General features: G+C 60.8%; 54 protein-coding genes. 34 read left to right on the plus strand and 20 right to left on the minus strand.

Annotated elements, in window-relative coordinates; translation table 11 throughout:
* Positions 1-140 precede the first annotated feature (140 nt).
* Together ACTD9P_RS13115 and ACTD9P_RS13120 are read right to left on the minus strand one after the other, a co-directional pair.
* Positions 141-1253 (minus strand): LOG family protein, encoded by a 1113-nt coding sequence (locus ACTD9P_RS13115; RefSeq protein ID WP_438868015.1) that lies wholly within the window; start codon positions 1251-1253, stop codon positions 141-143.
* A 379-nt stretch (positions 1254-1632) separates the two neighbouring features.
* Positions 1633-2073, minus strand: a complete 441-nt coding sequence (locus ACTD9P_RS13120; protein WP_138816554.1) for a PA3611 family quorum-sensing-regulated virulence factor — start codon at positions 2071-2073, stop codon at positions 1633-1635.
* A gap of 178 nt (positions 2074-2251) precedes the next feature.
* Here ACTD9P_RS13120 and ACTD9P_RS13125 point away from each other — a divergent pair, with 178 nt between their 5' ends.
* The 3 genes from ACTD9P_RS13125 (at position 2252) to ACTD9P_RS13135 (ending at position 4198) form a co-directional block, all read left to right on the plus strand.
* Positions 2252-2971: a tRNA-uridine aminocarboxypropyltransferase gene (locus ACTD9P_RS13125; protein WP_438868016.1), complete on the plus strand. Its 720-nt coding sequence runs from the start codon at positions 2252-2254 to the stop codon at positions 2969-2971.
* Positions 2972-3109: 138 nt separating this feature from the next.
* Positions 3110-3760, plus strand: coding sequence for a response regulator transcription factor ErdR (erdR, locus tag ACTD9P_RS13130; protein ID WP_056857592.1), 651 nt, complete (start codon positions 3110-3112; stop codon positions 3758-3760).
* A gap of 75 nt (positions 3761-3835) precedes the next feature.
* Positions 3836-4198 (plus strand): diacylglycerol kinase, encoded by a 363-nt coding sequence (locus ACTD9P_RS13135; RefSeq protein ID WP_017137081.1) that lies wholly within the window; start codon positions 3836-3838, stop codon positions 4196-4198.
* Between the two features lie 3 nt (positions 4199-4201).
* Here the strand turns inward: ACTD9P_RS13135 and ACTD9P_RS13140 are convergent, their stop codons facing one another.
* A complete protein-coding gene (locus ACTD9P_RS13140) occupies positions 4202-5128 on the minus strand; it encodes a LysR family transcriptional regulator (RefSeq protein ID WP_026013711.1) in 927 nt (308 codons plus the stop codon).
* A gap of 124 nt (positions 5129-5252) precedes the next feature.
* Here ACTD9P_RS13140 and fpr point away from each other — a divergent pair, with 124 nt between their 5' ends.
* Positions 5253-6032, plus strand: coding sequence for a ferredoxin-NADP reductase (fpr, locus tag ACTD9P_RS13145; protein ID WP_003189055.1), 780 nt, complete (start codon positions 5253-5255; stop codon positions 6030-6032).
* A 147-nt stretch (positions 6033-6179) separates the two neighbouring features.
* On the opposite strand, the gene tsaA is transcribed toward fpr, so the two are convergent.
* From tsaA to rimO, 5 genes are all read right to left on the minus strand, one after another.
* Positions 6180-6875 (minus strand): tRNA (N6-threonylcarbamoyladenosine(37)-N6)-methyltransferase TrmO, encoded by a 696-nt coding sequence (gene tsaA / locus ACTD9P_RS13150; protein WP_438868017.1) that lies wholly within the window; start codon positions 6873-6875, stop codon positions 6180-6182.
* A 3-nt stretch (positions 6876-6878) separates the two neighbouring features.
* Positions 6879-7340 (minus strand): YehS family protein, encoded by a 462-nt coding sequence (locus ACTD9P_RS13155; RefSeq protein WP_003189058.1) that lies wholly within the window; start codon positions 7338-7340, stop codon positions 6879-6881.
* Between the two features lie 69 nt (positions 7341-7409).
* Positions 7410-8120 (minus strand): rRNA pseudouridine synthase, encoded by a 711-nt coding sequence (locus ACTD9P_RS13160; RefSeq protein ID WP_058421638.1) that lies wholly within the window; start codon positions 8118-8120, stop codon positions 7410-7412.
* 211 nt (positions 8121-8331) lie between these two features.
* Positions 8332-8799 (minus strand): GNAT family N-acetyltransferase, encoded by a 468-nt coding sequence (locus tag ACTD9P_RS13165; protein WP_438868018.1) that lies wholly within the window; start codon positions 8797-8799, stop codon positions 8332-8334.
* A 176-nt stretch (positions 8800-8975) separates the two neighbouring features.
* Positions 8976-10316 (minus strand): 30S ribosomal protein S12 methylthiotransferase RimO, encoded by a 1341-nt coding sequence (gene rimO, locus ACTD9P_RS13170; RefSeq protein ID WP_438868019.1) that lies wholly within the window; start codon positions 10314-10316, stop codon positions 8976-8978.
* A gap of 289 nt (positions 10317-10605) precedes the next feature.
* Between rimO and ACTD9P_RS13175 the strand changes: the two genes are divergently transcribed.
* The 3 genes from ACTD9P_RS13175 to ACTD9P_RS13185 all read left to right on the plus strand — a co-directional run bounded on the left by ACTD9P_RS13175 (position 10606) and on the right by ACTD9P_RS13185 (position 14263).
* Positions 10606-12507 (plus strand): potassium transporter Kup, encoded by a 1902-nt coding sequence (locus ACTD9P_RS13175; protein ID WP_138816501.1) that lies wholly within the window; start codon positions 10606-10608, stop codon positions 12505-12507.
* A gap of 127 nt (positions 12508-12634) precedes the next feature.
* Entirely contained in the window at positions 12635-13741 is a 1107-nt protein-coding gene (locus ACTD9P_RS13180) for an NADH:flavin oxidoreductase/NADH oxidase (protein ID WP_438868020.1), read from the plus strand.
* Positions 13742-14077: 336 nt separating this feature from the next.
* A complete protein-coding gene (locus tag ACTD9P_RS13185) occupies positions 14078-14263 on the plus strand; it encodes a hypothetical protein (protein ID WP_438868021.1) in 186 nt (61 codons plus the stop codon).
* A gap of 117 nt (positions 14264-14380) precedes the next feature.
* Here ACTD9P_RS13185 and ACTD9P_RS13190 read toward each other — a convergent pair whose 3' ends face one another.
* Complete coding sequence (locus ACTD9P_RS13190) at positions 14381-16006, minus strand: glucan biosynthesis protein D (protein ID WP_138816500.1); 1626 nt, start codon at positions 16004-16006, stop codon at positions 14381-14383.
* A 304-nt stretch (positions 16007-16310) separates the two neighbouring features.
* On the opposite strand from ACTD9P_RS13190, the gene ACTD9P_RS13195 reads away from it, so the two are divergent.
* From ACTD9P_RS13195 to ACTD9P_RS13270, 16 genes are all read left to right on the plus strand, one after another.
* Positions 16311-17021, plus strand: coding sequence for a tellurite resistance TerB family protein (locus tag ACTD9P_RS13195; protein WP_438868022.1), 711 nt, complete (start codon positions 16311-16313; stop codon positions 17019-17021).
* 149 nt (positions 17022-17170) lie between these two features.
* Positions 17171-18793, plus strand: coding sequence for a methyl-accepting chemotaxis protein (locus tag ACTD9P_RS13200; RefSeq protein WP_438868023.1), 1623 nt, complete (start codon positions 17171-17173; stop codon positions 18791-18793).
* The gene (locus tag ACTD9P_RS13205; protein ID WP_438868024.1) at positions 18793-19305 is read left to right on the plus strand and encodes a chemotaxis protein CheW; all 513 of its coding nucleotides are present in this window, start codon (positions 18793-18795) and stop codon (positions 19303-19305) included. The genes ACTD9P_RS13200 and ACTD9P_RS13205 overlap by 1 nt, the downstream gene beginning before the upstream one ends.
* On the plus strand, positions 19302-20555 hold the full coding sequence (locus ACTD9P_RS13210) for a CheR family methyltransferase (protein WP_438868025.1): 1254 nt from the start codon (positions 19302-19304) through the stop codon (positions 20553-20555). Before ACTD9P_RS13205 ends, ACTD9P_RS13210 begins: the two co-directional genes overlap by 4 nt.
* Positions 20552-21253, plus strand: a complete 702-nt coding sequence (locus ACTD9P_RS13215) for a chemotaxis protein CheW (protein WP_438868026.1) — start codon at positions 20552-20554, stop codon at positions 21251-21253. Before ACTD9P_RS13210 ends, ACTD9P_RS13215 begins: the two co-directional genes overlap by 4 nt.
* A complete protein-coding gene (locus ACTD9P_RS13220; RefSeq protein WP_438868027.1) occupies positions 21250-23538 on the plus strand; it encodes a hybrid sensor histidine kinase/response regulator in 2289 nt (762 codons plus the stop codon). Before ACTD9P_RS13215 ends, ACTD9P_RS13220 begins: the two co-directional genes overlap by 4 nt.
* Positions 23535-24545, plus strand: a complete 1011-nt coding sequence (locus ACTD9P_RS13225) for a chemotaxis response regulator protein-glutamate methylesterase (protein ID WP_438868028.1) — start codon at positions 23535-23537, stop codon at positions 24543-24545. Before ACTD9P_RS13220 ends, ACTD9P_RS13225 begins: the two co-directional genes overlap by 4 nt.
* A 52-nt stretch (positions 24546-24597) precedes the next feature.
* Positions 24598-25599 (plus strand): response regulator, encoded by a 1002-nt coding sequence (locus tag ACTD9P_RS13230; protein WP_219337767.1) that lies wholly within the window; start codon positions 24598-24600, stop codon positions 25597-25599.
* Positions 25600-25850: 251 nt separating this feature from the next.
* Positions 25851-26946 (plus strand): peptide chain release factor 2 gene (prfB, locus tag ACTD9P_RS13235; RefSeq protein WP_096236834.1). Its coding sequence is split into 2 segments (ribosomal slippage): positions 25851-25922 and positions 25924-26946, totalling 1095 coding nucleotides; the frame shifts between segments, so codons are not numbered across the junction.
* A gap of 63 nt (positions 26947-27009) precedes the next feature.
* The gene (lysS, locus tag ACTD9P_RS13240; RefSeq protein WP_200434492.1) at positions 27010-28512 is read left to right on the plus strand and encodes a lysine--tRNA ligase; all 1503 of its coding nucleotides are present in this window, start codon (positions 27010-27012) and stop codon (positions 28510-28512) included.
* Positions 28513-28625: 113 nt separating this feature from the next.
* Complete coding sequence (locus ACTD9P_RS13245; protein ID WP_438868029.1) at positions 28626-29330, plus strand: TetR/AcrR family transcriptional regulator; 705 nt, start codon at positions 28626-28628, stop codon at positions 29328-29330.
* A 38-nt stretch (positions 29331-29368) separates the two neighbouring features.
* A complete protein-coding gene (locus ACTD9P_RS13250) occupies positions 29369-29929 on the plus strand; it encodes a hypothetical protein (protein ID WP_438868030.1) in 561 nt (186 codons plus the stop codon).
* A gap of 21 nt (positions 29930-29950) precedes the next feature.
* A complete protein-coding gene (locus ACTD9P_RS13255; RefSeq protein WP_017137104.1) occupies positions 29951-31228 on the plus strand; it encodes a flavohemoglobin expression-modulating QEGLA motif protein in 1278 nt (425 codons plus the stop codon).
* Positions 31229-31399: 171 nt separating this feature from the next.
* Positions 31400-32305 carry an alpha/beta hydrolase gene (locus ACTD9P_RS13260; protein ID WP_438868031.1) on the plus strand — a complete coding sequence of 302 codons (906 nt, stop codon included), beginning with the start codon at positions 31400-31402 and terminating at the stop codon, positions 32303-32305.
* Positions 32302-32628 carry a PA3694 family proteiin gene (locus ACTD9P_RS13265; protein WP_056857566.1) on the plus strand — a complete coding sequence of 109 codons (327 nt, stop codon included), beginning with the start codon at positions 32302-32304 and terminating at the stop codon, positions 32626-32628. The genes ACTD9P_RS13260 and ACTD9P_RS13265 overlap by 4 nt, the downstream gene beginning before the upstream one ends.
* Positions 32629-32728: 100 nt before the next feature.
* Positions 32729-32902, plus strand: coding sequence for a hypothetical protein (locus tag ACTD9P_RS13270; RefSeq protein WP_438868032.1), 174 nt, complete (start codon positions 32729-32731; stop codon positions 32900-32902).
* Between the two features lie 51 nt (positions 32903-32953).
* On the opposite strand, the gene lptF is transcribed toward ACTD9P_RS13270, so the two are convergent.
* From lptF to ACTD9P_RS13285, 3 genes are all read right to left on the minus strand, one after another.
* Positions 32954-33739, minus strand: coding sequence for a lipotoxin F family OmpA-related lipoprotein LptF (gene lptF, locus ACTD9P_RS13275; protein WP_138816488.1), 786 nt, complete (start codon positions 33737-33739; stop codon positions 32954-32956).
* A 55-nt stretch (positions 33740-33794) separates the two neighbouring features.
* Positions 33795-34220: a DUF4398 domain-containing protein gene (locus tag ACTD9P_RS13280; RefSeq protein ID WP_017137109.1), complete on the minus strand. Its 426-nt coding sequence runs from the start codon at positions 34218-34220 to the stop codon at positions 33795-33797.
* A 281-nt stretch (positions 34221-34501) separates the two neighbouring features.
* Positions 34502-34846, minus strand: coding sequence for a pilin assembly protein (locus tag ACTD9P_RS13285; protein ID WP_138816487.1), 345 nt, complete (start codon positions 34844-34846; stop codon positions 34502-34504).
* A gap of 184 nt (positions 34847-35030) precedes the next feature.
* On the opposite strand from ACTD9P_RS13285, the gene ppc reads away from it, so the two are divergent.
* The 6 genes from ppc to ACTD9P_RS13315 all read left to right on the plus strand — a co-directional run bounded on the left by ppc (position 35031) and on the right by ACTD9P_RS13315 (position 41630).
* On the plus strand, positions 35031-37658 hold the full coding sequence (gene ppc, locus ACTD9P_RS13290) for a phosphoenolpyruvate carboxylase (RefSeq protein WP_438868033.1): 2628 nt from the start codon (positions 35031-35033) through the stop codon (positions 37656-37658).
* 280 nt (positions 37659-37938) lie between these two features.
* Positions 37939-38586 carry an adenylate kinase gene (gene adk / locus ACTD9P_RS13295; protein WP_438868034.1) on the plus strand — a complete coding sequence of 216 codons (648 nt, stop codon included), beginning with the start codon at positions 37939-37941 and terminating at the stop codon, positions 38584-38586.
* A gap of 90 nt (positions 38587-38676) precedes the next feature.
* Positions 38677-39360 carry a tRNA (adenosine(37)-N6)-threonylcarbamoyltransferase complex dimerization subunit type 1 TsaB gene (gene tsaB, locus ACTD9P_RS13300; protein WP_438868035.1) on the plus strand — a complete coding sequence of 228 codons (684 nt, stop codon included), beginning with the start codon at positions 38677-38679 and terminating at the stop codon, positions 39358-39360.
* Positions 39361-39612: 252 nt separating this feature from the next.
* Positions 39613-39915 (plus strand): hypothetical protein, encoded by a 303-nt coding sequence (locus ACTD9P_RS13305; protein WP_438868036.1) that lies wholly within the window; start codon positions 39613-39615, stop codon positions 39913-39915.
* A complete protein-coding gene (locus tag ACTD9P_RS13310) occupies positions 39915-40775 on the plus strand; it encodes a DUF72 domain-containing protein (RefSeq protein ID WP_438868038.1) in 861 nt (286 codons plus the stop codon). Before ACTD9P_RS13305 ends, ACTD9P_RS13310 begins: the two co-directional genes overlap by 1 nt.
* A gap of 27 nt (positions 40776-40802) precedes the next feature.
* Positions 40803-41630 (plus strand): isocitrate lyase/PEP mutase family protein, encoded by an 828-nt coding sequence (locus tag ACTD9P_RS13315; protein WP_438868039.1) that lies wholly within the window; start codon positions 40803-40805, stop codon positions 41628-41630.
* 1 nt (position 41631) lies between these two features.
* On the opposite strand, the gene ACTD9P_RS13320 is transcribed toward ACTD9P_RS13315, so the two are convergent.
* Positions 41632-42252, minus strand: coding sequence for an energy transducer TonB (locus tag ACTD9P_RS13320; RefSeq protein WP_438868040.1), 621 nt, complete (start codon positions 42250-42252; stop codon positions 41632-41634).
* A gap of 96 nt (positions 42253-42348) precedes the next feature.
* Here ACTD9P_RS13320 and ACTD9P_RS13325 point away from each other — a divergent pair, with 96 nt between their 5' ends.
* Positions 42349-43131, plus strand: a complete 783-nt coding sequence (locus ACTD9P_RS13325) for a class I SAM-dependent methyltransferase (protein WP_438868041.1) — start codon at positions 42349-42351, stop codon at positions 43129-43131.
* Between the two features lie 105 nt (positions 43132-43236).
* On the opposite strand, the gene ACTD9P_RS13330 is transcribed toward ACTD9P_RS13325, so the two are convergent.
* Entirely contained in the window at positions 43237-43881 is a 645-nt protein-coding gene (locus ACTD9P_RS13330) for a TetR/AcrR family transcriptional regulator (RefSeq protein ID WP_438868042.1), read from the minus strand.
* A gap of 93 nt (positions 43882-43974) precedes the next feature.
* On the opposite strand from ACTD9P_RS13330, the gene ACTD9P_RS13335 reads away from it, so the two are divergent.
* The 3 genes from ACTD9P_RS13335 (at position 43975) to ACTD9P_RS13345 (ending at position 48743) form a co-directional block, all read left to right on the plus strand.
* Positions 43975-45075: an efflux RND transporter periplasmic adaptor subunit gene (locus ACTD9P_RS13335; protein ID WP_438868043.1), complete on the plus strand. Its 1101-nt coding sequence runs from the start codon at positions 43975-43977 to the stop codon at positions 45073-45075.
* Between the two features lie 6 nt (positions 45076-45081).
* Positions 45082-48147 carry an efflux RND transporter permease subunit gene (locus ACTD9P_RS13340; RefSeq protein WP_438868044.1) on the plus strand — a complete coding sequence of 1022 codons (3066 nt, stop codon included), beginning with the start codon at positions 45082-45084 and terminating at the stop codon, positions 48145-48147.
* Between the two features lie 113 nt (positions 48148-48260).
* Positions 48261-48743 (plus strand): LysE family translocator, encoded by a 483-nt coding sequence (locus ACTD9P_RS13345; protein WP_438868045.1) that lies wholly within the window; start codon positions 48261-48263, stop codon positions 48741-48743.
* A gap of 511 nt (positions 48744-49254) precedes the next feature.
* On the opposite strand, the gene ACTD9P_RS13350 is transcribed toward ACTD9P_RS13345, so the two are convergent.
* Genes ACTD9P_RS13350 through plsB form a run of 3 tightly spaced genes read right to left on the minus strand, consistent with a single transcriptional unit; the run spans position 49255 to position 52941 of the window.
* Positions 49255-49944 (minus strand): DUF4197 domain-containing protein, encoded by a 690-nt coding sequence (locus ACTD9P_RS13350; protein ID WP_138816471.1) that lies wholly within the window; start codon positions 49942-49944, stop codon positions 49255-49257.
* A gap of 39 nt (positions 49945-49983) precedes the next feature.
* On the minus strand, positions 49984-50385 hold the full coding sequence (locus ACTD9P_RS13355) for a YbaY family lipoprotein (RefSeq protein ID WP_438868047.1): 402 nt from the start codon (positions 50383-50385) through the stop codon (positions 49984-49986).
* A gap of 51 nt (positions 50386-50436) precedes the next feature.
* Entirely contained in the window at positions 50437-52941 is a 2505-nt protein-coding gene (gene plsB, locus ACTD9P_RS13360; RefSeq protein ID WP_438868048.1) for a glycerol-3-phosphate 1-O-acyltransferase PlsB, read from the minus strand.
* A 182-nt stretch (positions 52942-53123) separates the two neighbouring features.
* Between plsB and ACTD9P_RS13365 the strand changes: the two genes are divergently transcribed.
* Complete coding sequence (locus ACTD9P_RS13365) at positions 53124-53333, plus strand: cold-shock protein (protein ID WP_003219353.1); 210 nt, start codon at positions 53124-53126, stop codon at positions 53331-53333.
* 146 nt (positions 53334-53479) lie between these two features.
* On the opposite strand, the gene ACTD9P_RS13370 is transcribed toward ACTD9P_RS13365, so the two are convergent.
* From ACTD9P_RS13370 to dapE, 3 genes are read right to left on the minus strand one after another with little or no spacing between them, the layout of a single operon-like run.
* Entirely contained in the window at positions 53480-53857 is a 378-nt protein-coding gene (locus tag ACTD9P_RS13370; RefSeq protein WP_438868049.1) for a hypothetical protein, read from the minus strand.
* Positions 53858-53911: 54 nt separating this feature from the next.
* Positions 53912-54721 carry a putative RNA methyltransferase gene (locus ACTD9P_RS13375; protein WP_438868050.1) on the minus strand — a complete coding sequence of 270 codons (810 nt, stop codon included), beginning with the start codon at positions 54719-54721 and terminating at the stop codon, positions 53912-53914.
* Positions 54721-55872 (minus strand): succinyl-diaminopimelate desuccinylase, encoded by a 1152-nt coding sequence (dapE, locus tag ACTD9P_RS13380; RefSeq protein ID WP_438868051.1) that lies wholly within the window; start codon positions 55870-55872, stop codon positions 54721-54723. Before dapE ends, ACTD9P_RS13375 begins: the two co-directional genes overlap by 1 nt.
* Positions 55873-56019 lie beyond the last annotated feature (147 nt).

A 56019-nucleotide genomic window follows, 5' to 3' on the forward strand; every position in this document is an offset into this window, starting at 1 on the left:
AGGAAAGTATTAATATCACGCATAAGAACGCCGGTTTGTTAGATGTGTTTGCTCGCACGAACATCATCAACCAAATCGGCGTTCTTGTTTCTGTGTTTCCCGGGATTCCGTGAAGAACCTTTTTTTTTTGCCTTAAAAAATCACGCCGGCTCCGGCGTCACCCGTTGCTGTGTCTTGCCCTGAGCCTGAGCCCAGTTCTCCGGCAAATTGATGTAGTCCACTAATTCCCGCAGGCGGCCCTGATCACGGCCATTGAAGTTGAACACCAAGCGGGTCAAATGGCTGAACCTGGGCTCATCGTGCTCTTCGCCTGTGTAAGCGAGCTGTTGAAACTCACCGCTCAGGCGCAGGCTGGCAAACTCTGTCTGCAAATGGGCCAAGGCCCGTTCACTGAGCCGATGGTTCATGCGCACCACAAACTCACGCTTCAACCACCGCGTGGAATGGAAGTTGGCATAGAACTGGTTGATCTCCGCCACCGCTTCTTCAGCGCTGTAGACCAGGCGGAGCAGCTTGAGGTCGGTGGGCAGGATATAGCGATTGGCCTCCAGTTGGTTGCGGATGAAGTCCAGCGCCCCTTGCCAGAAACCGCCACCGGGGGCATCCAGCAGCACCACCGGCACCAGCGGGCTCTTGCCGGTCTGGATCAGGGTCAGCACTTCCAGTGCTTCATCCAGCGTGCCGAAACCGCCTGGGCACAGCACCAGCGCATCGGCTTCCTTGACGAAAAACAGCTTGCGCGTAAAGAAGAAGTGGAAAGACAGCAGGTTGTCGGTGCCATCAATGGTCGGGTTGGCGTGCTGTTCAAATGGCAGGGTAATGTTGAAACCCAGGCTGTGCTGCAGGCCAGCGCCTTCGTGGGCGGCAGCCATGATGCCGCCGCCGCCGCCGGTGATCACCATCAGGTCCGATTGTGCCAGCAGTGCGCCGACTTCCCGAGCCAGGGCGTACAACGGGCTTTCAACCGGCGTGCGTGCCGAGCCGAACACGGTCACCTTGCGGCGGCCCTTGAACTGTTCCAGTACGCGGAAGGCGTTCTCCAGCTCGCGGATCGCCTGCAAGGTGATCTTGGCGTTCCAGCGGTTGCGGTCGTCCTGCGCCATGCGCAGCACGGTGAGGATCATGTCGCGATAAAGGGGGATATTCGGGCTGTTGGGAGCGACCAACTGGAGTTGTGCGTCGACCTGCTGCGTGAGGTCAGCGCCGTTTGCTTCAAAATGACGGAGCAGGCGGTCATTCGGTTCGTAAGGCATTCAACTTCTCCTTCTTCACAGAACCTGGGCCATCGGCGAGAAATTCGTCCGCGGCCACGACACTGCATGTGTCGCTGCACGCCCTGGGCGTTGCACGGTGTTCGCCAGGCGGCAAAACGGGCTCTGTATGTTCCTTGTGATTTGGAAACCTTTGCACTGCAAGTCGCAGGAGGGCAACCCTCTTTTGCCCTGAAAATGTTACAGAACGGCGTGAAAAACGCTGTAGATGGGCTGCCGGGATGGTTTGATCATGAGCCGAAAAACCCATGGCTGGCAACCGCTTATTGGTCACTCATCACGCAGTTTAGTCGTTGCCGGGCAAATGCAGCGGGGGAGGTGTGCGCCACTGGACAGCAGCGCACGATAGTCGAACGGCGGTTTACTTTTTCTTCTTGGCAGCCGCGGGTGCCGGGCAATCGGCTTCAACAAACTTGACCGAGGCTACCGGGCGGTTGGTCTTGTTCTCGGTGATTTCATAACGCATCACGGCGCCCTTGGCCATCAGCTCGCGGTAGCCTTTGTTCAGGCACACGCTTTGACCCAGCTGGAAATACACAGCCTTTTGGTTGGCGCGCATCTGTTCGGCACGATCAGGTTGCACACTGAGGTGATCGATCAGTTGCATACCTTCAACGGTGTAGGCCACTTCCAGGGTTTTGTCATCGATTTCCCGGGGCAGGTCCTTGTTGCTTTCGGCCGCGACGCTTTGCAGCTTCCTGTTCATTTGGGCCTCCAGCAGCGACGCCGCGTGGGCACCCATGGGCAGAACCAGCGCAAGGGCGACGGATGGGGCAACAAGACGCAGCATGGAACGCAGCATGAAACTCTCCTGATTCGGTTACTGGTGCATAGACCAGCCACTGCGCTGTGCGTTCAGTGGCGCGCAATTATAGGTGACCGCTTGCCACTACAGCCAGGCGTATCGCTGGTAAACTGCGGACACTTAGCCTTGTTCGAGTTTTTTCTGTGTCGATTGACCTCTGCTCGCGGTGCAGCCGATGAGCCACGCTGTCTCCCGTTTGCGTACCCAGCGCCTGGCGCGCGCCGTCCGGCCGTTTCTAAACCGCGGCTCACGGGCCGAACGTTGCCCCGGTTGCCGGGTGATTCCCGAGTACTGTCTGTGCGCCTGGCGCCCGACAGTGCAGGCCCGCTCCGCCATGTGCCTGTTGATGCATGACGTGGAACCGATGAAGCCCAGCAACACCGGCTGGCTGATCGCCGATGTCATCGACGACACCACCGCGTTCGCCTGGTCGCGCACAGAAGTGGACCCCGAGTTGCTGACCCTGTTGGCCGACCCGCAATGGCAGCCTTGTATCGTGTTTCCGGGCGAGTTCGTTGCGCCTGAGCGGGTGTGCAGCGAGGTCAAGGTGCAAGACGGCAAGCGCCCGTTGTTCATCTTGCTGGACGGCACCTGGAGCGAAGCGCGCAAGATGTTCCGCAAAAGCCCTTACCTGGAGCATTTGCCGGTGTTGAGCCTGGCGCCCGAACAGCTGTCGCGCTACAAGCTGCGCCGGTCTAAACGTGATGATCATTTCTGTACCGCCGAGGTCGCTGCGCTGTGCCTGGAACTGGCTGGCGACCCAGCCGCCAGCGAGGTGCTGGACGCCTACCTCGATGTATTCAGCACGCATTACCTGGCGGCTAAATTCCAATTGCCGGTGGACCCTGCGGACAGCGTGCATACGCGGCTTGCGCCCCATATCCCGACGGTATAACCAGACGACGTTTGCATGATGGCACCGTAAACACGCAACCCGCTAAAATGCCCACGGGCGTAGTGCTTGACCCCCCAGACTGCGCTGGGCATGCTGGGCGCCGATCAGGGCTCCCCTAAAAACAGGATCATTTAATCAATGGCCACATACGAAATCCTGATAGCCGATGACCATCCGCTGTTTCGCAGTGCGCTGCATCAGGCCGTCACCCTGGGCCTTGGCCCTGACGTGAACCTGGTGGAAGTCGCCAGCATTGCCGAACTGGAAGCCCGCCTTAACGAAAAGTCCGACTGGGACCTGGTGCTGCTCGACCTGAACATGCCCGGTGCCTATGGTTTCTCGGGGCTGGTGCTGTTGCGCGGGCAATACCCGCAGATCCCGGTGGTGATGGTTTCGGCCCAGGAAGACGCCGATGTCGTGGTGCGCTCCAAGGAGTTCGGCGCCAGCGGCTTCATTCCCAAGTCCAGCGCCATGGAAGACATCCAGAACGCCGTGCGCAAGGTGCTCGATGGTGATGTGTCCTGGCCGCCGCAAGCGTTTGAAGAAATCAACGTGTCCGACGAAGCCAAGGCTGCCCGTGATGGCCTTGCTAGCTTGACGCCGCAGCAGTTCCGGGTGCTGACCATGGTCTGCGAAGGCCTGCTGAACAAGCAGATTGCGTATGAGCTGAGTGTGTCGGAAGCGACCATCAAAGCGCATGTGACAGCGATATTCCGCAAGCTCGGCGTGCGCACACGCACCCAGGCGGCGCTGCTCTTGCAACAACTTGAGTCAATTTCGCAGCATTAAGCTGTACCCGATTCACGCTTTTTTGACTTTGCGTGATCTAGTTTCCCCACTTCTTTGGTTCAGTTGCCTACATCTATGTCGCCTTTCAAGGGTCAAACCGGTATCAAACGTATCTTCAACGCAGGGGGCTATTCCCTGGATGGCCTGCGCGCAGCTTTCACCGGCGAGGCGGCATTCCGTCAGTTGGTGTTGCTGAACGTGATCCTGATCCCGCTGAGTTTCTTCCTGCACGTCAGTCGGGTCGAGCGCGCCTTGCTCATTGCGGTCTGCCTGCTGGCCTTGATCGTTGAGTTGCTCAACTCGGCGGTGGAAGCGGCTATCGACCGGATTTCCCTCGACCGTCACCCGCTGTCGAAAAACGCCAAGGACATGGGCAGCGCCGCGCAATTTGTAGCGCTGACCATGATTACCCTGGTGTGGGCCGTAATCCTGATCTAAGCCTCAGGCAATGTTCGGCAGCACGATCTCGTCGCTGCGCTGAACCCCGGCGGTGAAGGCGCGGCACAGTTCCAGGAACTCGCGCATCGCCGAGGTCTGGTACTTCTGTTTATGCCAGATGAAGTAGAACTGCCGGGCCAGGTCCAGGTCCGGGGTTTCCACCGGCACCAAGCTGCCGCGACGGAACGCATCGCGCAGCGCCAGCCGGGAAATACAGCCAATCCCCAACCCTGACTCCACTGCGCGCTTGATCGCTTCGGTGTGTTCGAGCTCCAGGCGGATGTTCAGCGCGCTGCGGTGATGGCGCATGGCCTGGTCAAAGGTCAGGCGCGTACCAGAGCCCTGTTCGCGCAGGATCCATGCTTCGTGGGTCAGCTCTTCCATAGTCGCCACACCGCGCTTGGCCAAGTGATGCTGCGGCGCACAGAACACCACCAGCTCATCCTCGACCCAGGTTTGTACCTCGATGTCCGGGTGGCTGCAGTCGCCTTCGATTAGACCCAGGTCAATTTCGTAATGCGCCACTTGGTGCACGATATTGGCAGTATTCTGCACATGCAGCTTCACCTGGCTCTCGGGGTGCTGCTGCATGAAGCTGCCGATCAGCAGGGTGGCCAGGTAATTGCCGATAGTCAGGGTAGCGCCGACCGCCAGGGAGCCGAAGCCGGACTTGCCGTTGAGTAGGTCTTCGATCTCCTTGGCCTGGTCCAGCAGGGCCACGGCCTGGGGCAATAGCTGATGGCCGAGTGCGTTGAGGCTCAGGCGTTTGCCCGCGCGGTCGAATAATTGGCAGCTGGATTGACGCTCCAGCTCGGTGATTGAGGTGCTGGCGGCGGATTGAGATAAGGCCAGAAGGCCAGCAGCGCGTGAGACGCTTTCCTGCTGGGCGACGGCGACGAAGACTTGCAGTTGACGTAGAGTAAATCGCATATCGATATAACCGATAACCCTTATCTTAATAATCCAGTTAACAGATATTGTCGCCGCCATTAGAATGCTGTGCAATTGCGCATCTCATCTTTGGCGCAGACCCATTTCCAGGAGTTCCCCGTACATGAGCAACATGAACCACGAACGTGTCCTCAGTGTTCATCACTGGAACGACACGCTGTTCAGCTTCAAGTGCACCCGCGATCCGGGCCTGCGCTTCGAGAACGGTCAGTTCGTGATGATCGGCCTGCAACAGCCCAATGGCCGCCCACTCATGCGCGCGTACTCCATTGCCAGCCCGAACTGGGAAGAGCATCTTGAGTTCTTCAGCATCAAGGTGCCCGATGGCCCGCTGACTTCCCAATTGCAGCACTTGAAGGAAGGCGACGAGATCATCATCAGCAAAAAACCGACAGGCACCCTGGTGCTTGACGATTTGAAGCCGGGCAAACATCTGTACCTGCTCAGCACCGGTACTGGCCTTGCTCCATTCATGAGCGTGATCCAGGACCCGGAAACCTACGAGCGCTTCGAAAAAGTGATCCTGTGCCACGGCGTGCGTTACGTCAACGAAGTCGCTTACCGCGAATTCATCACCGAGCACCTGCCGCAGAATGAATTCTTCGGCGAGGCGCTGCGTGACAAGTTGATCTACTACCCGACCGTGACCCGCGAGCCGTTCGAAAACGAAGGCCGCCTGACCGACCTGATGCGCAGCGGCAAGCTGTTCAGCGACATCGGCCTGCCGCCGATCAACCCCGAGGACGACCGCGCCATGCTGTGCGGCAGCCCGAGCATGTTGGACGAGACCAGCGAAGTGCTGAACAGCTTCGGCCTTAAAGTTTCGCCACGTATGCGTGAGCCGGGTGATTACTTGATCGAGCGCGCGTTCGTCGAGAAGTAAATGGGTCAAGTCGTGCGCTGACCGAGCAACAAAGATGGTCTAAATGTGGGAGCGGGCTTGCTCGCGAAAGCGGTTTGTCGGTCAACAGAGATGTTGAATGTGCAACCGCCTTCGCGAGCAAGCCCGCTCCCACATTTGGTTTGCGATTTATCCTGCTGGCACCACTTCAAGCACACAAATCAGGCCCGCCTCTGGATAGTGCCAACGCACATCCACATCCCAGAACTGCGCGCCGTATTCACGCTCAGGCCCTGGCGTCTGATACGCCGGCCGTGGGTCCTGGGCCAAACACTGCTCAATCAGCGCCACCAGCGGCTCGTCAAGGCGCTGCGCATGGCCTTGCGCTTGCAACAGGGCGGCCTTCAGCCACTGCACGGGAATCAGCCGCGGCGCGCTGCTGGCAATATCATTGGTGGCGGTGTCAATGATGTCCGCATACGGCACGTACGGCTTGATATCCAGCACCGGCGTGCCGTCGAGCAAATCGATCCCGGAAATCCACAGGCGGCCTGGCTCGACCTTATCCAGCTTCACCACCGACTGGCCAATGCCGTTGGGGCGGTGCGTTGCGCGGGTGGCGAACACGCCCATCGACGTGTTGCCGCCCAGGCGTGGCGGCCGCACCTTGAGGCGCGGCTTGTCTTCCAGGGCCTGGTGGAACAGGAACAGCAGCCACACATGGCTGACTTGCTCCAGGCCCTGCACCGCCTCGCCCTGGTCGAACGGTGCCACCAGCTCCAGCACGCCGCGGGCGGCCGGGGCCAGCTGCGGCTGGCGCGGGATGGCAAACTTCTCCTTGAAGCAGGAGCGCACGAAGCCGACGGGCGAGACCGAGTAGCTCATGGCTTACGCACGAACCCGCAGGGTCAGGCCCTTGAGGAAGTTGCGCAGCAACTGGTCGCCACAGGTGCGGTAGTTGGTGTGGCCGAACTTGCGGAACAGCGCGCTCAGCTCAGGCTTGGACACCGGGAACTCAGCGGCCTTGAGGATGGCGTGCATGTCGTCTTCCTTGAGTTCGAAGGCCACGCGCAGCTTCTTGAGGATGATGTTGTTGGTTACCGGGGTTTCGATCGGCTGCGGCGGACGGCTTTCGTCCTTGCCACGCTTGAAGATCACCAGGCCATCGAGGAAGTGCGCCATGACGTCGTCCGGGCAGAACACAAAACCCTCTTCCTCGTCTTTCTTGAGGTAGGTCAGCAGGTCTTCCTTGGTGACGTCCATGCCGCCGAGCTTGATGATCTCGACCATCTTGTTGTCGCTGATGTCGAGCATGTAGCGCACGCTGCGCAATACGTCGTTGTGAATCATGGTGGGCAATCCTGGTATTCAACTGAGGGCACCGCGCAGAGTCGCCGGTGCCGAGAAAAGGGGAGCGGCTTAGAACTTCTCTTTGCCGGACAGGTAACGCCATTGGCCGACCGGCACCTTGCCGATGGACACGCCGCCGATGCGGATGCGGCGAATGGCGATGACTTTGAGGCCAACCGCTTCGCAAAACAGGGCGATCACGCCCGGTTGCGGGTTTTTCAGTGCAAACCGCAGGCGGTTTTCGTTCTGCCAGCTGGCTTTGACGGCCGGCAGTTCTTTGCCTTTGTAGGTCAGGCCGTGGTTCAGGCGGTTCAGGCCGTGGGCAACCATGTCGCCTTCAACCTCGACCACGTATTCCTGCTCGATCTTGGCGGCATCGGCGGTCAACTTGCGCAGAATCTTCCAGTCCTGGGTGAACACCAGCAGGCCGCTGGCCTTGGCCTGCAGGTCGGCGCTGGCGGTCAGGCGCAGGAAGTGACCCTTGAGCGGGCGTTTGCTGAAACGGTGCTCTTCGGACAGCGTCTCGGCGCTGATCGAGGCCATCGCCGTTTCCACATCCACACCCACTGGGGCGTGCAGCAGGATGGTCACCGGTTCCGGCACCGTGGCTTTAGCCTCTGGGTCCAGCTCGACCTTCTGGGTGGTGACCTTGAATTGCGGTTCGTCGATCACTTCACCGTCCACCGAGACCCAGCCGCCTTCGATAAACAGCTCAGCCTCCCGACGGGAGCAACCGACCAGTTCGATAAGGCGTTTGGAAAGGCGTATGGGGTCAGTCATGACAAGGGCCGTAGCAAAAGGGGGCGGCTATTGTACCTGTGTGGCGCCGGTTAATCCCGGACCCATTTCAGCGTAGTGGCTTTATTGGTTGGTACACGGTTCAGAATGTGGGAGCGGGCTTGCTCGCGAATACGGTGGGTCAGCTAGCACATCTTTGACTGATACACCGCATTCGCGAGCAAGCCCGCTCCCACATTGGCGCTGTGTTTCGTCAGCCACTGCGCCGTTGCTGTTGGCGTAAGCGCATATGCAGCAGCGGGTACGGCTGGCCCAAGCCATCATGCTCCGCCCGTCCGACCACCTCGAAGCCCTGCTTGAAGTAGAACCCCAGGGCCTGCGGGTTCTGCTCATTGACGTCCAGCGCATCGGCATTCAGGTGCTCGATCGCGTATCGCAGCAATTGCCGCCCCAAGCCCTGGCCACGGTACTGCGGGTCGATAAACAGCATCTCGACCTTGCCCGCTGCCACCCCGGCAAACCCGGTGATGCGCTGGCGCGCGTCCTTGGTGCAGATCAGCATCACCGCGTCCAGGTAGCGCGTCAGCACCAGTTCCTTGAGCAATACGATGTAGCTGTCCGGCAGGAAATCGTGGGTCGCTCGCACGGAGTCTTCCCAGATTTGCGCCAATTGCGCGTAGTCGCTGGTTTTAGGTGTGTGGATAACCGAATGCTGACGCATGCCCGCTGCCCCTTGCCGATGATCGGCGCCGATGGGCAAACGATAGACCTAAAAAAGCCCCGCATCTTGTTCAGACACGAGGCTTTTTCAATTTTTACACAGATCGTTCCCACGCTCTGCGTGGGAATGCCCCGCTGGACGCTCTGCGTCCGCTTTTGGGAACGATCGGAGTCTTATCAGTCGCGCTTTTCAGCCCACAAGTCGTACTCGTCGGCATCCGTCACGGTGCACCAGACCTTGTCACCCGGCTTCAAGCCGCTGGCATCGTCGATAAACACGTTACCGTCGATTTCCGGCGCGTCGAAGAAGCAACGGCCCACTGCGCCTTGCTCGTCGACTTCGTCGATCAGCACTTCGATTTCCCTGCCGATGCGCAGTTGCAGGCGCGCCGAGCTGATGGCCTGCTGGTGCGCCATGAAACGCTCCCAACGCTCCTGCTTGACGTCGTCCGGCACAATGGCCGCATCCAGCAGGTTGGCCGGCGCGCCTTCCACCGGCGAGTACTGGAAGCAACCAACGCGGTCCAGCTGCGCTTCGGTCAGCCAGTCCAGCAGGTATTGGAAGTCTTCTTCGGTTTCGCCAGGGAAGCCAACGATAAAGGTCGAACGGATGATCAGCTCCGGGCAGATCTCGCGCCAGTTCTTGATGCGCGCCAGGGTCTTGTCTTCAAAGGCCGGGCGTTTCATGGCCTTGAGCACTTTCGGGCTGGCGTGCTGGAACGGGATGTCCAGGTACGGCAGGATCTTGCCGGCGGCCATCAACGGGATCAGCTCGTCGACGTGCGGGTACGGGTAAACGTAGTGCAGGCGCACCCACACGCCAAGGCTGCTCAAGGCTTCGCACAGTTCGGTCATGCGGGTTTTCACCGGTGCGCCGTTCCAGAAACCGGTGCGGTATTTCACGTCCACGCCATAGGCGCTGGTGTCCTGGGAGATCACCAACAGCTCTTTAACGCCGGATTTGACCAGGCGCTGGGCTTCGTCCAGCACGTCACCCACCGGGCGGCTGACCAGCTTGCCGCGCATCGACGGGATGATGCAGAAGCTGCAGCTGTGGTTGCAGCCTTCGGAAATCTTCAGGTAGGCATAGTGGCGCGGCGTCAGCTTGATGCCTTGCGGCGGCACCAGGTCGATCAGCGGGTTGTGGTCCTGGCGCGGCGGCACCACCTGGTGCACGGCATTGACCACCTGCTCGTACTGCTGCGGGCCGGTCACGGCCAGCACGCTTGGGTGCACGTTGCGGATATTGCCTTCTTCCACGCCCATGCAGCCGGTGACGATGACCTTGCCGTTTTCCTTGATGGCTTCGCCGATCACTTCCAGAGACTCAGCCTTGGCCGAGTCGATGAAGCCGCAGGTATTGACCACCACCACGTCGGCGTCCTGGTAGGTGGACACAACGTCATAGCCTTCCATACGCAGTTGCGTAAGGATGCGCTCGGAGTCGACCAGAGCCTTCGGGCAACCCAGGGATACAAAGCCGACCTTGGGGTTGGCTTTTGCGATGGTGGTGGACATGTCTAACCTCGGTATTGAATGACGCCGCCAGTCGGGCACGACACGGCGGTAGACGGGCGCTTGGTGCGCCTCTGATCAAAAAGTGCGCAATTCTATCGACGGGCAGCGCGCTTGACCAGCTTTATACGGGGAAATGCGACGAGTGCTGCGCTATGCTTCGCGCCGTTGCGCACGGGTGAAACCCCGGGGTCAATAAAACGTCTGTTACGAGAAGTAAAACAGCGCATGCTAGGGTCAGCTTAGGCGCGTTGTTTATAAAAGACCTCAGGTCAAAGGGCAGGAGTGGTTGATGGGTCAGGCAAATAGTCAGGCGGCAGGTGCCGAGCATTCCAATGCAAAGCCGATTGGCATGCTGGTGGCGGCGGTCGGGGTGGTTTACGGCGATATCGGTACCAGCCCGCTCTATACCCTTAAAGAAGTGTTTACCGGTGGTTACGGTGTGCAGGTCAACCATGATGGCGTGCTGGGTATCCTGGCGCTGATCTTCTGGTCGCTGATCTGGGTTGTATCGATCAAATACATGCTGTTCGTGCTGCGCGCCGACAACCAGGGCGAGGGCGGCATCATGGCGCTGACGGCACTGGCACGGCGGGCGGCAGGCACGCGCAAGCGCCTGCGCAGTTTTTTGGTGGTGTGCGGCCTGTGCGGTGCGGCGCTGTTCTACGGCGACAGCATGATCACCCCGGCGATTTCGGTGTTGTCGGCCATTGAAGGTCTGGAATTGGCGTTCGATGGCCTCGACAAATGGGTCGTGCCGATTGCACTGGTGGTGCTGGTGGCGCTGTTCCTGATCCAGAAACACGGCACCGACCGCATCGGCAAGCTGTTCGGGCCGGTGATGGTCACCTGGTTCCTGGTGCTGGGTGGCCTCGGGATCTATGGCATCACCTTGCACCCTGAAGTGCTCAGCGCGATGAACCCGATGTGGGCCGTGCGGTTCTTTGAGGCCCACCCAGGCATTGGTGTGGCGATCCTTGGCGCCGTTGTTCTGGCACTGACCGGTGCCGAGGCGCTGTACGCCGACATGGGCCACTTCGGGCGCAAACCCATTGCCCGCGCCTGGTTCATCCTGGTGTTGCCGGCACTGGTGCTCAACTATTTCGGCCAGGGCGCCATGCTGCTTGGCGACCCGGAAGCCGCTCGCAACCCGTTCTACCTGCTGGCGCCGAGTTGGGCGTTGATCCCGCTGGTGGTGTTGTCCACCCTGGCCACGGTGATTGCCTCCCAGGCGGTGATTTCCGGCGCGTTCTCGTTGACGCGCCAGGCGATCCAGCTGGGTTACATCCCACGCATGCATATCCAGCACACCTCCAGCGCCGAGCAGGGCCAGATCTACATCGGCGCGGTGAACTGGTCGTTGATGGTCGGCGTGATCCTGCTGGTGATTGGCTTCGAGTCCTCCAACGCACTGGCCTCGGCCTATGGTGTGGCGGTGACCGGCACCATGCTGATGACCACCATCCTGGTGTCGGCGGTGATGCTGCTGCTGTGGAAGTGGCCACCGATCCTGGCGGTGCCGGTGCTGGTCTGCTGCCTGTTGGTGGACGGCCTGTATTTTGCCGCCAACGTGCCGAAGATCATCCAGGGCGGCGCCTTCCCGGTGCTCGCGGGGATTGTGCTGTTCGTGCTGATGACCACCTGGAAGCGCGGCAAACAGCTGCTGGTCGAGCGCCTCGACGAAGGCGGCCTGCCGTTGCCGATCTTTATCAGCAGCATCCGCGTGCAGCCGCCCCACCGCGTGCAGGGCACGGCGGTGTTCCTCACCGCGCGGCCGGACGCCGTGCCCCACGCGCTGTTGCACAACCTGCTGCATAACCAGGTGTTGCACGAGCAGGTGGTGCTGTTGACGGTGGTCTACGAGGACATTCCCCGCGTGCCGGTCACGCGGCGTTTCGAGGTCGATGCCTACGGCGAAGGCTTCTTCCGGGTCATCCTGCATTTCGGGTTTGCGGATGAACCGGACGTGCCCGAAGCCCTGAAGCTGTGCCATCTGGACGAGCTGGACTTCAGCCCGATGCGCACTACCTACTTCCTCAGCCGCGAAACCGTGATCGCCTCGCGAATCAAAGGCATGGCGCGCTGGCGCGAAGCGCTGTTTGCGTTCATGTTGAAAAACGCCAACGGCAACCTGCGTTTCTTCAAACTCCCGGTAAACCGGGTGATCGAGCTGGGCACCCAGGTCGAGATGTAATCTCTTGCAACACGGGAGCCGGCACTCGGCTCCCGCTTTCCTTTCTGAACCCTGTGCAATCCAGCGTTGTCGACTAGGCTCTAAGCACTGTTTGAATAGTGCCCACAGAACCCAGAAGAGGTGCGCCATGAGTCAGCTGCTCGAACCCTACACCCTCCGTCAATTGACCCTCCTCAACCGCATCGCCGTCTCGCCGATGTGCCAATACTCGTCCGACGATGGCCTGGCCAATGACTGGCACCTCGTGCACCTGGGCAGCCGCGCCGTCGGTGGCGCCGGGCTGATTTTTACCGAAGCCACCGCCGTCACCGCCGATGGCCGCATCACCGCCCAGGACCTGGGCCTGTGGAACGACGCACAGATCGAACCGCTGCAACGCATCACCCGCTTTATTGCCGCCCAAGGCGCGGTGGCGGGCATCCAGCTGGCGCACGCCGGGCGTAAGGCCAGCACCCACCGGCCGTGGATCGGCAAGCACGGCAGCGTTAAGCCGGAGGAGGGCGGCTGGGTGCCGGTGGGCCCCTCGCCGATTGCCTTTGACCCGAACCACACGCAACCCAAGCCACTTGATGAAGGCCAGATCCAGCAGGTGATTGCCGACTTTGTCGCCGCCGCCAAACGTGCGCTGACCGCCGGTTTCGAAGTGGTGGAGATTCACGCCGCCCACGGTTACCTGTTGCATCAATTCCTCTCGCCGATCAGCAACCAGCGTCAGGACCACTACGGCGGCTCGTTTGAAAACCGTATCCGCCTGGTGCTCGAAGTCACCAAGGCGGTGCGCGCCGTCTGGCCCCAGGAGCTGCCGCTGTTTGTGCGGGTGTCGGCCACCGATTGGGTGGAAGACGGCTGGAACCCCGATGAAACCGTGGAGCTGGCGCGCCGCCTCAAAGACCTGGGCGTGGACCTGATCGATGTGTCCTCCGGTGGCACTGCCGCGAACGCCGAGATTCCCACCGGCCCCGGCTACCAGACGCGGTTTGCCGAGCGCGTGCGCAAAGAATCGGGTATCGCCACCGGCACGGTGGGCATGATCACTGAACCGGCCCAGGCCGAACATATCCTGCGCACCTGCCAGGCCGACATCATCTTCCTTGCCCGTGAGCTGTTGCGTGACCCTTACTGGCCGCTGCACGCCGACGATGACCTGGGTGGGCGCAAAGCCATCTGGCCCGCGCAGTACCAGCGGGCGACTCACCGTGATCAGCCGATTCATGAGTCTGACCTGAGGGATTGAACCCGCGCCTGCCTGCAATAAACCCACCCGACTCGGTGGGTTTTTTGTCGCCCGCGTTTAACCCAAGCCTGATCCGCAGCTGTATGCGCAAGCGCCTCACGGTATCCATCTCTACCGGCCGTTGCGTGTGAAAGGGTTGTAGGTATTTGTTACCGAAGTATTTTTTTAAGTGAATACTCTAAAAAAATCCCACACGTGTCGAGATTGTTTCTACGCTTAGGGTAAGTGTGATTTCTGGCCCAGGGAGTCAGGCTGTTTGTCCTCGAAGCCATTGCGCTTCGCGAGCGTTGGGAATGGGCACCAGGAGTATTTGACTGATATCAGGAGTAACGGTCCATGACCAAATCCTATGGCGTAGCGGGTGCGGTGGCGTCTTTTTGGAGTCGCCGGATGTCCTTGCACGGGCGAAGGTTGAGTTCGGATGAGGTGGAATTGCTGGCGCAGTATCGCGCCCTGACCGAAAACGATCAGGTGGCGATGCGCTATTTGATCGGCGCAATGAAGAGCGTGTCGCGGTTTTAACGGCATAAGCTCGTTCCCACGCTCTGCGTGGGAATGCAGCCCAGGACGCTCCGCGTCCTGTTATCACCACGGGATGCGCTCCCACGCAGGAGCGTGGGAGCCATCTATTGGCGCGTATCAGCTGTACTTGCGCTGGTCCGGTGCCGGCGGGAAGTACTGATACAGCCAGGTCTCACTCAAGGTGCGGTCCTGGGTGCGGATAAACAGCCGCAGTTCAACCGGCTCCACACTGTCGCTGGTCGGGTACCAATCAAACAGAATGCGATAGCCCTTGATGTTGTCCAGCACCAGCACACTGAAGTCTTTGACTTCACCGTGGGAGCAGGTCACTACCGGCTCGATTCCGGTGCCGGCTGGCAGGCGATCCAGGCCACCGCCCTTGAAATCCACGGCAAAGCGGCGCGCCCACACTTCGGGGTAATGCTCGCCCGGTGCCCAGCCTTCGGTAAAACCGCCCATGCCGGAACGGGTTGCATCCACTTGCGCCAGCGGCGTACTCACTGGCGGCAGCGCGCTCCAGTACAGCTTGTAGCCATAGTTGAGTGATTCACCGGCGGCCACAGGCTTTTTCGGGGTCCAGAAGGCCACGATGTTGTCCAGGGTTTCGCCGGTGGTGGGGATTTCCAGCAGGTCGATCGAGCCTTCGCCCCAGGCGGTGGTCGGTTCCACCCACAGGCTTGGGCGCTTGCTGTACCAGTCCACAGTGTCCTGGTAGCTGGCGAACTCATGGTCGGTCTGTACCAGGCCAAACCCTTTCGGGTCGGTGTCGGCGAAGGCGTTGAATTGCAGCTTGGCCGGGTTGTTCAGCGGGCGGCAGATCCACTCGCCGTTGCCACGCCACATGGCCAGGCGGTCCGAGTCGTGGATTTGCGGGTGGATGGTGTCGCACATCCGGCGTTCATGGGTGCCGCAGCTGAACATGCTGGTCATGGGCGCGATACCCAGTTGCTCGATGGCGGTGCGCGCATTGATGTGCGCGTCGATGGCCATGACCACCTGACTGGCCTGGCAATCGATGTCAAAGCGATAGGCGCCGGTGGCGCTCGGCGAGTCGAGCAGGGCGTAGACCACAAAACGCGTGGCGTCCTTGCTTGGGGTTTCGAACCAGAACTGCGTGAAGTCGGGGAATTCTTCGCGTTTTTTCGCGTAGGTATCAATCGCCAGGCCGCGTGCGGAGAGGCCGTACTGGCCGGTTGCATCTACCGCACGAAAGTAGCTGGCGCCGAGAAACGACAGCACGTCATGGCGGTCCAGTTCCGGCGCCTTGAACAGCTTGAAGCCGGAGAAGCCCAGGTCGCCGGTCAGCTGTTTAGTGTCCACCGTGGTCTTGGCATAGTTGAACAGCGAGGGGCGGAAATGCACCTCGCGGGCTTCGCGGGTCTTGGGATCGACGCTGTGCATGCGTACTGGCGTCTTGAAACCCATGCCGACGTGGAAGAATTGCACGTCGAGTTGGCCGTTCAACTCCTTCCACAGCGAATGGTTGCCGTCGTAGCCGATGGCATTGAAGTTCTGCGGGGTCATGGTCGCCAGGGTCGGCGGCAGTACCTGCTTAGTGTCTTTGTATGCGGTGGCGGCGAGCTGCTTGGCCTGGGCCTTGAGCGTTTCGAAGTCGAACGCCACGGCCTTGCCATCGGCGGCACGGTTCCCGGCCCAGGCCTGCGCGGCCAACAGGCCACTGGCCGACAAACCGGTGTAAGCCGCAATGGCCATGGACGCTTTGAGCAAATTCCTGCGGTGCATAGAGACAACCTGTCGTGAGCAAATCCCGCGCCGTTCCTGGCACGTAACGGATAAGAAATAACGGTTCGGACATGCCTTCGACCAAACGCAACGGACAATAAACAGACGCCGGATAGCTTAAGCGGTTCGATGCAGAAGGAAAATTGATTGATGGCGGGGTGATGGCGTTGCATATGAAACAAGACGTTTCAAATACGCACTGCTGGCGTTACATCTGGAAGCACTCTAGATCGTGGCTTTTTGGCACTTAGTTTTACGCTGGGAGCCTATTGGTCCTACGAACCCAAGTGTCTGGAGGCTACGCATGAATACCCGTGGATTGCTCGATCAGTTGCTCAAATCCAGCCAGGACATGTTGCAAAACAAAGCTGGCGGGCAACGCAAATCGGACGACAAAAGCGCCCTCGGCGGCTTGCTTGGCGGCGGTGGGCTTGGCAGTTTGCTCGGCGGTGCGGGCGGCGGTGCCCTGGCGGCGGGTGCGATGGGGCTGTTGCTGGGGAATAAAAAGGCGCGCAAATTCGGCGGCAAGGCGCTCACCTATGGCGGGCTGGCAGCCCTCGGTGTGATTGCCTACAAAGCGTACGGCAATTGGCAGGCGCAACAGGCCGGCGCCCCCCAAGGCGAGCCGCAAACCATCGACCGTCTGCCACCGGCTCAGGTCGAGCTACACAGCCAGGGCATTCTCAAGGCGCTGGTCGCCGCCGCTAAAGCCGACGGGCATGTAGACGAACGCGAGCGGGCTTTGATTGAGGGCGAATTCACCAAGCTCGATAACGACCGCGAACTGCAAAGCTGGCTGCACGCCGAGCTGAACAAGCCCTTGGACCCGGCTGATGTGGCGCGCGCAGCGAGCACGCCGGAAATGGCCGCCGAGATGTACATCGCCAGCGTAATGCTGGTGGACGAGGAAAACTTCATGGAAAAAGCCTACCTCGACGAGCTGGCGCGCCAACTCAAACTGGAGCCTGGCCTAAAGGCCGAGCTGGAAAAACAGGTGCGCCAAGCCACGCTCTGACCGCGTTCCCTGCCATACAACACCCCGGTCGCAGTAGCGGTTCGGGGTGTTTTTGCGTTCTGTGAGCGCTACATCAAAACCTGTTGATAAATGCGGGCATCCGCTCAGCTATACTCCTCGGCATTTGATCGGCCCTTCGAGGAATTACTGTGAAGAACTGGACCTTGCGCCAACGGATTTTGGCGAGCTTTGCGGTAATTATCGCGATCATGCTGTTGATGGTCGTGGTCTCGTATTCGCGCCTGCTGAAGATTGAGGTCAGCGAAAACTCGGTCCGGGATGACGCCGTGCCTGGGGTGTTTTTCAGTTCGATGATCCGCAGCGCCTGGGTCGACAGTTACCTGCAAACCCAGGAGTTGGTCGGCGCCCACCGAAATCAGGGCATCTCAGAAGCCGACAAACAGGACTACAAGTCGTTTGAGGCGCGCCTGGAACAACACATGGCCAGTTACGCGAGCACGATCAATATCGATCAGGATCGCACTGAGTTCGATGCCTTCGAAAAACTCCACCAGACCTACAACAAGAATCTTGCCCTGGTGCTGGACGCCCATCAGGCTGGCAACGCCGTCGAGGCGCAAAAGCTCTTCGACGAACAGCTCACGCCCGCCTGGACCGCAGGCCGCATGAAGCTCAATGACATTATCAATGAGAACAAACAGGTCGCCGATAACGCCACCGCCGCCATCGATGACGCGGTGGCCGCCGCCAAAGTCAGCATGTTCGTGTCGTTGGCCGTGGCCATTCTCGCAGCGGGCCTGTGCGGCCTGCTGCTGATGCGCGCGATCATGGCGCCGATGAATCGCATCGTCGAAATCCTCGAAACCATGCGCACGGGTGACCTGAGCAAACGCCTGAACCTTGAGCGCAAGGACGAATTCAACGCTGTCGAAACCGGCTTCAACGACATGATGACCGAGCTGACCGCCCTGGTTTCCCAGGCCCAGCGCTCGTCGGTGCAGGTGACCACCTCGGTCACCGAGATCGCTGCCACCTCCAAGCAACAACAAGCCACGGCCACCGAAACAGCGGCCACCACCACCGAGATCGGCGCGACATCGCGGGAAATTGCCGCCACGTCCAAAGACCTGGTGCGCACCATGACTGAAGTGTCCACCGCCGCCGACCAGGCGTCGGTCGCTGCCGGCTCCGGCCAGCAAGGCCTGGCGCGCATGGAAGAAACCATGCACTCGGTGATGGGCGCCGCCGACCTGGTGAACGCCAAGCTGGCGATCCTCAATGAGAAGGCCAGCAACATCAACCAAGTGGTGGTGACCATCGTCAAAGTGGCCGACCAGACCAACCTGCTGTCGCTCAACGCCGCCATCGAAGCCGAGAAGGCCGGTGAGTATGGGCGCGGATTTGCCGTGGTGGCCACCGAAGTACGGCGCCTGGCTGACCAGACCGCCGTGGCCACCTACGACATCGAGCAGATGGTGCGCGAGATCCAGTCGGCGGTGTCGGCGGGCGTGATGGGCATGGACAAGTTCTCCGAAGAAGTGCGTCGCGGCATGTTCGAAGTACAGCAAGTGGGCGAACAGCTGTCGCAGATCATCCATCAGGTACAGGCCCTGGCGCCGCGGGTGTTGATGGTCAACGAAGGCATGCAGGCCCAGGCCACCGGCGCCGAGCAGATCAACCACGCACTGGTGCAACTGGGCGATGCCAGCAGCCAGACCGTGGAATCCCTGCGCCAGGCCAGTTTTGCCATTGATGAGCTGAGCCAGGTCGCGGTCGGTCTGCGCAGCGGCGTGTCGCGTTTCAAAGTCTGATGAGCGACCTCGCGGCTAAACGCGGCGCCGTCCCGGCAGCGAAAAAGGCGTTGTTCCTGGTGTTCCACATCGGCGGCGAACGTTATGCCCTCAAGGCCACGGAAGTGGCTGAAGTGTTGCCGCGCCTGCCGCTCAAACCCATCGCCCATGCACCGCTGTGGGTGGCGGGGATCTTTGCTCACCGTGGCGCATTGGTGCCCGTCGTCGACTTGTGTGCGTTGACCTTCGGCACAGCGGCCCAGGCGCGCACCAGCACCCGGCTGGTGCTGGTCAATTACCAGCCGCAACCCTGGCTCGAGGCGCGCTGGCTGGGGCTGATTCTGGAGCAGGCCACCGACACCCTGCGTTGCGACCCGGCCGAGTTCCAGCCTTATGGCCTGGATAACCGCGCGGCGCCGTACCTGGGGCCGGTGCGTGAAGATGCCTTGGGCTTGATGCAATGGATCGGCGTCGCCGATTTGCTCACCGATGATGTGCGCGCCTTGCTGTTTTCCAGCGAGTTGAGCCTATGAGCAACGACCCGCGCTTCTTTGCCTTCTTGAAGGACCGCATTGGCCTGGATGTCGCCTCGGTGGGCGAGGCGATCATCGAGCGTGCGGTGCGTCAGCGCAGCCAGGCCGTGCAGGCGCAGACGGCGCAGGATTACTGGCAGCATTTGCAGAGTTCGCAGGATGAGCAGCAGGCGCTGATCGAAGCGGTTATCGTCCCCGAGACCTGGTTTTTCCGCTATCCCGAGTCCTTTGCGACCTTGGCGCGTTTGGCCAAGGAGCGCCTGGCGGCGATCAAGCAGATGCGCGCCCTGCGCATTCTCAGCCTGCCGTGTTCCACCGGCGAGGAGCCTTATTCGATTGCCATGGCCTTGCTCGATGCCGGGCTGGCTCCGCACCAGTTCAAGGTGCTGGGGCTGGACGTCAGCCCGCTGTCGGTTGAGCGCGCCAAGCGTGGTGTGTACGGCAAGAACTCCTTTCGCGGCGGTGATATCGAGTTTCGCGAGCGTCACTTCAGCGAACAGCCCGATGGTTTCCATATCGCCGAGCGGGTGCGCGAACAAGTGCGCCTGCACGTCGGCAACTTGCTCGACCCGGCGTTGCTGGCCAATGAGCCCACCTACGATTTTGTGTTCTGCCGCAACCTGCTGATCTACTTCGACCAACCCACCCAGAAGCAAGTGTTCGATGTGCTCAAGAGCCTGACCCACGAAGACGGCGTGCTGTTTATCGGCCCCGCCGAGGGCAGCCTGTTGGGGCGCCATGGCATGCGTTCGATTGGCGTGCCGCAATCCTTTGCATTCAGCCGGCATGCCGAGCCGGTCAAGCCTGAACCGGTGTTTGTGCCCCTGCCCATCCCCCCGCGCAGCGCGGCGCCTATTCCGGCCAAGCCGCGCCCGTTCAGCACGGTGAGCGCCCAAGTGGTGCCGATCAAGGCGCCGCACAGCGATGCGGGCGACCTGCTCAGCCGCATCGCCACGCTGGCCAACGAAGGCAAAAGTGCCGAGGCCCGCGCCGCGTGTGAACAGTATTTGAGTAACCACCCGCCGGCCGCTCAGGTGTTTTACTGGCTGGGGCTGCTCAGCGACGTGGCCGGCAGCGCCCTGGAAGCCCAGGGTTATTACCGCAAAGCCTTGTACCTGGAACCGCAGCACCCGCAGGCCTTGATGCACCTGGCCGCATTGCTCGAGTCCCAGGGCGACAGCGCGGGCGCGCGCCGCTTGCAGGCGCGCGCCGCGCGTAGCGAGCGGGCAGACAGTGAGTCCAAACGATGAATAACCTTGATGCGCTCGACACCGCAGGCCTGGACCTGACCCTGGCCGACACCCAAGCCATCGACGACTGCTGGAACCGCATCGGCATCCATGGTGACAAGTCCTGCCCGTTGCTCGTCGAGCATATCCACTGCCGCAACTGCTCGGTGTATTCCGCCGCCGCCACGCGCCTGCTTGACCGGTACGCGTTGCAGCAGGGCGACCGGCAGGCGTATGCCGTCGCGGAGGTTGACGAAAACATCGTCACCCGTTCGATTCTGATGTTCCGTCTGGGTGAAGAGTGGCTGGGCATTGCCACCCGATGCCTGGTGGAAGTGGCGCCACTGCAGCCGATTCATTCGTTGCCGCACCAGCGTTCCCGCGCATTACTGGGCGTTGCGAATGTGCGCGGCGCGTTGGTGGCGTGTTTGTCACTGGTGGAACTGCTCGGGCTGGACCCTGCCAGCACCGGCGCAAGCGGTGCGCGGGTGATGCCGCGCATGTTGATTATTGCTGCCCAGGACGGCCCGGTGGTGGTGCCGGTGGATGAAGTCGACGGCATCCATGCCATCGATGAGCGCGCCTTGAAGGCCGCGTCGGCCTCCGGCACCCAGGCCAGTGCGCGCTTCACCCAGGGCGTGTTGCAGTGGAAAGGCCGCAGCCTGCGTTGGCTGGACGAGGCGCAATTGTTGTCCGCCGTGACCCGGAGCCTCACATGACCCCCGACCAGATGCGCGATGCCTCGCTGCTGGAACTGTTCAGCCTGGAAGCCGATGCGCAGACCCAGGTATTGAGCGCGGGCCTGCTGGCCCTGGAGCGCAACCCCACCCAGGCCGACCAGCTTGAGGCGTGCATGCGCGCCGCGCACTCGCTCAAAGGCGCAGCGCGGATTGTCGGCGTGGACGCCGGCGTCAGCGTGGCCCATGTGATGGAAGATTGCCTGGTCAGCGCCCAGGAAAGCCGTCTGTACCTGCAACCCGAGCATATCGACGCATTGTTGCAGGGCACCGACCTGCTCATGCGCATCGCCACGCCGGGCAATAACGTAGGCCCGGTGGATATCGAAGCGTATGTGGCGCTGATGGAACGCCTGCTGGATCCGTCGCAGCCGATCGTCAAGGCCACACCGGCCGCCGCCGCCGCCGCTCCGGAACCTGCGCTTGCGCCTGTGATTGACCCATTGCCGCCGGAGCCTGAGCCCGCGCCGCCTGTCAGCCCTGACCTGCCGCGCCAGAACAAACGCATGACCGAAGGCGGCGAGCGCGTGCTGCGGGTTACCGCCGAGCGCTTGAACAGCCTGCTCGACCTGTCGAGTAAATCCTTGGTGGAGACCCAGCGGCTCAAGCCTTACCTGGTGAGCATGCAGCGCCTCAAGCGCATTCAAAGCAACAGCGCGCGGGCGCTGGACACGCTGGATGGCCAACTCAAGGCCATGGACTTGAGCCTCGAAGCCCAGGAAGCCCTGGCCGACACGCGCCGCCTGTTGAGTGAAGCCCAGGCGTTGCTGGCGGAAAAAACCGCCGAACTGGATGAGTTCGGCTGGCAGGCCGGGCAGCGTGCCCAAGTGCTTTATGACACCGCGCTGGCCTGCCGCATGCGCCCGTTTGCCGATGTGCTCGCCGGCCAAGTGCGTATGGTGCGCGACCTTGGCCGCAGCCTCGGCAAGCAGGTACGCCTGGAGATCGAGGGTGAAAAGACCCAGGTCGACCGCGACGTGCTGGAAAAACTCGAAGCGCCGCTCACGCATTTATTGCGCAATGCCGTCGACCACGGCATCGAAATGCCCGAACAGCGGGTGTTGGCGGGCAAACCCGCCGAAGGCTTGATCCGCCTGCGCGCCTCCCACCAGGCGGGTTTGCTGGTGCTGGAGTTAAGCGACGACGGTAACGGCGTCGACCTGGAGCGCCTGCGCGGCACCATTGTCGACCGGCACTTGTCACCGCTGGAAACCGCACTGCGCTTGAGTGAAGAAGAGCTGCTGACGTTCCTGTTCCTGCCGGGTTTCAGCCTGCGCGACAAGGTCACCGAGGTGTCCGGGCGCGGCGTCGGCCTGGATGCGGTGCAGCACATGGTCCGCCAACTGCGTGGCGCCGTGGTGCTGGAGCAGACGGCGGGGCAGGGCAGTCGCTTCCATCTGGAAGTGCCGTTGACCCTGTCGGTGGTGCGCAGCCTGGTGGTTGAGGTCGGCGAGGAAGCCTATGCCTTCCCGCTGGCGCACATCGAACGCATGTGCGACCTGGCGCCGGAGGACATCGTGCAACTGGAAGGCCGCCAGCATTTCTGGCACGAAGGCCGGCATGTCGGCCTGGTGGCCGCCAGCCAGTTGTTGCAACGCCCGCCGGGGCGGAGCAATGACGAAACCTTGAAGGTGGTGGTCATCCGCGAACGCGATGCGGTGTATGGCATTGCGGTCGAGCGTTTTATTGGCGAGCGCACCCTGGTGGTATTGCCGCTGGATGACCGCTTGGGCAAGGTCCAGGATATTTCCGCCGGTGCTTTGCTCGATGACGGCTCGGTGGTGTTGATCGTCGACGTCGAAGACATGCTGCGTTCGGTGGACAAATTGCTCAACACCGGGCGCCTGGAACGCATCGCGCGGCGCAGCCAGCAGGCCACCGAAACGCCGCGCAAGCGCGTGCTGGTGGTGGACGACTCGCTCACCGTGCGTGAGCTGCAACGCAAATTGTTACTTAATCGGGGTTATGAAGTGGCGGTCGCGGTCGATGGCATGGATGGCTGGAACGCGCTGCGCTCCGAAGACTTCGACCTGCTGATCACTGACATTGATATGCCTCGTATGGACGGGATCGAATTGGTCACACTCTTGCGCCGTGATAGTCGCCTGCAATCGTTGCCGGTGATGGTGGTGTCGTACAAGGATCGCGAAGAAGACCGACGCCGTGGACTGGATGCCGGCGCCGACTATTATCTAGCTAAAGCCAGTTTCCATGACGACGCCTTGCTGGATGCCGTGATGGAGCTGATTGGAGGCGCCCGGGCATGAGGATTGCGATCGTCAATGACATGCCCCTGGCGGTAGAGGCGTTGCGCCGTGCCTTGAGTTTCGAGCCCGCGCACGAGGTTGCCTGGGTGGCCAACAATGGCCTGGAAGCCGTACAGCGCTGCGCCGAACTGACCCCGGACCTGATCCTGATGGACTTGATCATGCCGGTAATGGACGGCGTGGAGGCCACGCGGCAGATCATGGCCGAGACCCCGTGCGCGATTTTGCTGGTGACCGTCGACCGCCAGGCCAACATGAGCCGCGTGTTCGAAGCCATGGGCCATGGCGCCCTGGATGTGGTGGACACCCCGGCGCTGGGCGTGGGCAACCCCAGGGATGCGGCGGCGCCGTTGCTGCGCAAAATCCTCAATATTGGCTGGCTGATCGGCCAGCGTGGCAGCCGTGTACGCGCCGAAACCACGCCGGCACGCACCACCGGCAAACGTCAGAGCCTGGTGGCGATTGGGTCGTCGGCGGGCGGCCCGGCCGCCCTGGAAATCCTGCTCAAGGGCTTGCCCCGCGATTTTCCCGCCGCGATTGTGCTGGTGCAGCATGTGGATCAGGTGTTCGCCGCCGGCATGGCCGAATGGTTGAGCAGCGCCTCCGGCCTGCCGGTGCGCCTGGCACGGGAGGGCGAGCCGCCACAAAGCGGCGTGGTGCTGCTGGCCGGTACCAACCACCACATTCGCCTGTTGAAAAATGGCACGCTAGCCTATACCGCGGAGCCGGTGAACGAGATTTACCGGCCGTCCATCGACGTGTTTTTCGAGAGCGTCGCCAGCCACTGGAACGGTGACGCCGTCGGCGTACTCCTGACCGGTATGGGGCGCGACGGGGCCCAGGGCCTCAAGATATTGCGTGAACAAGGCTATTTGACCATCGCCCAGGATCAGCAGAGCTGTGCGGTGTATGGCATGCCCAAAGCGGCGGCGGCCATTGATGCTGCTGTTGAAATTCGCCCACTGGACAGAATTGCGCCCCGATTGCTGGAGGTATTTGCAAAATGATCAAGACCTCTCGCGGTGCCGGCTTGCAGGACAGTAATTCAGGTGACTGCACATGAATGATTTACAGATCGACGACATCAAGACCGACGAAAACGCTGCCATGGTGTTGCTGGTCGACGACCAGGCCATGATCGGCGAAGCCGTGCGACGTGGCCTGGCCCACGAAGAAAACATCGATTTTCACTTTTGCGCCGACCCGCATCAGGCGATTGCCCAGGCGATCCGGATCAAGCCGACGGTGATCCTGCAAGACCTGGTGATGCCCGGCCTTGATGGCCTGACACTGGTGCGCGAATACCGCAACCACCCGGCCACGGCGAATATCCCGATCATCGTGCTTTCCACCAAGGAAGACCCGCTGATCAAGAGCGCGGCGTTTTCGGCCGGGGCCAATGATTACCTGGTCAAGCTGCCGGATAACATCGAGTTGGTGGCGCGCATTCGCTATCACTCGCGCTCGTATATGACGCTGTTGCAGCGCGATGCGGCTTACCGCGCACTGCGCGTGAGCCAGCAGCAGTTGCTGGACACCAATTTGGTGCTGCAACGGTTGATGAACTCCGATGGCCTCACCGGGCTGTCCAACCGCCGCCACTTTGACGAATACCTGGAGTTGGAATGGCGTCGTGCCATGCGTGACCAGACCCAGCTGTCGTTGTTGATGATCGACGTGGACTTCTTCAAGACCTACAACGACAGCTTTGGCCACGTGGAAGGTGATGAAGCCCTGCGCAAAGTCGCCGCGAGCATCCGTGACGCCAGCAGCCGACCTTCGGACTTGCCGGCGCGGTACGGCGGTGAAGAGTTTGCGCTGGTGCTGCCGAACACCTCGCCGGGCGGTGCGCGCCTGGTGGCCGAGAAGCTGCGCATGGCCGTTGCCGGGCTGAAGATCCCGCACATAGCCCCGGCTGAAGGGGCGAGCCTGACTATCAGTATTGGCCTGTCGACCATGACGCCGGTGCAGGGCACGGATTGTCGGCAGCTGATCATGGCGGCGGACAAGGGGTTGTATACGGCCAAGCATAATGGGCGTAATCAGGTCGGTATCGAGTAATTGACAACGACGCTGACCCTCTGTGGGAGCGGCGGTGCGACGATTCGACTTGCTCGCGAATGCGGTGGGTCAGTGACTGATTCACCACCTGACACACCGCATTCGCGAGCAAGCCCGCTCCCACATTTGACTCTTCATTGTCTTTGAGATCGTGCACAACCCCCGCCTTTTCGCCAAGCGGGCTGCCGTTAGCCCCGGTTTGTCGTTATACTCGTCGGCTTTCAAAAGTTCGCCAACGAGTGCTGCCCGCCATGGAAATCAACCCGATCCTTAACACCATCAAGGACCTGTCCGAGCGCTCCGAAACTATTCGGGGGTATCTTTGACTACGATCAAAAGCATGAGCGTCTGACCGAAGTCAATCGCGAGCTTGAAGATCCGGCTGTCTGGAACAAACCTGAATACGCCCAGGAACTGGGCCGCGAGCGCGCTGCGCTGGCGCAGATCGTCGACACCCTCGACGAGTTGAACACCGGTCTGGGCGATTGCCGCGACCTGCTGGACATGGCCGTCGAAGAAAACGACGAAGGCGCAGTGGGCGATGTCGTCGCCGAGCTGGCCCGTCTCGAGGAAAACCTCGCCAAGCTTGAATTCCGCCGCATGTTCAGCCACGAAATGGACCCGAACAACGCCTACCTGGACATCCAGGCCGGCTCCGGCGGCACCGAGGCCCAGGACTGGGCCAACATCCTGCTGCGCATGTACCTGCGCTGGGCGGATAAACGCGGTTTCGACGCCACTATCATGGAACTGTCGGCCGGTGAAGTCGCTGGCATCAAGGGCGCGACCGTACACATCAAGGGCGAATACGCCTTTGGCTGGTTGCGCACCGAGATCGGCGTACATCGCCTGGTGCGCAAGAGCCCGTTCGACTCCGGCAACCGTCGCCATACGTCGTTCTCCGCAGTTTTCGTCTCGCCAGAGATCGACGACAAGGTGGAAATCGAGATCAACCCGGCCGACCTGCGCATCGACACCTACCGCTCCTCCGGTGCCGGTGGCCAGCACGTAAACACCACCGACTCGGCCGTACGTATTACCCACGTACCGACCAACACCGTGGTCAGCTGCCAGAACGAACGTTCCCAGCACGCCAACAAGGACACCGCCATGAAAATGCTGCGGGCCAAGTTGTACGAGCAGGAAATGCAGAAGCGCAACGCGGCGTCCCAGGCGCTGGAAGACACCAAGTCGGATATCGGCTGGGGCCACCAGATCCGTTCGTATGTGCTTGATGCGTCGCGGATCAAGGATCTGCGCACTAACATCGAACGCAGCGACTGCGACAAGGTGCTCGACGGCGATATCGACGAATACCTGGAAGCCAGCCTGAAATCCGGCCTGTAAAAAGATTGTAGGCGATCCCCGGCCTACGCCGGGGACAACGAACCTGATGGAAAATTTAAAGACATGAGCGACCAACAACTCGACCCGCAAGCCCTGCAACAGGAAGAAAACTCCCTGATCGCCCTGCGCAAGGAAAAGCTTGCTGCCGAGCGCGCCAAGGGCAATGCCTTCCCGAACGACTTCCGCCGTGACAACTACTGCGATGCCTTGCAGAAACAGTACGCGGACAAGACCAAGGAAGAGCTGGCAGAGGCTGCAATCCCGGTCAAGGTAGCGGGTCGCATCATGCTCAACCGTGGCTCGTTCATGGTGATCCAGGACATGACCGGTCGTATTCAGGTGTACGTCAACCGTAAAACCCTGCCTGAAGAAACCCTGGCCTCGGTGAAAACCTGGGACATGGGCGACATCATTGCGGCCGAAGGCACCCTGGCACGTTCCGGCAAGGGCGACCTGTACGTTGAAATGACCAGCGTGCGTCTGCTGACCAAGTCGCTGCGCCCGTTGCCGGACAAGCACCACGGCCTGACCGACACCGAGCAACGCTACCGCCAGCGCTACGTTGACCTGATCGTCAACGAAGACGTACGCCAGACCTTCCGCGTGCGTTCGCAAGTGATTGCGCACATCCGCAGCTTCCTGATGGCGCGTGACTTCCTCGAAGTGGAAACACCGATGCTGCAAACCATCCCTGGTGGTGCCGCAGCCAAGCCGTTCGAAACCCACCACAACGCGCTGGACCTGGAAATGTTCCTGCGTATCGCGCCGGAGCTGTACCTCAAGCGCCTGGTGGTAGGCGGCTTTGAGAAGGTGTTCGAGATCAACCGCAACTTCCGTAACGAAGGTGTCTCGACCCGTCACAACCCGGAATTCACCATGTTGGAGTTCTACCAGGCTTACGCCGACTACGAAGACAACATGGACCTCACCGAAGAGCTGTTCCGCGAGCTGGCGCAGTTGGTGCTGGGCAGCACCGACGTGCCTTACGGCGACAAGGTGTTCCACTTCGGCGAGCCGTTCGTGCGTCTGTCGGTGTTCGACTCGATCCTCAAGTACAACCCTGAGTTGACCGCCGACGACCTGACCGACCTCGACAAGGCCCGCGCCATCGCCAAGAAAGCCGGCGCCAAGGTGCTGGGCTTCGAAGGCCTGGGCAAATTGCAGGTGATGATTTTCGAAGAACTGGTGGAGCACAAGCTGGAACAGCCGCACTTCATTACCCAATACCCGTTCGAAGTGTCGCCGCTGGCCCGTCGCAACGATGACAACCCGAACGTCACCGACCGTTTCGAGCTGTTCATCGGCGGCCGCGAAATCGCCAACGCCTACTCCGAGCTTAACGACGCCGAAGACCAGGCCGAGCGCTTCATGGCCCAGGTGGCCGACAAGGACGCTGGCGACGACGAGGCGATGCACTACGACGCCGACTTTGTTCGCGCCCTGGAATACGGCATGCCGCCAACCGCCGGTGAAGGTATCGGCATCGACCGGTTGGTGATGTTGTTGACCAACTCGCCGTCGATCCGCGATGTGATCTTGTTCCCGCACATGCGGCCACAAGCGTAAAAGCAGCCGCCTTCTGAGTAAGGCGGCTTTTTTTTGACTTAGTGGCGGAAGCTTTAAGCCGCAAGCTGCAAGCTTTCCGTGATCGCTTTTACTTGTCGCTTGGAGCTTGAAGCTTGCAACTTTATTCCCCATCTTCCGTTGCCGCCTCGGTGGTTGATAGCGTCCAGTACCAAGGCCGCAAGGCCAGCCGCCGAGGCAGCGAGCAACGTCGGCAAGACATTCTCGATGCGGCCATGCGCATCGTCGTGCGTGATGGTGTACGCGGTGTGCGCCATCGCGCGGTAGCAGCAGAGGCCGGCGTGCCGTTGTCGGCCACCACCTATTACTTCAAGGACATCGATGACCTGCTCACCGATACCTTCGCCCAATACGTTGAGCGCAGCGCTGCCTTCATGGGCAAGCTGTGGGTGCGCAATGAAGGCCTGCTGCGCGAGATGGTCGCCTATGGCGATGGCAGCCCGCAGTCACGCTCACAACTGGCCGATGACATTGCGCGGCTGACCGCCGACTACGTGATGCGCCAACTGACCAACCGCCGCGAACACTTGATGGCCGAACAGGCCTTTCGTCAGGAAGCCTTGCTCAACCCGCGCCTGGCTGAGTTGGTGCGCTCGCACCAGCAGATTCTGTTGCAGGGCACCGGGCAGTTTTTCCAGGTATTGGGCTCCCGCGAGCCGCAACAGGATGCCAGAGTGTTGACGGCGATAATCGGTCGGATGGAATATCAGGGCCTGCTTGGCGGCCCTGAGCCTCTGACGGGTGACGAGATGCTTGAGATTCTCAAGCGTTACATGCACTTGGTGTTGGCCTCGGTCTAGCCCAGCCCCTTTGCGATCCACTTTATGTGGGGTATTCGATGAAAGCCTGGCGTGTCATAGCAATCGCCTTGTCGTTCCTGCTGCTCAGCGGTTGCCTGGTCACCTTCAAGGACCCGCTGCCGGCCCGTGAAGCCGCGCCCGACGCCTTGCTCGGCCACTGGTCGAGTAAAAACGCCTGGGGCGAACCGTTGAATCTGCAGATCACCCGTGTTGATCAGCAGCATTACAAGGCTGTGAGCTACCCTAAAGCCAAACCGGGCCAGCGCGATGAGTACCTGTTTACGGTGTCGCGTCACGGCAACCGCTGGTACCTGTCGGCGCCGTTGCCGGCGGCATTCGGTGGCAATTACTTCCTGGCAGGGTTCGACTTTGAAGGTGAGGGCGACAAACAGCGTGAATTGGTGGTCTACAACCTCGACCTTGAGCAGATCCATCAGGCCATAGGTCAGAACGCCTTGCACGGCAGCACGGTGGATACCGTCGAAGGTGCCGGCGTACGGGTCGACAGCCCCATGGACCAGGTGTTTGCCTACCTGGATGACCCGGCCAATGCCGATGTGTTCGTTGAAGCCGTGCGCTACCAGCGCGCGGGCAAATAACGTTTAAAGAGGAAGCACCGGGTGGACGATTACCAGCAGACGATACGCACCTTGTCCGATCGCATTGTGCTGGCGCAAACACCGATTCGCGTCCTCGACGCCGTGAAGTGGGACGAGAACATTCGCCAGGGCTTTCTCAAGGCCAAGGGCAAGGCCATGCCGGCCGTGGACCGCGATTACTACCTGGGCCGGCCGCTGTCGTTCGACTCCAGCGCGGTGAAGCTGGAGTTCCAGAACATCGAGCGCGACATCACCCGCCGTCTCGGCCAGTTCAGCCCGGTGGGGCAGATCATGCGTCGTATGTGCCGCGAGTACCGCATGGTGGTGCGCATGCTCGAAGCGCGTGGCACCGAGGATTTCGGCCTGATTTCCCAGGAACTCTATGGCGCCGCCTCGGATGCGTTTCACGCCGGTGACCCGACGCTGGCCGACCTGGGCCTGATGATGTCCGACTACCTGAACCAGATCGACGGCCGTGGCGACCTCAAGGACGAAGCCAAGACGCTCACGGCCAAGCATGCCGTGGCCTTGCTGCAAACCCGTTTGAACAAGGTGTTCGGTGAAGCCGAAGAGACCATCCGCGTGTTCGAGTCCGACGGTATCGTCGCCGATGCGGCGGCCGGCGCCGACTACATCAAGATCCGCGCCGACGCGATGTTCAACGAGCGTGATGTGCGCGCGCTGGAAGTGCACGAAGGCCTGGTGCACGTCGGCACCACGCTCAATGGCCAGAACCAGCCGATCTGCACGTTCCTGTCGAAAGGGCCGCCATCCTCAACGGTGACCCAGGAAGGCCTGGCGATTCTGATGGAGATCATCACCTTTGCCTCCTACCCCAGCCGCCTGCGCAAACTGACCAACCGCACCCGCGCCATCCATATGGTCGAGGAGGGCGCCGATTTCCTGCAGGTGTTCGAGTTCTTCCGCGAGCAAGGCTTTGAGATGGCCGAAAGCTACGGCAATGCCAGCCGCGTGTTCCGTGGTTCGACGCCGACGGGGCTGCCGTTTACCAAGGATCTGTCCTACCTCAAGGGCTTTATCATGGTCTACAACTACATCCAGCTGGCGGTGCGCAAAGGCAAGCTGGAACAAGTGCCGCTGCTGTTCTGCGGCAAAACCACCCTGGAAGACATGCGCACCCTGCGCCAACTGGTCGACGAAGGCCTGGTGGTGCCACCCAAGTACTTGCCCGAGCAGTTTCGCGACATGAACGCGCTGGCGGCGTGGATGTGCTTCTCCAACTTCCTCAACCACCTGAGCCTGGACCGGATCGAGGCGGATTACTCGAATATCCTCTAAGCGATACACCTGAAGAAACCGAATCAAAAATGTGCGAGCGGGCTTGCTCGCGAAAGCGGTACATCAGCCACACATGTATCGACTGACACGCCGCCTTCGCGAGCAAGCCCGCTCCCACATTTGGAACTCCACAAGGCTGCAGATCGCGGCCAAATCGCGAGGCTTCAACGGATGAGAATCCTCGGCATTCTTTGCCTGCTACTCACTTTAAACGGCTGCAGCTCACTGCTGTTCTACCCCGAACCCGGCCTGCCGTTCACGCCGGAAAAAGCCCACCTGCAATACCGCGACGTCACCCTGACCACCGCCGACGGTGTAAAGCTGCGTGCCTGGTGGTTGCCGGCCAAACCCGGTGTACCGCTCAAAGGTACGGTGCTGCACCTGCACGGCAATGGCGGCAACCTGGCCTGGCACCTGGGCGGCAGTTGGTGGTTGCCGGAGCAGGGCTATCAGGTGCTGTTGCTGGACTATCGCGGTTATGGCCTGTCTGAAGGCAAGCCGTCATTGCCGGCGGTTTATCAGGACATCGATGCGGCATTCGGCTGGATCGACCAGGCCCCCGAAACCCAAGGCCAGCCGCTGATCGTGTTGGGCCAGAGCCTGGGCGGTGCGCTGGCGGTGCATTACCTGGCGGCACACCCGCAGCGTCAAACCCAGCTCAAGGCGCTGGTGCTGGACGGCGTGCCCGCCAGTTATCGTGACGTAGGACAATTCGCCCTCAGCACCTCCTGGTTAACATGGCCGTTTCAGGTGCCGCTGTCGTGGCTGGTGCCCGACGCCGACAGTGCGATCAATGCCATGCCCCAGCTCACCGGCGTGCCCAAGCTGCTGTTCCACAGCCTGGATGACCCGATTGTGCCGGTGGCCAACGGCATTCGCCTGTACCAGGCCGCGCCGCCACCGAGGGTGTTGCAGTTGACCCGTGGCGGCCATGTGCAGACCTTTGCCGACAAGACCTGGCAAACCGTGATGCTGCGCTATCTGGATGACCCGCAGCACTTCAACGGCCTGCGCCGTCTGGGCGAGATCCCGAATTACCCTATTCCTAAAGTTGATTCATCAGAGAGCCCGCAATGAGCGAAGAACGCAACATGATCCCGCTGATCCTCACCGGCATCGGCACCATCATCGGCACGGTCGGCTGCCTGTGGTACTACGGCTACCTGCACTTCGCCAAGCCGGAAGACGCGTTGTTGCTCAGCGACTTCACCCTGCTCAAGACCGTGCCGGGCGAGGACTACAAGGTTTCGCTGACCCCGGCTGCGCAAGTGGCGCAATGCATTGATGGGGTGTTGGTGATGTTTGATACCGAACAGAAAGGCTTGAGTGGCGTGCTGGTGAACAACAAGAAACAAGCCGTGCGTTGCATGGGCCAGGAAACACCGCAACTGCAGGAGTGATATTGAAATATCTGGAACCGTATTCCGTAAGACGCCACTTAAGGGCTTGTCAGCGTTGCTGATGGATAACTTATGAATGGCCAGTCAAGGGAGAGTCACGGTGGATATTGGTGCGATAAACAGGATGATGGATATGCTCCGGGCGCAGCAAAGCCTGGATGAGCTCAGCGCGTGGGACGCCGAGCCTTCCCAAAAGGAGCAGGACGAAACCAGGCGGCGCACGGAGTTCGAGCTTGCAGGCAGCGACGACAGCAATCGTCAGATCCAATTCTGAAGCAAAAAAAACCACCGTTTCCGGTGGTTTTTTTCATCCTGCGTCAATTAATCAGTTAGCAACGGAAGAACGTGGCTTGACTGGCTGGTTGTCGTTGGAGATGGTCACTTCAACGCGGCGGTTCATGGCACGGCCCGAAACGCTGCCGTTGTCGGCAACCGGGTATTCCTTGCCGTAACCCTGGGTCACGATGCGCGAGATATCCACGCCTTGTTGAGCCAGTGCACGTTGTACCGACGCCGCACGACGCTCGGACAGGCTCTGGTTGTACGAGTCCGAACCGGTGCTGTCGGTGTAGCCTTCGACGATCACTTTACGGTCCGGGTTGTCGCGCAGGAACTGCGCCAGCTTGGTGATGTTCACCAGGCCGCTGGATTTCAGGTCGGACTTGTTGGTGGCGAACAGTACGTCACCGAAGGTCACCAGGGTGCCGCGATCGGTCTGCTTGGCGTTCAAGCTGTCTTGCAGTTGCTTGATCTGTGCATCACGGGCTTGCAGCAGCGCCTTGGCACGTTCGTCACCGGCGTTTTTCAGTTTGGCTTCGGACTCACGCAGCGAGATGGTGTCTTTGGCCACTTCAACGCGCTGGTTGGTCAGGTAAGCCAACTGGTCGACTTTCTTCTCGTCTTCCTTGTCGCGGTAGGCTTTGTCAGCCTTGTCCAGCCAGTCGCTGGCGTCCTTGGTTTCCAGCGCCGCAATCTTGGTGGCTTGCGGGTTGGCTTGCAGGGCCGAGAAGTTGGTCCGTGCGTTTTCCAGGTTCTGGTTCGGCGGGGTGGAGCAGGCCGCCAGAGCAACGCTCATCGCCAGCAGGGCAGGGATCATCAATTGTTTACGCATAGTCGTGTCGTCCTTTCAATTCGATATCGGGTGCAATGCAATCAGTGGCGGCGGCTTATTGCTGTTTGATAACAGCCGGGCGCATGCCTTCCTGACGCAGCTCCTGAACAGCTTTCTGGGAATCCTTCACAGCCTGGTCAGCCTTGGCAGCCTGGGCCTTGCGCTCTGCGACACGGGCATCCCACTCGGCTTGTTCAGCCAGCTGGCGCGCTTTGTCGTAGTTCTTGTCATGCATGGCCAGCTCAGCCGCTTTGAGCTTGTCCTGGGCCGACTTCATTTCTACCGCTGCGTACTCGGTGCCGCCGGCGCTGACCGCGCTGTTTACGGCAGACTGGGTCACGGCGTATTGCTCGGTCGGCGGGTTGCCGGCGCAGCCCGCCAGAACGAAGCTGGTGCCGATTGCCAGCGCGGCCAATTTCAGCCCGCGCAGATGGTTAAACGAGGATTTGGCAGTGCTGGTCTTCATCGTCTTCAACTCCATTGGATAACTCCTGAAAAATCAAAATCCACTTCATTGGTTGGCGGTTGCGAGCCCGGCGGTAAAGCACCAAATGCCCTTTCAAACGGCCGTTCCAAGTGATGGCTTACTGGCTGTGACCGGAGGCTTTTTTCAAAAGTTCAGCGAAGATGGCGATTTGCCTAAAAAAATATCTGACTGTTTGGTCAGCGTTTAAAAGTTTGAACTTTTGTGTTGCGCAGAGGTACGCCGAGCCTCTGTGAGGCCCGGAATACCGGGGTTAAACGGGGTTTTTCGAATGTTTATCAGTGCTGCTGTTTGTCGGAGGTAGCTGACAAATCATGCAGATAGCGACGTGAAAGAGTCAGAAAGCGCGGCGTCGGGCCGACGTCCTCGTACAGTGGGTCACCCTCTTCATCTGTGGCGATCACATGCTGGCCCTTGATGTAGGGGAAGCTCGCTTCCAGCTCTTCAAGGGCCGCGCCGATCAGCTCGCCGAGCAACTCTTCGGTGCTGCGCTTGGGGTACATCTCGGCGATAGCGGCCAGGCGCGCAGCCGACTCGACGTCCAAATGGATCGCGTACTCGGTTTTGGTCAGGCGACCCTTGGCGTTCTCTTCCCAATGCTGGGCCAGTTCTCGAATTTTCATGGCAACCTCAATAAGCCCGCGATGGCAGGCGGTGATGGGTGTCCAGTCGCCTGCGTGGGTAACGCGGCGACTCACTGTTGAGACTAGCTGCAAGTCGCAAGGTTTAAAGTGTCTTGTCAGAAACTGACGCGGGCGGCACTCTGGAAGGCCTGCGCGTCCCGGATTTCTGGCTGGAGATTGGTTGATGAGTGATATCGATGCACGCTTGCGTGAGGACGTTCACCTGCTGGGTGAGCTGCTGGGCAACACCATTCGAGAGCAGTACGGCGATGCTTTTCTCGACAAGATCGAGCAGATCCGCAAAGGTGCCAAGGCTGACAGGCGAGGTGCTGGTGATGAGTTGAGCACCAGTCTCAATCAGTTACAGGAAGACCAACTGCTGCCTGTGGCGCGGGCGTTCAACCAGTTTCTCAACCTGGCCAACATCGCCGAGCAGTACCAGCTGATCCATCGGCGCGATGAATCGCAACCGGCGCCGTTCGAGTCCCGCGTGCTGCCGGAGTTGCTGGCTCGCTTGCAAAGCGAAGGCCACAGTGACGAATCTTTGGCCCGGCAGCTGGCACGCCTGGAGATCGAGCTGGTGCTCACCGCCCACCCGACCGAAGTGGCGCGCCGCACGCTGATCCAGAAATACGATGCGATCGCCGCACAACTGGCGTTGCAGGATCACCGCGACCTCACCGGCGCCGAGCGCGAGCAGATTCGCCAGCGTTTGCAGCGGCTGATCGCCGAAGCCTGGCACACCGAAGAGATCCGCCGCATCCGGCCCACGCCGGTAGACGAAGCCAAGTGGGGCTTTGCGGTGATCGAGCATTCGCTGTGGCATGCCATTCCCAATTATTTGCGCAAGGCCGACCAGGCCTTGCACGCCGCCACCGGCCTGCGCCTGCCACTTGAGGCGGCGCCAATTCGCTTTGCTTCGTGGATGGGCGGCGACCGTGACGGCAACCCCAATGTCACCGCGCCGGTCACCCGCGAAGTGTTGCTGCTGGCGCGCTGGATGGCGGCGGACTTGTATCTGCGCGATGTCGATCACCTGGCCTCGGAGCTGTCCATGCAGCAGGCCAGCCCTGCATTGCAGGCCAAGGTCGGGGATAGCGTCGAACCTTACCGTGCCTTGCTCAAGCAACTGCGCGAACGCCTTCGCGCCACGCGCCAATGGGCGCATACCTCGCTCACGGCCAGCACGCCGGCGCCTGCCGAAGTGCTGCAAAACAACCGCGACCTGCTCGACCCGCTGGAGCTGTGCTATCAGTCGCTACATGAGTGCGGCATGGGCGTGATCGCCGATGGCCCGTTGCTCGATTGCCTGCGCCGCGCCGTGACCTTTGGCCTGTTCCTGGTGCGCCTGGACGTGCGTCAGGATTCCAGTCGGCACTCGGCGGCCATGACCGAAATCACCGATTACCTGGGCCTGGGCCGTTATGAAGACTGGGACGAAGAAGCGCGCATCAGCTTCTTGAGTAAAGAGCTGACCAATCGCCGGCCGCTGCTGCCGGGTTATTTCAAACCGTCGGCAGACACTGCAGAGGTGTTGAACACCTGCAAGGAAATCGCCGCCGCGCCGGCAGCGTCACTCGGTTCGTATGTGATCTCCATGGCGGGGGCTGCCTCGGACGTGCTGGCGGTTCAACTGCTGCTTAAGGAGTCAGGCGTGCAACGGCCGATGCGCGTGGTGCCGCTGTTTGAAACCCTGGCCGACCTGGATAACGCCGGGCCGGTGATGGAGCGCCTGTTGCAATTGCCGGGCTATCGCGCGCGCTTGCAAGGCCCGCAGGAAGTGATGATCGGCTATTCGGACTCGGCCAAGGACGCCGGCACCACCGCCGCGGCCTGGGCACAGTACCGGGCCCAGGAACGCCTGGTGGATATCTGCCGCGAACAACAGGTGGAGTTGCTGTTGTTCCACGGTCGCGGCGGCACCGTTGGCCGTGGCGGCGGCCCGGCGCATGCGGCGATCCTGTCGCAGCCGCCAGGCTCGGTGGCGGGGCGTTTCCGTACGACCGAACAAGGCGAGATGATCCGCTTCAAGTTCGGCCTTCCGGACATTGCCGAGCAGAACCTCAACCTTTATCTGGCTGCCGTGCTGGAAGCCACGTTGCTGCCACCACCACCACCTGAGCCGGCCTGGCGTCATCTAATGGACGAATTGGCGGCAGACGGTGTCAGTGCTTACCGCGCCGTGGTGCGGGAAAATCCGCAGTTCGTCGAATACTTCCGCCAGTCCACACCCGAGCAGGAGTTGGGCCGCTTGCCATTGGGCAGTCGCCCGGCCAAGCGTCGTGCGGGCGGTATCGAGAGCCTGCGCGCAATACCGTGGATCTTTGGCTGGACCCAAACCCGCCTGATGCTGCCCGCCTGGCTAGGCTGGGAAGCGGCATTAAGCAAGGCGCTGGAGCGGGGTGAAGGCGAGTTGCTGGGGCAGATGCGCGAGCAATGGCCGTTCTTCCGCACCCGTATCGATATGCTCGAGATGGTGCTGGCCAAGGCCGATGCCGACATCGCGCGGCTGTATGACGAGCGTTTGGTGCAGCCGGACCTGCTGCCATTGGGTGCGCACTTACGCGACCTATTGTCGCAGGCATGCAACGTGGTGCTTGGCCTGACCGGCCAGTCGCAACTGCTGGCCCATAGCCCTGACACGCTTGAGTTCATTCGCTTGCGCAACACGTACCTCGACCCGTTGCACCTGCTGCAGGCCGAGTTGCTGGCACGTTCGCGTCAACAGGAGGCGGCGCAGGACAGCCCTCTGGAACAGGCGCTGCTGGTGTCTGTGGCCGGTATTGCTGCCGGTTTGCGCAACACTGGCTAAGGTTTTCTGCGTGTTCTCAATGGCTTGCAGATAAACAACGACGGCCGCCCGGAAACGGGCGGTCGGCGTTTATAAGGCCGGGTTGCACTCAGGCACACCCTACCTATGACTGCATGCCGGGCGCGGTTCTTGCGACTTTTGGCGGCTTGTATGGATAGAGCCCGCTGTGTATCTTGATCAGCCTTTGGCCGTTTGATCGGCCAGGACCCACATTTTTACGAGATTGGCCCCACGCGGCGAATCCGAGCGTCATCTCTATAAAAAATTGAGGAGCACATCGATGCGCGTCATTCTGCTGGGAGCTCCCGGGGCCGGTAAAGGTACTCAGGCAAAGTTCATCACTGAAAAATTCGGCATTCCACAAATCTCCACCGGCGACATGCTGCGTGCCGCCGTCAAGGCCGGCACCGAGCTGGGCCTGATCGCCAAGGGCGTGATGGACAGCGGCGGCCTGGTCTCCGATGACCTGATCATCAACCTGGTCAAGGAACGCATCAGCCAGGAAGACTGCAAAAACGGTTTCCTGTTCGACGGTTTCCCGCGCACCATTCCCCAGGCGCAAGCCTTGGTGAAAGCTGGCGTTGAGCTGGACGCTGTGGTTGAAATCGCAGTTGAAGACGAAGAAATCGTTCAGCGTATTGCCGGCCGTCGCGTTCACGAAGGCTCGGGCCGCGTGTACCACATCGTCTACAACCCGCCAAAGGTTGAAGGCAAAGACGATGTGACCGGCGAAGACCTGGTACAGCGTAAGGACGACACCGAAGAAACCGTGCGCCATCGCCTGTCGGTCTACCATTCGCAGACCAAGCCGCTGGTGGATTTTTACCAGAAGCTGTCGGCTGCCCAAGGCAAGCCGAAGTACAGCCACATCCCTGGCGTGGGTTCGGTAGAATCCATCACTGCCAAGGTGCTTGAAGCACTGAGCTGATCCTTCGATCGGCTTTGCGTACAACGGCCCGCTTGCGGGCCGTTGTTGTTTATACTGGCGCACTTTTTTTCGACTTGGACACCTACACCGATGAGCACCCTGCTGGCCCTGGACACCGCGACTGAAGCTTGCTCTGTCGCCTTGCTGCACGATGGCAAGGTTACGAGCCACTACGAGGTGATCCCGCGTCTGCATGCGCAGAAGCTGTTGCCGATGATCAAGCAATTGCTGGAAGACGCGGGCACTACGCTGTCAGCCGTGGATGCGATTGCTTTTGGCCGTGGCCCAGGCGCGTTTACTGGCGTGCGTATCGCCATTGGTGTGGTGCAGGGCCTTGCCTTTGCGCTGGAACGCCCGGTATTGCCGGTCTCCAACCTTGCGGTGTTGGCCCAGCGCGCATTGCGTGAACACGGCGCTACGCAGGTGGCCGCAGCGATTGATGCGCGCATGGATGAAGTGTATTGGGGCTGCTACCGCGAGACCGCTGGCGAAATGCGTTTAGTCGGCGTGGAAGCCGTACAGCCTCCGCAATCGTCGGTGTTGCCTGCTGACGCCAGCGGCGATTGGTTTGGTGCCGGTACTGGCTGGGGTTATGGCGAACGCATCAATGTGCAACTGGCGGGGCAGGACGCTGCCATGTTGCCCCACGCCGAAGACTTGCTGACCCTGGCACGTTTCGCTTTCGAGCGCGGTGAAGCGATTCCGGCCGACCAGGCTGCACCGGTTTATCTGCGCGATAAAGTTGCGCAAACCAAGGCTGAGCGCGGCCTTTAATTGTGGCGAGGAAGCTTGCTCCCGTCGGGCCGCGAAGCGGCCCCGCCCTTAAAAACCGGGACTGCTGCGCAGTCCAGCGGGAGCAAGCTCCCTCGCCACAGTAAGTGCGGCACACCGGCAATTCCGCCAATCGTCAGAATTTGCCTCAGTTTGTAAACCTTTTACAAATTATGTGTTCTAGTTATCACCAGAGCATTTGCGCGCTACGGAAAGTGCCGCTAAATTGCCATCATTGATACCGAGTCCGCATGTATGCGTATAGACGGCTTTTCCTCACAGTCCTACCCACTCAAGCGTAAGCCGCGCAAGGCGAACGTCACGGTAGACGAGTCCGTCGAAGATTCGCCGGACTTCATCGAGGTTCATTCCGAGTCGCAGCCCAGTGCCCAAGGTTCTGGCGCTGCACGCGTCAGTGGCCTTCCGGCCCGTCAGCAAGACATGGTCTTCCCCCGTTCCATGAGCAAAAGCGTCGCCACCGCACTGGCCAGCTACCTGACCACCGCCGGCTTTGTCGAATGGGATATGGAAGTGCTGGGCCTCGACATCCATATCTGATGCGCTTGCCTTACTACATCGGCTGCCCGTCCTGGAGTGAAAACGCCTGGCGCGAGTACCTGTACCCGGCCGATGCGCGTTCCAGCGACTACCTCGCCCTGTATTCCCAAGTCTTCAATGCCGTTGAAGGCAACACCACGTTTTATGCCCGCCCTTCGGCCGCCACGGTGCAGCGCTGGGCTGAAATCATGCCCGAGGATTTTCGCTTCACCGCCAAATTCCCCGGCGATATCAGCCACGGCGGTGACCTGTGCGAACAGTTACCGGCGGCAGAAAGTTTTGTCGGTTTGATGAGCCCGCTGGGTGAGCGGGTTTCACCGCTGTGGCTGCAATTGTCGGCGAGCTTTTCACCGCAACGCCTGGGCGAACTGGCCGCTTTCATTGATGGCCTGGAGCGTCCGCTGGCCGTGGAAGTGCGTCACCCGGAGTTCTTCGCCAAGGGCGATGCCGAGCGCAGGCTCAACCGGCTGTTGCGCGACCGTGGCGTCGAGCGTATTTGCCTTGATCCACGTGCTCTGTTCAGTTGCACTTCAACGTCGGCCGCTGTGCTGCACGCCCAATCGAAAAAGCCCAAGGTGCCAACACGGCCGGCGGCGCTGACGCTGTTTCCTCAAGTACGCTTCATCGGCCACCCGGAGTTGGAGGCCAATGACCCGTTCCTGATCCCGTGGGTGGAAAAAATTGCTGGCTGGATCGAAGAAGGGCGTACGCCTTATGTGTTCCTGCACACCTCGGACAACCGCCTTGCCGCGCAACTGGCGCTGCGTTTTCACCAACAGTTGATGCTGCGCCTGCCGGGTTTGCCAGCGCTGCCGACCTTGCATCGGGAACCCGCAGCGGAGCAACTGGGGTTACTCTAGGGCTCCTTTTTCCGACAGGAGTCAGCCATGGATGCCCAAACCCTTCGCGCCGAAACGTTCAAGGCCTTGCATGAGCGTGACCGCGCGTTTGTGATGCCCAACCCGTGGGACGCCGGCTCCGCCATCATGCTCGCCAGCCTGGGTTTTGAGGCGTTGGCCACGACCAGTGCGGGCTATGCGTTCAGCCTTGGGCGACCGGATGCGGAAGGCGCGTTATCCCTTGAAGACACCTTGGCCAATGCGTCAGCGATTGTGCGGGCCACTGCGCTGCCGGTGGCGGCCGATCTGGAGAACGGCTTCAGCGACACCCCCGAAGGCTGCGCCCAGACCATTCTGCGCGCCGCGGCCAGCGGTATTGTGGGGGGCTCTATCGAAGACGCCACAGGCATTGCGGTCGACCCGATCTACCCGTTTGACCTGTCGGTAGAGCGTGTGGAAGCTGCCGTCGCCGCTGCCCGCAGTTTGCCATTTGCCTTTACGCTCACAGCCCGTGCAGAAAACCTCCTGCATGGTCGCCTGGATTTGCCTGACACCATCCGCCGCTTGCAAGCCTACGCCGAAGCCGGTGCGGACGTGCTCTACGCCCCCGCTTTGCGCAGTGCCGAAGAAGTGCTCGCAGTGGTCAAGGCGGTGGCGCCCAAACCTGTGAATGTGCTGATGTCCGGTGGCTTGAACCTGAGCGTGGCGCAGTTGAGCGAGATGGGCGTGCGCCGCATCAGTGTCGGCTCGGCCATGGCCCTGGCGGCGTATGGCGAATTCTATCGGGCGGCGCAGGAGGTGTATGAGTTGGGCACCTTTACCTTCACTGAACGCAAAATGCCGTTCAGTCAGGCCAACCGTTTTTTCAAAGACTGAATCAGGCCGCCAGTCGCAGGTTATTGAGGATCAGCGGGCGCGCCCAATGGTAGTCGAAGTCCAGCGCCTTCTGTTGCGCCACCAGCTCTTCCGCCGGGTATGGCGTGGCAGGCGGTGGCAGCAGGTCCAGTTCGAATTCGGCAATCGGCAGGTGCAGCGGCTGGGGTTGCGGCGCCGGGCCAGGCTCAGGCGGCGGGTTGCCGGCGTTGAGCACAAGCGGGCGGACCCAGCCGCTGTCGAAGTTTTGCTGGCGCTGCTGGGCGATGATTTCTTCTGCCGGGAACGGCGTGGCAGGCGGCGGCAGCAACTCGGTTTCAAATTCGGCGATGGGCAGGAACAGCGGCTCCGGCGGGGCGATCTCGGTGTCGTGTACGTCGCACTCACGCTGGGTGAGGATCTGCGACAACAGGTCAGCGCCTTCGCTGGGTTCTACCGCCGGGTCCTTTGGTGCCGGGGCTTTGGCCCCCAGCGCGCCTGGCGTATCGCCAAGCTGCTCGGCCAACGCACGGGCGAAGAAGTCCTGCCACACATGGCTCACCCCGGCCAGCGCTTGAGTATTGCGCAGGCCGTAGTGGTTGTGGGTCGGCAGTACACCGATGGTTAGGGGAAGAATGTCTGACATTTTTCTCGGTCGACGCTCAGCTCTGGCAAAATACCTGACTGTTGTTTTTATCGGCCGTTGTTTGCCGATCCTTAATATTTTTGAGCGTAGCGATTGATGAGCGAACAACCAGCGGCCAGCCGCATTCGGGTCGAGGCTTTGGCCGACGGTTTCAAGGCCCGTGCCGAGCACTGGGCCACGCAGCTTGGCCTGCCTTTGCAGCTGGATGAGGCGGATTTTTCCCTGCAAGTCGGGGAACACGGCCTGCAATTGCAGCAGCTCGGGCCTGACGCGCCGGGGCCGGTACGCGTGGATTTTGTCGAAGGTGGCGCGGCGCATCGGCGTTTATACGGCGGTGGCAGCGGGCAGATGATCGCCAAGGCGGTCGGCGTTGCCCAGGGCGTGCGCCCGCGGGTGCTGGACGCCACGGCGGGCTTGGGCAAGGACGCGTTCGTCCTCGCCAGCCTGGGCTGCGAGATGAACCTGATCGAGCGTCAGCCGTTGATCGGTGCCTTGCTCGAGGACGGCCTGGCCCGTGGTGCGGATGACTTCGAAGTGGCGCCGATTGTGGCGCGCATGACGTTGCTCAAGGGCAACTCGATCGAGGTGATGCGCAACTGGGAGGGCGAGCCGCCGCAGGTGATCTACCTGGACCCGATGTTCCCGCACCGTGAGAAAACGGCGCTGGTAAAGAAGGAAATGCGCCTGTTTCGCCCATTGGTGGGCGATGATCCGGATGCACCGGCTTTACTCGCCGCAGCCTTGGCCCTGGCCAGCCACCGCGTGGTGGTCAAGCGCCCGCGCAAGGCGCCGTGTATCGACGGGCCGAAACCGAGCCACGCGTTGGATGGCAAGTCCAGCCGGTATGACATTTACCCCAAGAAGGCGCTCAAACCTTAAATTTTCACTGGCCTCCAGGGCCTCTTCGCGAGCAAGCCCGCTCCCACTTTGGAATGCATTCCAACTGTGGGAGCGGGCTTGCTCGCGAAAGCGTCCTTCCAAACACTACAAGTCTTCAGGCCGATACGCCCGCATAAACAACCCCACCACCTCCTGCACATGCGCTTCGGCAGCTTCTTCGCTCAATTGACCGCCACACCCATACAACAAGCAAAAATTCGCCGTGCCCTTGAGCAGGCAAAAGAAGTGCTCGGCCGCCGTAAACGGTTTGTCGATGCTCAAGGCGCCGCTCTGGTCGATACGGCTGAGCAGGCGCTCCATGCCTTGCAGCATGCGCATAGGCCCGGCTTCAAAGAAGATCTGCGAGAGTTTCACGTCCTGGTTGCCGGTGGTCATCATCAAGCGGTGCAGGTTCACCGATTCTTCGCTGTTGATAAGCCGGTGGAAGCCGCGCGCGATGTTCAGCAGCACGGTGTGCACTGGCATGCCTGCGGGCAACTCGAAATACATCACCGGCAACTGTTCCTCGCACTTGGCCACGACGGCGGCGGTGAACAAGGTCTCTTTATCGGTGAAGTGGCTGTAGACCGTCAGTTTTGACACGCCGGCTTCAAGGGCCACGGCATCCATGCTGGTGCTGGCGTAGCCATTGCTCAAAAACAGGATTTTGGCTGCTTCGAGGATTGCCTGGCGTTTTGCCATGTCCTTGGGACGCCCGGGGCTATTGGTGTTTATATGATTGTCGGACATTTTCACCTTTAATACTGGACTGGTGAGTTTGGTATTAATAACATACCGGCCAGTATAATTATTCCTAGCTCCATTTGCGAAAGGTCCTTCAGCATGCGCAGTACTTTCCTGCCCCTTGCGTTGCCTGTCAGCCTGGTCTTCCTGTTGGCCGCCTGCGGCCATGAAGAAGCGGCCCAAACCACCATTCGCCCGGCCATGGTGGTGCAACCGCAGCCGTCAGCACTGGCGATGGACAGTTTTCCGGGTGAGGTACGCGCCCGTTATGAGCCGGACCTGGCCTTTCGCATCGGCGGCAAAGTCAGTAAGCGCCTGGTGGAGGAGGGCGAGCGGGTCAAGGCCAACCAGCCATTGGCAGAGCTCGACCCCCAGGACGTTCGCCTGCAACTGGAAGCCACCCGCGCCCAGGTCGCCGCCGCCGAAGCCAATCTGAGCCTGGTGCGCGCCGAACGCGACCGCTACAAAACCCTGATGGACCGTCAGATGGTCAGCCGCTCGCAGTACGACAATTCCGAAAACCTCTACCGAGCAGGTGAAGCGCGCCTTAAGCAGATCAAGGCTGAGTTCGACGTGTCGAGCAACCAGGCCGGCTACGCCGTGTTGCGTGCGCCTCAAGATGGCGTGGTTGCCAAGCGTGCGGTAGAAGTCGGCCAAGTGGTGTCCGCCGGCCAAACGGTGTTCACCCTGGCCACGGACGGCGAGCGCGAAGTGCTGATCAGCCTGCCCGAGCAAGGATTCGGCCGCTTCAAGATCGGCCAGCCGGTGGCGGTGGAGTTGTGGAGCCAGCCCGACCAACGTTTTGCCGGGCGCATTCGTGAACTCTCACCCGCCGCTGACCCAAAATCTCGCACCTTCGCCGCACGTGTCGCCTTCACCGGCGGCAAAGTCCCTGCCGAGCTGGGCCAGAGTGCCCGCGTCTTCATCCAGGCCGATGGCGTCGTTCCATTGTCAGTGCCGCTGTCGGCCCTTAGCGCAGAAAACGGTGCGTCCTACGTCTGGCGGGTACAGCCGGACAACACGCTCAAACGAACGCCGGTGCGCATCGGTGCCTTTGGTGAAAAAACCGTGCCGGTGCTCGAAGGCTTGGCTCCCACGGATTGGGTGATTGCGGCGGGTGTGCATGTGCTCCATGAGGGCCAGCAAGTGCGCCCGGTGGATCGCTCCAACCGAGTAGTGAATCTGGCGGCCAAGGAGTAGTCCCCGATGGGTTTCAATCTTTCCGAATGGGCGTTGCGTAATCGCCAGATCGTACTGTTCCTGATGATCCTGCTGGCAGTGGTCGGCACCTTGTCCTACACCAAGCTGGGGCAAAGTGAAGACCCGCCGTTTACCTTCAAGGCCATGGTCATCAAGACCAACTGGCCGGGCGCCACGGCGCAGGAAGTCTCGCGGCAGGTCACTGAGCGTATCGAGAAGAAGCTGATGGAGACCGGCGAGTATGAGCGTATTGTCTCGTTCTCGCGGCCCGGTGAGTCCCAGGTCACCTTCATGGCCCGCGACTCGATGCACTCGGCGCAAATCCCGGAGCTGTGGTATCAGGTGCGCAAGAAGATCAGCGATATTCGCCAGACCTTGCCACCGGATATCCAGGGGCCGTTTTTCAACGATGAATTCGGCACCACCTTCGGCAATATCTACGCTCTGACCGGTGACGGTTTTGATTACGCGGTGCTCAAGGACTACGCCGACCGCATCCAGATTCAACTGCAACGCGTGCCCGATGTGGGCAAGGTCGAGTTGTTGGGCCTGCAGGACGAGAAGATCTGGATCGAGCTGTCCAACCTCAAGCTCGCCACCCTCGGCTTGCCATTGGCTGCGGTGCAGCAGGCACTGCAGGAGCAGAACGCCGTCTCCACCGCCGGTTTCTTTGAAACCCCGACGGAACGCGTGCAACTGCGGGTCTCGGGTAACTTCAAAACCGTCGATGAGATCCGTAACTTCCCGATCCGCGTAGGGGACCGCACCTTCCGCATCGGTGACGTGGCGCAAATCCACCGCGGCTTCAACGACCCTCCGGCGCCGCGCATGCGCTACATGGGCGCAGACGCCATTGGCCTGGCCGTGGCGATGCGTGATGGCGGTGACATTCTGGTACTCGGCAAAGCGCTCGAAGGCGAATTCGCACGCCTGCAGAAGAACCTTCCGGCAGGCATGGAACTGCGCAAGGTCTCGGACCAACCGGCGGCGGTGAAAACCAGCGTCGGCGAATTCGTCCAGGTACTGGCTGAGGCCCTGGCTATCGTGCTGCTGGTGAGCTTCTTCTCTCTCGGCGTACGCACCGGCATGGTGGTGGCCCTGGCGATCCCGCTGGTGCTGGCGATGACTTTTGCAACCATGTATTACCTGGGCATCGGCCTGCACAAAATCTCCCTCGGCGCCTTGGTGTTGGCCCTGGGCTTGCTGGTGGACGATGCAATCATCGCCGTGGAAATGATGGCGATCAAAATGGAGCAGGGCTACGACCGGCTCAAGGCCGCGAGTTTTGCCTGGACCAGCACCGCGTTCCCGATGCTCACTGGCACATTGATTACCGCCGCAGGTTTCCTGCCGATTGCCACTGCGCAATCAAGCACCGGCGAATACACCCGTTCGATTTTTCAGGTGGTGACCATTGCCCTGTTGGCCTCGTGGGTCGCGGCGGTGGTATTTGTGCCGTACCTGGGAGAAAAACTCCTGCCGGACCTGGCGAAGATTCATGCGGCCAAACACGGCACTGATGGGCCAGATCCCTACGGCACACCGTTCTACCAGCGGGTAAGACGCTTGGTCGAATGGTGTGTGCGTCGGCGCAAAACCGTGATCGTATTGACCTTGTTGTTGTTTATCGGCTCGGTGGCGCTGTTCCGTTTTGTGCCACAGCAGTTCTTCCCGGCCTCCGGTCGCCTGGAACTGATGGTCGACCTGAAACTGGCTGAAGGTGCCTCGCTGAGCAACACCGCCGACCAGGTCAAGCGCCTGGAAGCCTTGCTCAAGGAACATGCCGGCATCGACAACTACGTGGCCTACGTGGGCACCGGTTCGCCGCGTTTCTACCTGCCGCTGGACCAGCAACTACCGGCCGCCAGCTTTGCGCAGTTTGTGGTGTTGGCCAAAACCATCGAAGAACGTGAAAGCCTGCGCACCTGGCTGATCGAGACCCTTAACGAACAATTCCCCGACCTGCGTTCACGCGTCACACGCCTGGAAAACGGCCCGCCCGTGGGCTACCCGGTGCAGTTTCGCGTGACCGGCGAGCACATCGAAGAAGTCCGTGCCCTGGCACGCAAGGTCGCGGCCAAGGTTCGCGAAAATACCCACGTGGTCAACGTGCACCTGGACTGGGAAGAACCGAGCAAGATCGTCTACCTGAATATCGACCAGGACCGCGCCCGTGCCCTCGGCGTCAGCACCGCCAACCTGTCGAAGTTCCTGCAAAGTTCCTTGACCGGTTCCAGCGTCAGCCAGTACCGCGAGGACAACGAGTTGATCGAGATCCTGCTGCGCGGCACCGTGCATGAACGTACCGAACTGTCACTGCTGCCGAGCCTGGCGGTGCCGACCGACAACGGCAAAAGCGTAGCGCTGTCGCAGATTGCAACCCTCGAATATGGCTTTGAAGAAGGCATCATCTGGCACCGCAATCGCCTGCCGACGGTGACCGTGCGTGCCGACATCTACGGCAAGGAACAGCCGGCGACCCTGGTCCAGCAGATCCTGCCGACTCTGGAAGGTGTGCGCGCCGAACTGCCGGATGGCTACCTGCTCGAAGTGGGCGGCACCGTCGAGGATTCGGCCCGTGGCCAGAACTCGGTCAAGGCCGGCGTGCCGCTGTTTATCGTGGTAGTGCTGACCTTGCTGATGCTGCAACTGCGCAGTTTCTCACGCACTGCAATGGTGTTTCTGACGGCGCCGCTGGGCTTGATCGGCGTGACCTTGTTCCTGCTGGTGTTCCGCCAGCCCTTCGGCTTTGTCGCCATGCTCGGCACCATCGCGCTGTCGGGCATGATCATGCGTAATTCGGTGATCCTGGTGGACCAGATCGAACAAGACATCAAGGCTGGGCTCACGCCTTGGCAAGCGATCATCGAAGCCACCGTCCGACGCTTCCGCCCGATTGTACTGACGGCGCTTGCGGCGGTACTGGCGATGATTCCGCTGTCGCGCAGCGTGTTCTTCGGGCCGATGGCTGTGGCAATCATGGGCGGGCTGATTGTGGCGACGGCGTTGACGTTATTGTTCTTGCCGGCCCTGTATGCTGCGTGGTTCCGAGTGAGGAAGGACGTCGTGTAATCATGGTGTCTACTGTTTTAGCCTTGATGTTGCTACTACTTGCCCCAGGTCCGACCAACACTCTGCTTTTGCGGGCTGGGGTGTTATTCGGGTTCAAGGCTTCATGGAGGCTGGTGTTTATCGAGTGCCTGGCTTACCTGTTGCAGGTTTCCGTGTGGGGTGTTGCACTGCGCTATCTGGTGGAATACTCGCTGTGGGCGTTGATGGCCGTACAACTGGCAGCGGCTTGCTACCTGTTGCATGTCTCATTCACGCTGTGGCAACGCCACACCAGCAGTATCGACTCAAGCCACGATCGATTTTCCAGCCTGCATTTTTTCTGGCTCACGGTGATGAACCCCAAGGGCCTGCTGATTGTTTCGTTTATCGCGCCGGTCGGCACATTCGCCTCGTTGTCGGGGTATGCCGGGTTCATGGCTCTGCTGGCGATGGTGGTGATACCGGTAGGCACTGCCTGGATCGTACTGGGCAGCCGTTTTGAAGGGCTTCAGAAAGCCTGGTTGACCCCCTTGAAGATCAGCCGCATCACCTCTGTGGCTATCGGTTGTTTTGCCACAATCATGATGGGGCGATTGGCAGGGGCGGTGATTCATTGATTCACATGCTGATGCAAACCGGCGTGTGCGGATTTGGAACGGTTGTTTTTTTTACTCCACTCAGAATTGCCTGATGGACAGGCACAGGTTTGGACTTTGCCAATTCGGCAGTCTGGCCTTTTTGAATGAGTTTATGGAGTTTTATATGGCTTTTTTAGATGCTATTGCTGCTTTCAAAGGTGCGTTTCTTGGGGCCTTGCTGGGCAATAATGTACCGCGCAATGATTTTGGAACGGGGTATAGGTCAGGGCACGCAACAAACGATCACCACCACCATCATCACCAACATCGTCCTCATACAGTCCGGCCACCCGCGGGCCATACCTATCCAACCCAGACCAACCATGGCAGGCCGTATCCACAGCAACACACGGTCCACGAGCTGCCTTCACCCTACAGGCCTACCTATCCGCTTTTTACGCTGAATCGTTAATGGGCTTTGCCTGAAACAACTGCGCCAAGGCCCGTGGTAAGCGGCCTTGGCGCAGTGGCTCCAGCGTGTTTGAGCGGCTTACAGCGCGCCAAACACCTTCTTCGCCAGGCTGGTGGCTGCCGCCGCCGGGTTCTTGCGAATGGTTTCTTCCTGCTGCGCGATCATCTTGAACAAGCCGTCCAGCGCCTGTTCGGTCACGTAGTTTTCAACGTTGGCACTTTTGGCATCCACAGCGCCAAAGGCTGCCGCCTTGCCGGCCAGGGCGTTGTACTGCTGAGCAACCCCAACCTTGTCGGTAGCGGCCTTGACGATCGGCAGGAACTTGGCGCGAATCTGTTCGCGGCTGCTTTTATTCAGGTACTGCGTCGCCGAGTCCTGGCCGCCGCTGAGAATACCCTTGGCGTCGGTCACACTCATGTTTTTTACCGCATTGACCAGGATCGGTTGCGCCTGGGTCACGGCCGTTTCGGCGGCCTTGTTCATGCTGGTTTCCAGCTGCGTGACCTGGTCACCCATGCCGAACATCTTCAGCTTGTCGGCGACTTTGCCCAGTTTGCCTGGCAAGCCGATCTTCACTTCGGGGTTGTTGCTGAAACCACCGGGCGCGCCCAGTTGTTTCACGGCGATCTGTGCGCCTTGGGTCAGGGCGTCCTTGAGGCCGCCGCTGGCGTCGCCCTGGGACAGGCTGCCAAGGTCTAGGGCCATGGCATTGGCGCCGAGTAGCAGGCCTGCGCACAGGGCAGTGAGGCGAAGAGAGTTACGGAGCATGAGCGCTTCCTTATGTTCGGGCTTATGTTCTAGAGAATGTCAGTGTGCGACAGCATCAACGCGCAGGCGCAGAGGTTGTTCATCCTTGCCGTCGAGCTGCACCGCGTGGCGTTCGGTGGTAATAAACAGTAGCTTGCCGTCCAGCTCGATGCGAGCACTCACCGAGTAAGTGTGGCCTGGCTTGATTTGCGCCGGGTCATAGCTCAAGTGAAACGGCAGCGGCACCTGGCCTTTGACCGGGCCTTTCTGTTCGGCGAGGGTCACCGCCGGGGCGTCCATCAGCGATACGTCCTGCAGGCTGACACTCAAGGTGGCAGCGGGCGGCAATGCGATGCGTTGCAGGTAGAACACTTCGCCGTCGAGGCTGGCCTTGGAGGCTGGAGTCATGGATTGGCAGGCTCCGAGAAGGGCGGTAAGGCCCAGGAGGATGATCTTTTTCATGGTACAGCTCCTTTTCAACGGCGCCGGAAACAGCCCGACGCCTCAGTCAATCTAGCGGCTTTCTGCCGGTTCCACAGGCGCCTCAGCAGCACCGTCGACGCGGTGCAAGGCCACTTGGCGAATCGACAGGCGAATGTCGGCAGGCAACACGCGTTTGGCCGCGCCCTCCGCCAGTTCGCCGAGCAGGTCGTGGTAACTCAGCTTGCCGGCTTCGTCGCGGCGCAGCACATCTTGCTCCAGCAATGTCTGGATAAAATGTCGGAAAAGGCTCTTGTCGAAGAATTCCGGCGCATTCAGGCCATGCAGGATCGACAGGCGCTGGGCCATGATCGTGCACAGGTCTTCCAGTTCTTCGGCGCTGATGCTGTTCTGGCCGCTGTTGAGCAGCAGCGAGATCGCCATGTAAAAGCGCTGCAAGGTCTGGGCGATGCTCTTGGACAACAGCGTCAGCAGCACAAAGTGCCGCGAGCTCGGGGCCGGGCGCAGGTAGACAGCGTTTTCAAAACGCAGCAGGCCTTGCTCGACGAAGGCTTCCAGCCATTGGTCGACGACCGCATCCAACTCTTCCAGCGACCAGCGAATAAACAACTCCGACTGCAAGTACGGGTAGAGCGCGCGGGTGTAGCGCAGGATTTGGTCGCGGCTCATGCGCGAGCTGCTCTGGAAGAAACTCGCCAGCAGCGCGGGCAGGGCGAAGATGTGCAGCACGTTGTTGCGGTAATAGGTCATCAGGACGGCGTTCTGCTCGTCCAGATACACAATCTTGCCCAGGGCGTCACTTTGCTCTGAGAGCAGGTTCATGTCCTTGACGTGCTTGATCAGTGCCAGGCCATCGCCTTCCGGCAAGGTGGTGTGCGGCGAGTAGGGCACACGGCGCAGCAGTGCCAGGTACAGGTCCAACTGGCGAGCCATGGCCTGTTCATCCAGGGCCAGGCGCGTGGTCGAAAGCAGCGCCAGGGCCACCAGGTTCACCGGGTTGACCGCTGCGGCTTCATTGAGGTGGCGTGCCACCTGCTCGCCGAGGCGGTTGGTGGTTTCGTTGAGCCACGCCGGTTTAAAGTTCGGGCCCAGTTCCTGGGCGCGCCAGTCCGGCTGCTCGGCGTCGAGGAACTCGGCCAGCTTGATCGGCTCGCCGAAGTTGACCGCGACCTGACCAAAGCGCTGCTTGAGCGCGCCGACCACTTTGAAAATATCGAACATCGATTCTTTCTTCTTGCTCGCCCCGCGCAACTCGCCCAGGTAGGTACGGCCTTCGAGCACGCGTTCATAGCCGATATACACCGGCACGAACACGATCGGCATGCGTGAGGAGCGCAAGAAGCTGCGCAAGGTGATCGCCAGCATCCCGGTTTTCGGTTGCAGCATGCGCCCGGTGCGCGAGCGTCCGCCTTCGACGAAGTACTCCACCGGGAAGCCCTTGGTGAACAGGGTGTGCAGGTACTCGTTGAACACCGAGGTGTACAGCGGGTTGCCCTTGAAGGTGCGGCGCATGAAAAATGCACCGCCACGGCGCAACAGGCTGCCGATCACCGGCATGTTCAGGTTGATGCCGGCGGCAATGTGCGGCGGAGTCAGGCCGTTTTTGAACAGCAGGTACGAAAGCAGCAGGTAGTCGATGTGGCTGCGGTGGCAAGGCACGTAGATCACCTCGTAACCCTGGGCAACCTTTTGCACACCATCGATATTGTTGACCTTGATGCCGTCGTAGATCTTGTTCCAGAACCAGCTCAATACCACTTCCAGAAAGCGAATCGCGGTGTAGGTGTAGTCCGAAGCGATCTCGTTGCCGTAGCGCAGGGCCTGGGCCTTGGCTTTTTCCGGGGTGATTTTCTCGCGTTCGGCTTCATCGGCGATGGCCTGGCGTACCAGCGGCATGTTGACCAAGCCTTTGACCAGGTTGCGGCGGTGGGACAGGTCGGGGCCGATCACCGCAGTCTTCAGGTTACGAAAGTGCACACGCAGGATGCGCTGGGCCATGCGCACGGTGCGTTCGTGACCTTTATTGTGCTCGATCAATTCACGCAGGTTGATAGGCGCGGAGAATTGCACGCGGGTCTTGCGACCCAGGATCAAAATGCTCAACAAGCGGCGCAGACGCCCGGTGACCGCCCAGCTGTCTGCAAACAGCAGTTTCCATGGGCTGGACTCGCTTTCGGGCGACTGCCCCCAAAACACGCTGACCGGAATGATTTGTGCATTCTCTTCGGCGTGCTCGGTCAGGCTGTTGACCAGGCGCGTCAAGGTCGGCGGCGCGCCGCGCTTGTCCTGGCGACCGAGCCAGTCGGGTTCGGGCGTGAGGTAGAAGAACGCGGCGGGTTCAATCAGCGAACCCACCGACACCGGCAGCACCGGGCGCGGCAGGCCGGCCTTGGTGCATTCCTTATCGACCACCGCCAATTCGGTGAGAGAGGGCGATTGCAGGACGTAAAACACCGGCCGGCTGCGGTCCAGGTTAAGGGTTAGGGACGACTGGTTGATCGTCTCGGAGCGAACCCAGAGGTACAACAGTCGGCGCAAGGTGCCAAACACCAGACGGCGGAACGGGGAGCGGGTCATAGGCGTGCTGCTTCAAGTGGAAAAAACCGAGCAGGTGCTCGGGCGGGTAGTGTGCCGTATTCGCCGAAAATCGGCAAAAAAGCAGCGATGTAAACTTGAGTTGATCGTTTTTGAGCCTGTCTTATACTCGGCAGTTCAATGCGAGCGACTCAACAATAAAAATGCATGTGGGAGTAAGACAGATGGCAACGCGTGAAACCGGCAATGTGAAGTGGTTCAACGATGCAAAGGGTTATGGCTTTATCCAGCGTGAAGACGGCAAGGACGTGTTTGTGCACTACCGCGCCATTCGCGGTGAGGGCCACCGCTCATTGGCCGAGGGTCAGCAGGTGGAGTACGCCGTGGTGACTGGCGAGAAGGGTTTGCAGGCTGAGGATGTGGTGGGGCTGTAACAATTGATTTTTGCAACACCGCTGAACCCATGTGGGAGCGGGCTTGCTCGCGAATACGGTGTGTCAGTTGATACATCTGTTGACTGATCCACCGCTTTCGCGAGCAAGCCCGCTCCCACATATTGATTGGGTTCACAATCTATGGGTTATGCCGTTTTCCAGGTGATCTGCTCTTCGCCGTCCGCACTGATGCGAATCCAGGTATCAGCGCTTTCCTCGCCTTCTTCCTCAACCCAGGTACCCGGCGCGCAGCGCACTTCGACGTTCAGCGCGGCAAAGGCGGCGCGGGCGCAGGCGATGTCGTCGTCCCACGGCGTCTGGTCGCTTTCCAGGTACAGGCTGTTCCACTTGCCCACGGCTTTTGGCAGCCAGGTAACCGGCACAGTGCCGGCTTTGCACTTGTAGGTCTGGCCTTTCTGTACCCAGTCGGTGCATGGGCCCAGGGCAGCACCCAGCCAGGCGGCGATGGCCTTGTAGTCGACGTCGGCGTCTTTCAGGTAAATCTCGATATCAGGTTGGCGCATGGATGTTCCTCGTTGCGGGATTCGAAAATCCATTCGCGGATACTTAAAAGTCGGTTATTGAAGCACGAAATAATCGTAGCGCATCGACACAGTCACCCGCAGCGGCTCGGCGGCCTCGATCACTTCAGTACGGCGCTCGGCACTCGCGCGCCAGCCATGGGGCGTCATCGCCAGCAGATTGGCGCGGTCCTGGGGCTCGATCAGGCTCAGGGTGAACTCCAGCGTTTCACTGTGCGCCAGGCTCATGCCTTGCGGCACCAAAGCCAAATGCTTGTCGTCGGTGTATTCACGCACTTCGTCGTACAGGCGTTCGCGCAGTTCCATCAGGTGGCCGGCAGTCGGGCCAACCTTCATCAAACCGCCGCCGGGGCTGAGCAGGCGCTTGGCCTCTTCCCAGTCCAAAGGGCTGAACACGCTGGCGAGAAACTGGCAACTGCCCGACGCCAGCGGCACGCGGGCCATGCTGGCGATCAACCAGGTCAGCGCCGGGTTGCGTTTGCACGCGCGTTTCACCGCTTCCTTGGAGATATCCAGCGCATAACCGTCAGCGTGGGGCAGGGCGTCGGCGATTTGCGCGGTGTAGTAACCCTCGCCACACCCGATGTCCACCCAGCGCTGCGGCGTGCGCTCGGCGGCCAGTTCGGCCAGGCGCCTGGCCACTGGCGCATAGTGCCCGGCATTGAGAAAGTCGCGGCGTGCCTCGACCATGGCGAGGTTGTCGCCTGGGTCGCGGCTGTTCTTGTGCTGCACCGGCAACAGGTTCAGGTAACCCTGGCGCGCACGGTCGAAACGGTGCCCGGCGGGGCACGCCACGCCATTATCCACCGCGTTGAGCGGTGCGCTGCAAAGGGGGCAAGCGAGCATCAGGCGAGCAACTTGATCAGGGTTTGGTAGTAGATTTCGGTCAGCACATCGAGGTCGCTGGCCAGGATGCGTTCGTTGACCTGATGGATCGTCGCGTTGACCGGGCCCAGCTCGACCACTTGGGTGCCCAATGTGGCGATGAAACGCCCATCGGACGTGCCACCGCTGGTGGACGCCTTGGTCTCGCGGCCGGTAATCACCTTGATGCTGGCGGATACCGCGTCGAGCAACGCGCCCGGCTCGGTGAGGAATGGCAGGCCAGACAAGGCCCATTCAACGTGCCAGTCCAGGCCGTGTTTATCCAGAATCGCCGCAACCCGCTGTTGCAGGCCTTCGACGGTGGACTCGGTGGAGAAGCGGAAGTTGAACACTGCCGTCAGGTCGCCGGGGATCACGTTAGTGGCGCCGGTGCCGGAATTGAGGTTGGAGATCTGGAAGCTGGTCGGCGGGAAGAAGGTGTTGCCGTCGTCCCAGTGCTCGGCCGCCAGTTCCGCCAGCGCCGGTGCGGCCAGGTGGATCGGGTTCTTCGCCAGGTGCGGGTACGCCACGTGGCCCTGTACACCGCGCACGGTCAGGGTGGCACCGAGGGAGCCGCGACGACCATTTTTGACCACATCGCCCACCAAGGTGGTGCTCGACGGTTCGCCGACGATGCACCAGTCCAGACGCTCCTTGCGGGCCGCCAGGCGTTCGATCACCGCTTTGGTGCCGTGGTGCGCCGGGCCTTCTTCATCGCTGGTGATCAGAAAAGCCACCGAGCCTTTGTGGTCCGGGTAGTCGGTGACAAAACGCTCCGAGGCCACCAGCATCGCCGCCAGGCTACCTTTCATGTCCGCTGCGCCACGCCCACAGAGCATGCCGTGTTCGTCGATCAACGCGTCGAACGGGTCGTTCTGCCAGGCCTGCACCGGGCCGGTCGGCACCACGTCGGTGTGGCCGGCAAAGCACAGTACCGGGCCTTCGTGCTTGCCATGGGTGGCCCAGAAGTTGTCCACATCTTCGATACGCATCGGCTCAAGTGCAAAACCGGCGTCGCCCAGGCGCTGCATCATCAGCTTCTGGCAGTCGGCATCGATCGGCGTCACAGAAGGGCGACGGATCAAGTCGATCGCGAGTTGAAGGGTCGGCGAAAGGTCGGCATGGGCCGTCATGGGAAAACTCCGGGAAGCGTGTAAGGGGCGCAGGACGAATGTGGAATACAGAACCTGAAATGGCGAAATTCTAATGTGGGAGCGGGCTTGCTCGCGAATACGGAGTATCAGCTACGCATGTATTGGCTGATACACCGCATTCGCGAG

This window comes from Pseudomonas onubensis, assembly GCF_965653655.1.
In the GTDB taxonomy this organism is placed as follows: domain Bacteria; phylum Pseudomonadota; class Gammaproteobacteria; order Pseudomonadales; family Pseudomonadaceae; genus Aquipseudomonas.

What these genes read in the sequence shown, in the direction of transcription:
- ACTD9P_RS13115 (WP_438868015.1), bottom strand. Translation starts at nt 1,253, where the DNA reads ATGCCTTACGAACCGAATGACCGCCTGCTCCGTCATTTTGAAGCAAAC.
- ACTD9P_RS13120 (WP_138816554.1), bottom strand. Translation starts at nt 2,073, where the DNA reads ATGCTGCGTTCCATGCTGCGTCTTGTTGCCCCATCCGTCGCCCTTGCG.
- ACTD9P_RS13125 (WP_438868016.1), top strand. Translation starts at nt 2,252, where the DNA reads ATGAGCCACGCTGTCTCCCGTTTGCGTACCCAGCGCCTGGCGCGCGCC.
- erdR (WP_056857592.1), top strand. Translation starts at nt 3,110, where the DNA reads ATGGCCACATACGAAATCCTGATAGCCGATGACCATCCGCTGTTTCGC.
- ACTD9P_RS13135 (WP_017137081.1), top strand. Translation starts at nt 3,836, where the DNA reads ATGTCGCCTTTCAAGGGTCAAACCGGTATCAAACGTATCTTCAACGCA.
- ACTD9P_RS13140 (WP_026013711.1), bottom strand. Translation starts at nt 5,128, where the DNA reads ATGCGATTTACTCTACGTCAACTGCAAGTCTTCGTCGCCGTCGCCCAG.
- fpr (WP_003189055.1), top strand. Translation starts at nt 5,253, where the DNA reads ATGAGCAACATGAACCACGAACGTGTCCTCAGTGTTCATCACTGGAAC.
- tsaA (WP_438868017.1), bottom strand. Translation starts at nt 6,875, where the DNA reads ATGAGCTACTCGGTCTCGCCCGTCGGCTTCGTGCGCTCCTGCTTCAAG.
- ACTD9P_RS13155 (WP_003189058.1), bottom strand. Translation starts at nt 7,340, where the DNA reads ATGATTCACAACGACGTATTGCGCAGCGTGCGCTACATGCTCGACATC.
- ACTD9P_RS13160 (WP_058421638.1), bottom strand. Translation starts at nt 8,120, where the DNA reads ATGACTGACCCCATACGCCTTTCCAAACGCCTTATCGAACTGGTCGGT.
- ACTD9P_RS13165 (WP_438868018.1), bottom strand. Translation starts at nt 8,799, where the DNA reads ATGCGTCAGCATTCGGTTATCCACACACCTAAAACCAGCGACTACGCG.
- rimO (WP_438868019.1), bottom strand. Translation starts at nt 10,316, where the DNA reads ATGTCCACCACCATCGCAAAAGCCAACCCCAAGGTCGGCTTTGTATCC.
- ACTD9P_RS13175 (WP_138816501.1), top strand. Translation starts at nt 10,606, where the DNA reads ATGGGTCAGGCAAATAGTCAGGCGGCAGGTGCCGAGCATTCCAATGCA.
- ACTD9P_RS13180 (WP_438868020.1), top strand. Translation starts at nt 12,635, where the DNA reads ATGAGTCAGCTGCTCGAACCCTACACCCTCCGTCAATTGACCCTCCTC.
- ACTD9P_RS13185 (WP_438868021.1), top strand. Translation starts at nt 14,078, where the DNA reads ATGACCAAATCCTATGGCGTAGCGGGTGCGGTGGCGTCTTTTTGGAGT.
- ACTD9P_RS13190 (WP_138816500.1), bottom strand. Translation starts at nt 16,006, where the DNA reads ATGCACCGCAGGAATTTGCTCAAAGCGTCCATGGCCATTGCGGCTTAC.
- ACTD9P_RS13195 (WP_438868022.1), top strand. Translation starts at nt 16,311, where the DNA reads ATGAATACCCGTGGATTGCTCGATCAGTTGCTCAAATCCAGCCAGGAC.
- ACTD9P_RS13205 (WP_438868024.1), top strand. Translation starts at nt 18,793, where the DNA reads ATGAGCGACCTCGCGGCTAAACGCGGCGCCGTCCCGGCAGCGAAAAAG.
- ACTD9P_RS13210 (WP_438868025.1), top strand. Translation starts at nt 19,302, where the DNA reads ATGAGCAACGACCCGCGCTTCTTTGCCTTCTTGAAGGACCGCATTGGC.
- ACTD9P_RS13215 (WP_438868026.1), top strand. Translation starts at nt 20,552, where the DNA reads ATGAATAACCTTGATGCGCTCGACACCGCAGGCCTGGACCTGACCCTG.
- ACTD9P_RS13220 (WP_438868027.1), top strand. Translation starts at nt 21,250, where the DNA reads ATGACCCCCGACCAGATGCGCGATGCCTCGCTGCTGGAACTGTTCAGC.
- ACTD9P_RS13225 (WP_438868028.1), top strand. Translation starts at nt 23,535, where the DNA reads ATGAGGATTGCGATCGTCAATGACATGCCCCTGGCGGTAGAGGCGTTG.
- ACTD9P_RS13230 (WP_219337767.1), top strand. Translation starts at nt 24,598, where the DNA reads ATGAATGATTTACAGATCGACGACATCAAGACCGACGAAAACGCTGCC.
- lysS (WP_200434492.1), top strand. Translation starts at nt 27,010, where the DNA reads ATGAGCGACCAACAACTCGACCCGCAAGCCCTGCAACAGGAAGAAAAC.
- ACTD9P_RS13250 (WP_438868030.1), top strand. Translation starts at nt 29,369, where the DNA reads ATGAAAGCCTGGCGTGTCATAGCAATCGCCTTGTCGTTCCTGCTGCTC.
- ACTD9P_RS13260 (WP_438868031.1), top strand. Translation starts at nt 31,400, where the DNA reads ATGAGAATCCTCGGCATTCTTTGCCTGCTACTCACTTTAAACGGCTGC.
- ACTD9P_RS13265 (WP_056857566.1), top strand. Translation starts at nt 32,302, where the DNA reads ATGAGCGAAGAACGCAACATGATCCCGCTGATCCTCACCGGCATCGGC.
- lptF (WP_138816488.1), bottom strand. Translation starts at nt 33,739, where the DNA reads ATGCGTAAACAATTGATGATCCCTGCCCTGCTGGCGATGAGCGTTGCT.
- ACTD9P_RS13280 (WP_017137109.1), bottom strand. Translation starts at nt 34,220, where the DNA reads ATGGAGTTGAAGACGATGAAGACCAGCACTGCCAAATCCTCGTTTAAC.
- ACTD9P_RS13285 (WP_138816487.1), bottom strand. Translation starts at nt 34,846, where the DNA reads ATGAAAATTCGAGAACTGGCCCAGCATTGGGAAGAGAACGCCAAGGGT.
- ppc (WP_438868033.1), top strand. Translation starts at nt 35,031, where the DNA reads ATGAGTGATATCGATGCACGCTTGCGTGAGGACGTTCACCTGCTGGGT.
- adk (WP_438868034.1), top strand. Translation starts at nt 37,939, where the DNA reads ATGCGCGTCATTCTGCTGGGAGCTCCCGGGGCCGGTAAAGGTACTCAG.
- tsaB (WP_438868035.1), top strand. Translation starts at nt 38,677, where the DNA reads ATGAGCACCCTGCTGGCCCTGGACACCGCGACTGAAGCTTGCTCTGTC.
- ACTD9P_RS13305 (WP_438868036.1), top strand. Translation starts at nt 39,613, where the DNA reads ATGCGTATAGACGGCTTTTCCTCACAGTCCTACCCACTCAAGCGTAAG.
- ACTD9P_RS13310 (WP_438868038.1), top strand. Translation starts at nt 39,915, where the DNA reads ATGCGCTTGCCTTACTACATCGGCTGCCCGTCCTGGAGTGAAAACGCC.
- ACTD9P_RS13315 (WP_438868039.1), top strand. Translation starts at nt 40,803, where the DNA reads ATGGATGCCCAAACCCTTCGCGCCGAAACGTTCAAGGCCTTGCATGAG.
- ACTD9P_RS13320 (WP_438868040.1), bottom strand. Translation starts at nt 42,252, where the DNA reads ATGTCAGACATTCTTCCCCTAACCATCGGTGTACTGCCGACCCACAAC.
- ACTD9P_RS13325 (WP_438868041.1), top strand. Translation starts at nt 42,349, where the DNA reads ATGAGCGAACAACCAGCGGCCAGCCGCATTCGGGTCGAGGCTTTGGCC.
- ACTD9P_RS13330 (WP_438868042.1), bottom strand. Translation starts at nt 43,881, where the DNA reads ATGTCCGACAATCATATAAACACCAATAGCCCCGGGCGTCCCAAGGAC.
- ACTD9P_RS13335 (WP_438868043.1), top strand. Translation starts at nt 43,975, where the DNA reads ATGCGCAGTACTTTCCTGCCCCTTGCGTTGCCTGTCAGCCTGGTCTTC.
- ACTD9P_RS13340 (WP_438868044.1), top strand. Translation starts at nt 45,082, where the DNA reads ATGGGTTTCAATCTTTCCGAATGGGCGTTGCGTAATCGCCAGATCGTA.
- ACTD9P_RS13350 (WP_138816471.1), bottom strand. Translation starts at nt 49,944, where the DNA reads ATGCTCCGTAACTCTCTTCGCCTCACTGCCCTGTGCGCAGGCCTGCTA.
- ACTD9P_RS13355 (WP_438868047.1), bottom strand. Translation starts at nt 50,385, where the DNA reads ATGAAAAAGATCATCCTCCTGGGCCTTACCGCCCTTCTCGGAGCCTGC.
- plsB (WP_438868048.1), bottom strand. Translation starts at nt 52,941, where the DNA reads ATGACCCGCTCCCCGTTCCGCCGTCTGGTGTTTGGCACCTTGCGCCGA.
- ACTD9P_RS13365 (WP_003219353.1), top strand. Translation starts at nt 53,124, where the DNA reads ATGGCAACGCGTGAAACCGGCAATGTGAAGTGGTTCAACGATGCAAAG.
- ACTD9P_RS13370 (WP_438868049.1), bottom strand. Translation starts at nt 53,857, where the DNA reads ATGCGCCAACCTGATATCGAGATTTACCTGAAAGACGCCGACGTCGAC.
- ACTD9P_RS13375 (WP_438868050.1), bottom strand. Translation starts at nt 54,721, where the DNA reads ATGCTCGCTTGCCCCCTTTGCAGCGCACCGCTCAACGCGGTGGATAAT.
- dapE (WP_438868051.1), bottom strand. Translation starts at nt 55,872, where the DNA reads ATGACGGCCCATGCCGACCTTTCGCCGACCCTTCAACTCGCGATCGAC.